This is a genomic window from Streptomyces sp. NPDC002676, from assembly GCF_053592455.1.
In genome coordinates, this window is record NZ_JBSFVT010000005.1 from 512109 (window position 1) to 555488 (window position 43380).

General features: G+C 71.1%; 39 protein-coding genes and 1 riboswitch (1 of these 40 cut by a window edge). Of the genes, 12 read left to right on the plus strand and 27 right to left on the minus strand.

The genetic code is table 11. The features are described 5' to 3' along the window. Nucleotides 1-257, minus strand: partial view of an enoyl-CoA hydratase family protein gene (locus ACWD3E_RS18190; RefSeq protein WP_451388540.1) — the start only. The gene continues 571 nt to the left of window position 1, outside the view; only the first 257 of its 828 coding nucleotides appear in the window; it begins with the start codon at nt 255-257; its stop codon lies off the left edge, out of view. Between the two features lie 240 nt (nt 258-497). Here ACWD3E_RS18190 and ACWD3E_RS18195 point away from each other — a divergent pair, with 240 nt between their 5' ends. Further along, nucleotides 498-950, plus strand: coding sequence for an ATP-binding protein (locus tag ACWD3E_RS18195; RefSeq protein WP_451388541.1), 453 nt, complete (start codon nt 498-500; stop codon nt 948-950). On the opposite strand, the gene ACWD3E_RS18200 is transcribed toward ACWD3E_RS18195, so the two are convergent. The 10 genes from ACWD3E_RS18200 to ACWD3E_RS18245 all read right to left on the minus strand — a co-directional run bounded on the left by ACWD3E_RS18200 (nt 910) and on the right by ACWD3E_RS18245 (nt 12327). After that, the gene (locus ACWD3E_RS18200) at nt 910-2364 is read right to left on the minus strand and encodes an amino acid permease (protein WP_451388542.1); all 1455 of its coding nucleotides are present in this window, start codon (nt 2362-2364) and stop codon (nt 910-912) included. The genes ACWD3E_RS18195 and ACWD3E_RS18200 overlap by 41 nt on opposite strands. 109 nt (nt 2365-2473) lie before the next feature. Beyond that, nucleotides 2474-3502: an ornithine carbamoyltransferase gene (gene argF / locus ACWD3E_RS18205; protein WP_451388543.1), complete on the minus strand. Its 1029-nt coding sequence runs from the start codon at nt 3500-3502 to the stop codon at nt 2474-2476. Between the two features lie 115 nt (nt 3503-3617). After that, nucleotides 3618-4841 (minus strand): arginine deiminase, encoded by a 1224-nt coding sequence (locus tag ACWD3E_RS18210; protein ID WP_451388544.1) that lies wholly within the window; start codon nt 4839-4841, stop codon nt 3618-3620. A 153-nt stretch (nt 4842-4994) separates the two neighbouring features. Continuing rightward, nucleotides 4995-7559: a polynucleotide kinase-phosphatase gene (locus ACWD3E_RS18215; protein ID WP_451388545.1), complete on the minus strand. Its 2565-nt coding sequence runs from the start codon at nt 7557-7559 to the stop codon at nt 4995-4997. Beyond that, entirely contained in the window at nt 7556-9073 is a 1518-nt protein-coding gene (locus ACWD3E_RS18220) for a 3' terminal RNA ribose 2'-O-methyltransferase Hen1 (RefSeq protein WP_451388597.1), read from the minus strand. The genes ACWD3E_RS18215 and ACWD3E_RS18220 overlap by 4 nt, the downstream gene beginning before the upstream one ends. A 128-nt stretch (nt 9074-9201) precedes the next feature. Then, nucleotides 9202-9696 (minus strand): DUF3995 domain-containing protein, encoded by a 495-nt coding sequence (locus tag ACWD3E_RS18225; RefSeq protein WP_451388546.1) that lies wholly within the window; start codon nt 9694-9696, stop codon nt 9202-9204. A gap of 30 nt (nt 9697-9726) precedes the next feature. Continuing rightward, nucleotides 9727-10050 carry a DUF6191 domain-containing protein gene (locus ACWD3E_RS18230; RefSeq protein WP_451388547.1) on the minus strand — a complete coding sequence of 108 codons (324 nt, stop codon included), beginning with the start codon at nt 10048-10050 and terminating at the stop codon, nt 9727-9729. Between the two features lie 126 nt (nt 10051-10176). Then, nucleotides 10177-10647: a DUF6099 family protein gene (locus ACWD3E_RS18235; protein WP_451388548.1), complete on the minus strand. Its 471-nt coding sequence runs from the start codon at nt 10645-10647 to the stop codon at nt 10177-10179. Between the two features lie 181 nt (nt 10648-10828). Next, nucleotides 10829-11179: a nucleotide pyrophosphohydrolase gene (locus tag ACWD3E_RS18240; RefSeq protein ID WP_451388549.1), complete on the minus strand. Its 351-nt coding sequence runs from the start codon at nt 11177-11179 to the stop codon at nt 10829-10831. After that, the gene (locus tag ACWD3E_RS18245; RefSeq protein ID WP_451388598.1) at nt 11176-12327 is read right to left on the minus strand and encodes an AAA family ATPase; all 1152 of its coding nucleotides are present in this window, start codon (nt 12325-12327) and stop codon (nt 11176-11178) included. The genes ACWD3E_RS18240 and ACWD3E_RS18245 overlap by 4 nt, the downstream gene beginning before the upstream one ends. Between ACWD3E_RS18245 and ACWD3E_RS18250 the strand changes: the two genes are divergently transcribed. Continuing rightward, a complete protein-coding gene (locus ACWD3E_RS18250) occupies nt 12269-12673 on the plus strand; it encodes a hypothetical protein (protein ID WP_451388601.1) in 405 nt (134 codons plus the stop codon). The genes ACWD3E_RS18245 and ACWD3E_RS18250 overlap by 59 nt on opposite strands. A 108-nt stretch (nt 12674-12781) precedes the next feature. Here the strand turns inward: ACWD3E_RS18250 and ACWD3E_RS18255 are convergent, their stop codons facing one another. After that, nucleotides 12782-13168 (minus strand): cell division protein SepF, encoded by a 387-nt coding sequence (locus tag ACWD3E_RS18255; protein WP_451388550.1) that lies wholly within the window; start codon nt 13166-13168, stop codon nt 12782-12784. Nucleotides 13169-13447: 279 nt separating this feature from the next. On the opposite strand from ACWD3E_RS18255, the gene ACWD3E_RS18260 reads away from it, so the two are divergent. The 4 genes from ACWD3E_RS18260 to meaB all read left to right on the plus strand — a co-directional run bounded on the left by ACWD3E_RS18260 (nt 13448) and on the right by meaB (nt 20364). After that, on the plus strand, nt 13448-15151 hold the full coding sequence (locus ACWD3E_RS18260) for a hypothetical protein (RefSeq protein WP_451388599.1): 1704 nt from the start codon (nt 13448-13450) through the stop codon (nt 15149-15151). Between the two features lie 233 nt (nt 15152-15384). Next, entirely contained in the window at nt 15385-17190 is a 1806-nt protein-coding gene (locus ACWD3E_RS18265; protein WP_451388551.1) for a methylmalonyl-CoA mutase family protein, read from the plus strand. Then, a complete protein-coding gene (gene scpA, locus ACWD3E_RS18270; protein ID WP_451388552.1) occupies nt 17190-19364 on the plus strand; it encodes a methylmalonyl-CoA mutase in 2175 nt (724 codons plus the stop codon). Before ACWD3E_RS18265 ends, scpA begins: the two co-directional genes overlap by 1 nt. Nucleotides 19365-19371: 7 nt before the next feature. Continuing rightward, a complete protein-coding gene (meaB, locus tag ACWD3E_RS18275) occupies nt 19372-20364 on the plus strand; it encodes a methylmalonyl Co-A mutase-associated GTPase MeaB (RefSeq protein WP_451388553.1) in 993 nt (330 codons plus the stop codon). Between the two features lie 69 nt (nt 20365-20433). Here the strand turns inward: meaB and ACWD3E_RS18280 are convergent, their stop codons facing one another. The 6 genes from ACWD3E_RS18280 to ACWD3E_RS18305 form a co-directional block, all read right to left on the minus strand. Further along, nucleotides 20434-21105: an FmdE family protein gene (locus ACWD3E_RS18280; RefSeq protein ID WP_451388554.1), complete on the minus strand. Its 672-nt coding sequence runs from the start codon at nt 21103-21105 to the stop codon at nt 20434-20436. A gap of 20 nt (nt 21106-21125) precedes the next feature. Then, a complete protein-coding gene (locus ACWD3E_RS18285; RefSeq protein ID WP_451388555.1) occupies nt 21126-21701 on the minus strand; it encodes a hypothetical protein in 576 nt (191 codons plus the stop codon). A gap of 3 nt (nt 21702-21704) precedes the next feature. Beyond that, the gene (locus ACWD3E_RS18290; RefSeq protein ID WP_451388556.1) at nt 21705-23147 is read right to left on the minus strand and encodes a class-II fumarase/aspartase family protein; all 1443 of its coding nucleotides are present in this window, start codon (nt 23145-23147) and stop codon (nt 21705-21707) included. Continuing rightward, complete coding sequence (locus ACWD3E_RS18295) at nt 23144-24364, minus strand: Glu/Leu/Phe/Val dehydrogenase dimerization domain-containing protein (RefSeq protein WP_451388557.1); 1221 nt, start codon at nt 24362-24364, stop codon at nt 23144-23146. The genes ACWD3E_RS18290 and ACWD3E_RS18295 overlap by 4 nt, the downstream gene beginning before the upstream one ends. A gap of 421 nt (nt 24365-24785) precedes the next feature. Beyond that, on the minus strand, nt 24786-26210 hold the full coding sequence (locus tag ACWD3E_RS18300) for an aldehyde dehydrogenase family protein (RefSeq protein WP_451388558.1): 1425 nt from the start codon (nt 26208-26210) through the stop codon (nt 24786-24788). Next, nucleotides 26210-27310: a phenazine biosynthesis protein gene (locus tag ACWD3E_RS18305; protein WP_451388559.1), complete on the minus strand. Its 1101-nt coding sequence runs from the start codon at nt 27308-27310 to the stop codon at nt 26210-26212. The genes ACWD3E_RS18300 and ACWD3E_RS18305 overlap by 1 nt, the downstream gene beginning before the upstream one ends. 148 nt (nt 27311-27458) lie before the next feature. On the opposite strand from ACWD3E_RS18305, the gene ACWD3E_RS18310 reads away from it, so the two are divergent. Then, nucleotides 27459-27935, plus strand: coding sequence for a MarR family winged helix-turn-helix transcriptional regulator (locus ACWD3E_RS18310; protein WP_451388560.1), 477 nt, complete (start codon nt 27459-27461; stop codon nt 27933-27935). On the opposite strand, the gene ACWD3E_RS18315 is transcribed toward ACWD3E_RS18310, so the two are convergent. The 3 genes from ACWD3E_RS18315 to ACWD3E_RS18325 are packed head-to-tail and all read right to left on the minus strand — an operon-like array spanning nt 27921 to nt 30621. Next, nucleotides 27921-28787 carry an energy-coupling factor ABC transporter ATP-binding protein gene (locus tag ACWD3E_RS18315; protein WP_451388561.1) on the minus strand — a complete coding sequence of 289 codons (867 nt, stop codon included), beginning with the start codon at nt 28785-28787 and terminating at the stop codon, nt 27921-27923. The two genes, ACWD3E_RS18310 and ACWD3E_RS18315, sit on opposite strands and share 15 nt — an antisense overlap. Then, nucleotides 28775-29536 (minus strand): cobalt ECF transporter T component CbiQ, encoded by a 762-nt coding sequence (cbiQ, locus tag ACWD3E_RS18320; RefSeq protein ID WP_451388562.1) that lies wholly within the window; start codon nt 29534-29536, stop codon nt 28775-28777. Before cbiQ ends, ACWD3E_RS18315 begins: the two co-directional genes overlap by 13 nt. Nucleotides 29537-29538: 2 nt before the next feature. Continuing rightward, on the minus strand, nt 29539-30621 hold the full coding sequence (locus ACWD3E_RS18325) for an energy-coupling factor ABC transporter permease (RefSeq protein ID WP_451388563.1): 1083 nt from the start codon (nt 30619-30621) through the stop codon (nt 29539-29541). Between the two features lie 407 nt (nt 30622-31028). Here ACWD3E_RS18325 and ACWD3E_RS18330 point away from each other — a divergent pair, with 407 nt between their 5' ends. Beyond that, on the plus strand, nt 31029-32060 hold the full coding sequence (locus tag ACWD3E_RS18330; RefSeq protein ID WP_451388564.1) for a 3-oxoacyl-[acyl-carrier-protein] synthase III C-terminal domain-containing protein: 1032 nt from the start codon (nt 31029-31031) through the stop codon (nt 32058-32060). A gap of 123 nt (nt 32061-32183) precedes the next feature. Here ACWD3E_RS18330 and ACWD3E_RS18335 read toward each other — a convergent pair whose 3' ends face one another. Continuing rightward, the gene (locus tag ACWD3E_RS18335; RefSeq protein WP_451388565.1) at nt 32184-33158 is read right to left on the minus strand and encodes an FAD-dependent oxidoreductase; all 975 of its coding nucleotides are present in this window, start codon (nt 33156-33158) and stop codon (nt 32184-32186) included. Nucleotides 33159-33317: 159 nt separating this feature from the next. Here ACWD3E_RS18335 and tsaA point away from each other — a divergent pair, with 159 nt between their 5' ends. Further along, on the plus strand, nt 33318-33791 hold the full coding sequence (tsaA, locus tag ACWD3E_RS18340; RefSeq protein ID WP_451388566.1) for a tRNA (N6-threonylcarbamoyladenosine(37)-N6)-methyltransferase TrmO: 474 nt from the start codon (nt 33318-33320) through the stop codon (nt 33789-33791). Between the two features lie 10 nt (nt 33792-33801). Here the strand turns inward: tsaA and ACWD3E_RS18345 are convergent, their stop codons facing one another. Then, complete coding sequence (locus tag ACWD3E_RS18345) at nt 33802-34278, minus strand: MarR family winged helix-turn-helix transcriptional regulator (protein WP_451388567.1); 477 nt, start codon at nt 34276-34278, stop codon at nt 33802-33804. Nucleotides 34279-34472: 194 nt separating this feature from the next. Here ACWD3E_RS18345 and ACWD3E_RS18350 point away from each other — a divergent pair, with 194 nt between their 5' ends. From ACWD3E_RS18350 to ACWD3E_RS18360, 3 genes are all read left to right on the plus strand, one after another. Further along, the gene (locus ACWD3E_RS18350; RefSeq protein ID WP_451388568.1) at nt 34473-35198 is read left to right on the plus strand and encodes an SDR family NAD(P)-dependent oxidoreductase; all 726 of its coding nucleotides are present in this window, start codon (nt 34473-34475) and stop codon (nt 35196-35198) included. Nucleotides 35199-35329: 131 nt separating this feature from the next. Continuing rightward, complete coding sequence (locus ACWD3E_RS18355; protein WP_451388569.1) at nt 35330-36127, plus strand: helix-turn-helix transcriptional regulator; 798 nt, start codon at nt 35330-35332, stop codon at nt 36125-36127. After that, nucleotides 36124-36705 (plus strand): histidine phosphatase family protein, encoded by a 582-nt coding sequence (locus ACWD3E_RS18360; RefSeq protein WP_451388570.1) that lies wholly within the window; start codon nt 36124-36126, stop codon nt 36703-36705. Before ACWD3E_RS18355 ends, ACWD3E_RS18360 begins: the two co-directional genes overlap by 4 nt. Here the strand turns inward: ACWD3E_RS18360 and ACWD3E_RS18365 are convergent. The 4 genes from ACWD3E_RS18365 to ACWD3E_RS18380 form a co-directional block, all read right to left on the minus strand. Beyond that, the gene (locus ACWD3E_RS18365; protein WP_451388571.1) at nt 36699-37448 is read right to left on the minus strand and encodes a CbtA family protein; all 750 of its coding nucleotides are present in this window, start codon (nt 37446-37448) and stop codon (nt 36699-36701) included. The two genes, ACWD3E_RS18360 and ACWD3E_RS18365, sit on opposite strands and share 7 nt — an antisense overlap. 22 nt (nt 37449-37470) lie before the next feature. Beyond that, entirely contained in the window at nt 37471-37692 is a 222-nt protein-coding gene (locus tag ACWD3E_RS18370) for a CbtB domain-containing protein (RefSeq protein ID WP_451349122.1), read from the minus strand. A 36-nt stretch (nt 37693-37728) separates the two neighbouring features. After that, nucleotides 37729-37850: riboswitch (cobalamin riboswitch) on the minus strand. Between the two features lie 93 nt (nt 37851-37943). Then, entirely contained in the window at nt 37944-38666 is a 723-nt protein-coding gene (locus tag ACWD3E_RS18375; RefSeq protein WP_451388572.1) for a hypothetical protein, read from the minus strand. Between the two features lies 1 nt (nt 38667). Beyond that, nucleotides 38668-43380, minus strand: a 4713-nt coding sequence (locus ACWD3E_RS18380; protein ID WP_451388573.1) for an RHS repeat-associated core domain-containing protein, incomplete at its 5' end; no start/stop codon positions are given.

Consider the following 43380-nt stretch of genomic DNA (forward strand, 5'->3'; position numbering starts at 1 on the left):
AGCGTGGCGCCGATGATCTCGTCGACGTCTCCGCCGGAGCAGAAGCCCCGCCCCTCGCCGGCCAGCACCAGGGCGCGTACCGCGCGCTCCCGGGACAGCTCGGCGAGCAGGTCGCGCAGGTCGGCGTAGGCGCCGAAGGTGAGCGCGTTGAGCTTGTCGGGGCGGGCGAGGGTGACGGTCGCGACGCCGTCGGAGAGCTTGACCCGCAGATGCTCCCAGTCGGAGGTGCGGGCGGCGGAGCCGGTGAAGGGACTCATGACGTGCGCCTCCTAGGGGGGCGGTGCCTCACGCTGCTCTACACCACGAAGTTATCACTTCTTTGTGACTGTCGTCATGAGTGCGCGACACGGGGGCCGGGTACGGCACTGATATGGCCGAGTCCCGTCACACCCGTCACTGATCATCGACAGCGCCGTAACAGGACGCGAAGCCCGGCGACGGCCGCCGTGGCCGGGCCCGTACCATTCCTAACAGTCGAAAGCAGGACAGCCTGCTGCATGAACGGACTCACCTTGTACGAACGCTCCGCCGAACCGGCTTCCTGGCGCATCGCGCTGCCGCACACCGCCGCGGCGGTGCCCGTGGCGCGTGCCCTGGTGCGTACGGCTCTGGCCGAGGTGGAGCACGCGGCCGACAGCGACACCGCGGAGCTGCTCACGGCGGAGCTGGTGGCCAACGCGGTGGAGCACACCGCGGGCCGGGGCCCGATAGAGCTGGTGGTGGAGCTGCTGCCGACCGGCTGTCAGGTCGAGGTGCACGATCCGGACCCGGCGCCGCCCGGCCATCTCACCCGCCCGGTGATCGAGGAGCCCGACGTCTGGCAGGAGGGAGGGCGCGGTCTGCTGCTGATCCGCGCCCTCAGCTCGTCCTGTGGTCACCGCCCCACCTCGTCGGGCAAGGCGGTGTGGTTCAGACTCCCTGTAGTTCCTGCTCAGCGGCGTCCGGCGTAACCGCGGAGGCCGTGGTGCCGGTCCCGGCCAGCGTGGAGTGCCGGCGCCCGTAGGCGACGTACACGGCGAGGCCCACCGCGAGGAACACCACGAACTGGATCCAGGTCTGCCACCCGGTCTCGTACATCAGGTACAGGCAGAAGCCGACGCCGAGCAGCGGGCCGACCGGGTAGAGCGGCACCCGGAAGCTGCGGGTCAGACCGGGTTCGCGGCGGCGCAGGGCGATGACCGTGATGTTGACGACGGCCATGATGGCGAGCGTGCCGATGGTGCACAGGTTCATCACCGCGTCCAGCGAGGCGAAGGCCGCCGGGACCGCGAAGACGACCGCGACGATCAGCGTGCCGGCGACCGGGGTGGACGTGCGCGGCGAGACCTTCTCGAAGACGCGCGGGATCAGGCCGTCCCGGGACATCGACATCAGGATGCGGGTCTGGCCGTACATCACCGCGAGGACCACGGAGGCGATGGCGACGACCGCGCCGAAGGCGATCACGCCGCCGCCGACGGCCGAGCCGGTCACCTTGTTCACGACGTACGACAGTGCGGCGGGCCGGCCGGCGACCCCGTCGCCGCCGATGGCGCCGATCGCGGCGAGCGCGACCGCGCAGTACAGCAGGGTGACCAGGCCCATGCAGACCATGATCGCTACGGGGATGTCCCGGCGCGGGTTCTTCGCTTCCTCACCGGCCGTGGTGATCGCGTCGAAGCCGATGTAGGAGAAGAACGCGGCGGTGGTGCCCGCGCCGATGCCGCCGAGGCCGGCCGGGGAGAACGGGGTGAGGTTGCCGTCCTTGAACGCGCTGTAGCCGATCGCGCAGAACGCGAGGAGGATGACGAGCTTGACGGCGGCCATGGCGGCGGTGGCCCGCGCGCTCTCGCGCACCCCGCGCACCAGCAGCACCGAGGCCATGGCGATGACGATCACGGCGGGCAGGTTCACGATCCCGCCGTCGCCCGGACCCGCGGACAGCGCGGCCGGGAGCTGCCAGCCGGTGAGGCTGTGCAGCAGCTCGTTGACGTACTGGCTCCAGCCGACCGCGACGGCCGAGATGGAGATGCCGTACTCCAGCAGCAGGCACCAGCCGACCAGGAAGGCGGTGGACTCGCCGAGACCGGCGTACGCGAAGGAGTACGAGGAGCCGGAGACCGGGATCGCGCCGCCCAGCTCCGCGAAGGAGAAGGCGGTGAAGACGCAGGTGATCGCCGCGAGAAGGAAGGAGACGACGACGGCCGGACCGGCCTGGGCGACCGAGTCGGAGAGGCCGACGAAGATGCCGGTGCCGACGATGGCGCCGACGCCGAAGCAGATGAGCTGGAAGAGGCCCATCGTGCGCTTCAGGCCGTGTCCCTCGCGGTCGGCGCCGGATTCGGCGACCAGCACGTGCGGGGACTTGATGCGTGGAGCGGGCATGCGGGTGGTGCTCGTTTCTGGTGGTGCGGGCGACCGGGTGGGTCGCGGCGGCGGCCGTGGGCAGGGGTGATACCGGGCCGCCGGTCAGGATAAGGCCTGGTGGCGTGGGTCAGGCAACGCTGTGTGATGCACCCGCCAGGGTGGCCACGAGGATCGCCTTGATCGTGTGCATCCGGTTCTCCGCCTCGTCGAAGACGACGGAGTGCGCGGACTCGAAGACCTCGTCGGTGACCTCCAGCTCGGTGAGCCCGTGCCGTGCGTGGATCTCGCGGCCGACGTCGGTGCCGAGGTCGTGGAAGGCCGGCAGACAGTGCAGGAACTTCACGTCGTCATGGCCGGTGGCCCTGAGCACGTCCATGGTCACGGCGTACGGGCCGAGCAGCGCTATGCGCTCGTCCCAGACCTCCTTGGGCTCGCCCATGGAGACCCAGACGTCGGTGGCCACGAAGTGGGCGCCGCGCACACCCTCCTTCACGTCGTCGGTGAGCGTGATCCGGGCGCCGGAGGCGTCGGCGAGCTGCTGGGCCAGCTCGACGATCGTGTCGTCCGGCCACAGCACGCGGGGTGCGACGATACGGACGTCCATGCCGAGCAGGGCGCCGGTGACGAGGTAGGAGTTGCCCATGTTGTAGCGGGCGTCGCCGAGGTAGGCGAAGGCGATCTCGGTCAGCGGCAGCTCGCTGTGCTCGGTCATGGTGAGCACGTCGGCGAGCATCTGGGTGGGGTGCCACTCGTCGGTGAGGCCGTTGTAGACGGGGACCCCGGCGTGCGCGGCCAGCTCCTCGACGACACCCTGGCCGTGCCCGCGGTATTCGATGGCGTCGAACATGCGGCCGAGCACGCGGGCCGTGTCCTTGACCGACTCCTTGTGCCCGATCTGCGAGCCGGCCGGGTCCAGGTACGTCGTGTGGGCGCCCTGGTCGGCCGCGGCGACCTCGAACGCGCAGCGGGTGCGCGTCGAGGTCTTCTCGAAGACGAGCGCGATGTTCTTGCCGGTGAGGTACCGCGTCTCGGTCCCGGCCTTCTTGGCCGCCTTCAGCTCGGCGGCCAGCGTGACCAGCCCCCGGAACTCCTCCGCGGTGAAGTCCAGTTCCTTGAGGAAGTGGCGGCCGACGAGGGCGGTCGGGACTGTCGCCATGGGGGCGCTCCAGGGGTGACGAGAACAACTGGCACTGGAAGTGTATACGACGCCTCACATTTATATACAGACCCTTGGGTCCTTATGCGCCCCTCGCCCCTCCTCTATGCAGCAGCTATACGGCATCCCTCGCAACAGGACAGCTCATGCAGCGCGGCCCGCCGCGCCCGCGCCCCAGCTCGCTGCCCGGGATCTCGATCACCTCGATGCCCTGTTTGCGCAGATGCGTGTTGGTGGTCGAGTTCCGCTCGTAGGCGACGACGACTCCGGGCTCGACGGCGAGCACGTTGCAGCCGTCGTCCCACTGCTCGCGCTCGGCGGCGTGCACGTCCTGGGTGGCGGTCAGGACCCGGATCTCGCTGAGCCCGAGGGCGGCGGCGATGGCGCGGTGCATGTGCTCCGGCGGGTGGTCGGTGACCTTGAGCTCCTTGTCGGCGGCGCCCGGTTCGATGGTGTACGAGCGGAGCATGCCGAGGCCGGCGTACTGGGTGAAGACATCGCCGTCGACCATCGTCATCACGGTGTCGAGATGCATCAGGGCGCGCTTCTTGGGCATGTCCAGCGCCACGATCGTCTGCGCGGACCCGGCGGCGAACAGCTTGTGCGCGAGCATCTCCACGGCCTGCGGCGTGGTGCGCTCGCTCATGCCGATCAGCACGGCGCCGTTGCCGATGACCAGGACGTCCCCGCCCTCGATGGTCGACGGGTAGTCGGCCTGCCCCTCGGACCAGATGTGGAAGGCCTCGTCACGGAAGAGCGGGTGGTGCCGGTAGATCGCCTCGAAGTGGACGGTCTCGCGCTGCCGGGCCGGCCAGCGCATGGCGTTGATGGAGACGCCGTCGTAGATCCAGGCCGAGGTGTCGCGGGTGAAGAGGTGGTTGGGCAGCGGGTCGAGGAGGAAGTCGTCCAGGTCCATGGCGTGGAAGCGGACGGAGACCGGCTCCTCGTGCGCCTCCAGGAACTCGCGCTTGGTCATCCCGCCCACGAGGGCGTCGGCCAGCTCGCGTGCGGGCAGGGTCTCGAAGGCGGTGCGCAGATGGTCGGTGGCGAGAGGGCCGTACTCCTTCTCGTCGAAGACCCGGTCCAGGACGAGTGCCCGGGCGTCGGGCAGTTGCAGGGTCTCGGTGAGCAGGTCGCCGAAGAGGTGGACGGCGACTCCGCGGTCACGCAGGACGTCGGCGAAGCCGTCGTGCTCGGCCCGCGCGCGGCGGACCCAGAGCACGTCGTCGAAGAGAAGGGCGTCCTTGTTGCTGGGGGTGAGCCTTTTGAGCTCCAGGTCGGGCCGGTGCAGGATCACGCGGCGCAGCCGACCGGCCTCGGAGTCGACGTGAAATGCCATGCCTCCATCCTGGCCGCGAACGACCGTATTCACGCTCCTCTCGACTGTTTCTGTCTCTTCTAATTTTCGTCTCGCGGACGAGAAGTGAGGTGGCCCGAGGCCGTGGGGCACTGCCGCACGGCCTGGACACCGGGTGGCCGGGTGGCCGGGGCCTCACAGTCTGGGGTCGACCGGCTCCGACTCCAGCGCCAGGACGCCGAACACCGCCTCGTGCACCCTCCACAGCGGCTCCCCGTCGGCGAGCCGGTCCAGGGCCTCCAGGCCGAGGGCGTACTCGCGGATCGCCAACGACCGCTTGTGGTTCAGGAACCGGTGCCGCAGCCGGGCGAGGTTGTCCGGCCGGGTGTACTCGGGACCGTAGATGATCCGCAGGTACTCGCGGCCCCGGCACTTGATGCCGGGCTGCACCAGCCGGCCCTGCTGGTTGCGGACCAGCGCGCCGAGCGGCTTGACGACCATGCCCTCGCCGCCCCGGCCGGTCAGCTCCAGCCACCAGTCGACGCCTGCCCGGACCGACTCCGGGTCACCCGTGTCGACGTACAGGCGGCGGGTGGTCTGCAGCAGTCCGGTGCCGTCGTGCTCCACCAGCCGGTCGATCAGCGAGAGTTGCTCGTCGTGCGGCAGCGCGGCGAGGCTCTGCCCGCGCGCGGCCAGGATCTGGAACGGGGCGAGGCGTACGCCGTCCAGGCCGTCGGTCGTCCAGCAGTAGCGCCGGTAGGCGTCGGTGAACGCGGCGGCGTCGGCGGCGCGTTCACGCTGCCGCTCCAGCAGCCCGGCCACGTCGACACCACGGCCGGCGGCGGACTCCAGGGCGGCCAGCGCGCCCGGGAACACCGCGCCGGAGGCGGCGCCCACGGCCGCGTACTGCGACCGCAGCAGCCCGGACGCCTTCAGCGACCAGGGCATCAGCTCGGCGTCCAACAGCAGCCAGTCAGTGTTCAGTTCCTCCCACAGGCCCGCGTCCGTGATCGTCGAGCGCAGGCGGCCGAGGATCTCCTCGGTCACCGTCGCGTCGTCGAAGAACGGCCGGCCGGTACGGGTGTACAGCGAGCCGGTGGGTCCGTTCACCCCGAACCGCTCCCGCGCCGCCTCCGCGTCCCGGCACACCAGGGCCACTGCCCGCGAGCCCATGTGCTTCTCCTCGCACACGACCCGCGCGACCCCGTCCTCGGCGTACTGCGCGAACGCCTCCGCCGGGTGCTCCAGGAAGTGTCCATCAGCGGCTCCGCCGCGGGCCTCGACCTGCGAGGTCGCCGTCGGCGCCATGGTCGGCGGCAGGTACGGCAGCAGGCGCGGGTCGACCGCGAAGCGGCTCATGACCTCCAGGGCCGCCGCCGCGTTCTCCTCGCGGACCGCCACCCGGCCCGCGTGCCGGGTCTCGACACCCCTGCGGCCGTGCACGTCGGCGAGGTCCAGCGGGCGGCCGTCGTGACCGCCGGGCGCCTCGGCACGCAGCGGCTTCACCGGCTCGTACCAGACCCGCTCGGCCGGTACGTCGACCAGCTCCCGCTCCGGCCAGCGCAGAGCGGTGAGCTTGCCGCCGAAGACCGCGCCGGTGTCCAGACAGATGGTGTTGTTCAGCCATGTGGCCTCCGGGACCGGAGTGTGGCCGTAGACCACGCCCGCGCGGCCCCGGTAGTCCTCCGCCCAGGGGTAGCGCACGGGCAGCCCGAACTCGTCGGTCTCGCCGGTGGTGTCGCCGTACAGGGCGTGCGAGCGGACCCGGCCGGAGGTCCGGCCGTGGTACTTCTCGGGCAGACCGGCGTGGCAGACGACGAGCCGTCCGCCGTCGAGGACGTAGTGGCTGACCAGCCCGTACAGGAACTCCCGGACCTGTGCCTTGAACTCCTCGCTCTCGCCCTCCATCTGGGCGATGGTCTCGGCGAGCCCGTGGGTGTGCTGGACCTTGCGGCCCTTGAGGTAACGGCCGTACTTGTTCTCGTGGTTGCCGGGCACGCACAGGGCGTTGCCCGCCGCGACCATAGACATCACCCGGCGCAGCACGCCCGGGGTGTCCGGGCCGCGGTCGACGAGGTCGCCGACGAACACGGCCGTACGGCCCTCGGGGTGCACGCCATCGGTGTATCCCAACTTGGCGAGCAGGGACTCCAGTTCGGCGGAGCAGCCGTGGATGTCACCGATGATGTCGAAGGGGCCGGTGAGGTGGGTCAGGTCGTTGAAGCGCTTCTCGGTGACGACGGCGGCGTGCTCGACCTCCTCCACCCCACGCAGGACGTGCACCTTGCGGAAGCCCTCGCGCTCCAAGTGCCGCAGCGAGCGGCGGAGTTCACGCGTGTGCCGCTGGATGACCCGGCGGGGCATGTCGGCCCGGTCGGTGCGGGCCGCGTTGCGCTCGGCGCACACGTCCTCGGGCACGTCCAGCACGATGGCGATCGGCAGCACGTCGTGCCTCTTGGCCAGCTCGATCAACTGCCGCCGGCTGTCCTGCTGCACGCTGGTGGCGTCGACGACGGTGCGCCGGCCGGCGGCCAGCCGCTTGCCGGCGATGTAGTGCAGCACGTCGAAGGCGTCCCCGGTGGCGCTCTGGTCGTTCTCGTCGTCGGAGACGAGACCGCGGCAGAAGTCCGAGGAGATCACCTCGGTCGGCGCGAAGTTCCGCCGGGCGAAGGTGGACTTGCCGGAGCCGGACGCGCCGACGAGGACGACGAGGGAGAGGTCGGTGACAGGGAGAACCCGTCCCGTGCGTGTCTCGGTCATGCTGCCTTCGCCTCCTTCTCGGCGTTCTCCGTGCTCTCGGTGCTCTCGGTGTCGGGGGTCTTTGCGGTCCCTTCGGCCTTCTTCATGAAGACGGCCATCTGGGTGGGCGGCCCCACCTCGGGGTCCTCGGCTCCGACGGGCCGGAACTCCACGTCGTAGCCGTGCCGTTCGGCGACGGTCCCCGCCCACGTGCGGAACTCCTCGCGGGTCCACTCGAAGCGGTGGTCGCCGTGCCGGACGTGCCCGGCCGGGAGGCTCTCCCAGCGGACGTTGTACTCGACGTTCGGGGTCGTCACGATGACGGTCCGCGGGCGCGCGGAGCCGAACACGGCGTACTCCAGGGCGGGCAGCCGGGGCAGGTCGAGGTGCTCGACGACCTCGCTCAGCACGGCGGCGTCGTAACCCTTGAGCCGCTTGTCGGTGTACGCGAGCGAGCCCTGGAACAGCTTCACGCGCGAGGCCTGCCGCTCTCCCATGCGGTCCAGCTTCAGCCGCCGGGAGGCGATGGTCAGGGCCCGTACGGAGACGTCGACGCCGACGATCTCGGTGAACCGGACATCCTTGAGCAGCGCCTGCACCAACTGGCCCTGTCCACAGCCGAGATCGAGCACCCGGGCGGCACCGAAGTCGCGCAGTGCGGCGAGAATCGCGTCCCGGCGCTGTACCGCGAGCGGGGTCGGCTTCTCCTCCTCCTCGCTCTCCGTCCCGACGGCGTTGTCGATCTCCTCGACCTCGCTGTCGTCGGCCTCGGCCAGGCGCACCAGCTCCAGGCGCTCCATGGCCTGCCGGGTCAGGGACCAGCGGCGGGACAGATAGCGGCTGGTGATGAGCTTCTGCTCCGGGTGTCCGGGCAGCCACCCCTCGCCCGCCCGCAGCAGCTTGTCGACCTCGTCGGAGGCGACCCAGTAGTGCTTGGCGTCGTCCAGGACGGGCAGCAGGACGTACAGGTGGCGCAGCGCCTCGGCGAGGGTGAGCTGCTCGGACTCCAGGACGAGCCGGACGTAGCGCGAGTCGCCCCACTCGGGGAACTCGCTGTCGAGGGCGACCGGTTCAACGGTCACCGCCCAGCCGAGCGGCTCGAACAGCCGTCGTACAAGGTTCGGGCCGCCGCGGGCGGGCAGCGCGGGCACCTCGACGCGCAGCGGCAGCGGTGCCGCGGCCCGCTCCGGGCGGGCGTTGCACACCCCGCGCATGGCGCTGGAGAACACATTGCTCAGCGCGACCGCGAGCAGTGAAGAGGCCGCGTAGGGGCGGTCGTTGACGTACTGCGCGAGCGCCGCGTCGGGTGCGCCGCCACGGCCCTTGCCCTTGCCGCGCCGGACCAGCGCCACTGTGTCGACCTCCAGCAGCAGCGCGGCCGTGCAGCGTTGTTCGTCCGCCTCGGGATAGAAGACGTGCGCGCCACCGCAGGAGGTGGAGAAACGCTGTGCCTTCCCGGGGTGCTTGTGCAGCAGGTACCCGAGGTCGGTGGCTGGGTGGGCGGCATCGCCGCGCGTGGAGATCGTCAGGAACACATGACCGAGTCTCCCGGCCCGGCCCGGCCGCGACCACTGGTTTTCCCTCAGGAGAACCCGCTCCTGCCAGGTGGCGAAGCCGGGGGTGCGCGGCGAGCTCACGAAGCCGCTTCTTGATCTCCAGCCCGTCAGGCGGTTCCACCACTCGAACCGTCCGCTCTTGCGAACTCCCGAGCGGACAGGCCGAAGACGAGACCGCCGACCAGGAACCAGGGATTCCACAGGACCAGCGTCCACAGCCGCTGTGCCGGGCTTACGTTTGCCTCCCGGCCCGCCGTGTCGATCAACAACAGCATCTCGACCGCGATGCCGCGCACCAGCAGTACAGCGCAAACAGACCAGCCCAGAGCCTTGACCACCCGTCCGGCCAGGCCACGGGGCCGCGGCCGGGTGAGAAGCCGTCCCAGCGCACCGCCGACAAGGCACAGCACCCCCACACCCCACAGGCCCACCGCCACGAACCACGCCGGGCGTTCCTCGGCCAGGGGCCCCGCCGAGACACTCAGACCCCAGTTGCCGCCCAGCGCCCAGTAGAAATGAAGCGTGGCGAAAGCGACCGCCCAGGCGCACGCGATACGCCCCCACACCCCCGCCCTTGCCCTGCCCCGCCGATCTTCACGCATAGCGAGGAGCATGCCACTGCCGCCTCGGTCTCACAGTTGCCGGGCGGCCTCGCGGTCGGACGGAAGGACGATGCGGGCCGTGCCGCCGGCCAGGTCGATACGCGTGTGTGGCGGGGCGCCGTCGTCCTGGTCGTCGCGGCGGTTCGCCTCATGTTGCTGCTGCTCGATCTCGATCGATTTGTTGCCGTTGAATACCAGGTCGAATTCGTCGAACGCGGATCCCGTCAAGGTGCGGTGCTCAGGACCGCGGCCGCGGTGGAGGACGCTGCGCCGCTTGAACCGCCGCATCATCAACTCGGCAGCGCCGCAGACGAACAGGAGAAAGGCCAGCGCCGGAAGCGCGGCGCCCCACATAGCCAGCATGCGGGAGAAACGCGGTGCCTGTGCCGGAAGTTCCCGCGCTTCAGTCCGAGCCCCCAGCGCGCCCGCCCTTCAGTCGGCCGTCGCAGGCCTCGACGACTGCGAGAGGACGGCGCTGCCTCAGCCGAACTCCCGCTCGGGTAACGCCTCCTCGCGCGCTGCCAGCTTGCGCAGCATCTCCAGGACCCGGTCCCGGGACTCGTCCGCGGCGTCGATGGCCTCCATGCACTGCCAGTACGTCGCCTGGTCGGCCGCGGCGCTGGCCATGCCGACCAGGGCCATGCCGACCTCGCCGAGCAGGCCGTCGAGGCAGAGCAGGGTCTCGCGGGCGTCGTCCAGCTCGGTGAGCTGGGCGGCGCGCAGGTCGCCCGGGTCGAGTTCCGGTGGGTCAAGGACCCCGCAGCCCCGGCCCGCCAGCTCGGTCAGGCCCAGGGCCTCGCCGCGCAGCTCCGGCGGGCCGGACACCGCGAGGCGGCTGCCGATCGCCTGGGCCAGGGCCTGCGCCTGCCACACCTCCGCCATGAGCTCGAGCGCTTCGGCGCCGCCCGCCAGGGCCCGCCTGCTCGTCCCGATGAGCCGCACCGCATCCATGCGCTGCCCCCGTCCGTCCGCCGTGCTGCGTCCAGATGAACTCCCCTGTCCACTACCCAGCGTGAGGGTCCATGAGACGAAAAGCTAGAGGAAGACGGAAATCTGTGGACAACAATTCGGAGTCGACGTGGAATTTGACTCCGGAGAGTGATAACGGAGCGTCGCGGTCCGCCCGTTGGGCTCACTCCTCGGCAGTACCCGGAGCCCCCGGCAGGGGAAAGCGGCGTTCGTTGCGGTCGATCTTGGCGTCCAGGGCGGCCAGCGGGTCGATGCCGAGGATCTCGCAGAGCTGGAGCAGATAGGCGAGCACGTCCGCGACCTCGTCCGTGACGCGGTGCGCGGTGGTGGGGTCGTCCATCACCCGGGCCGACTCCTCCGGGGTCAGCCACTGGAAGATCTCCACCAGTTCGGAGGCCTCCACACTGAGCGCGGCGACCAGGTTCTTGGGGGTGTGGTAGCGCTGCCAGTGGCGCGCGGCGGCGAACTCGGCCAGCCTGCGCTGGAGTCCGGCGAGGTCAGGGTGTTCCGTCACGGGGTCAGGTGTACCACCGTGACGCCCTCCGCCCCGGCGGCCCACGACACGTCGCTCACCGCGGCCACACAGCGGATGTGCCCGCGCTCGCCCATCCGGGCGGCCGTATGCAGCAGTTGGCGGCGCTGGGAGGTGTCGAGGGCGCGGTCGAAGCCGTCGGCGAGCACGGTGAGGGTCCGCAGGGCGTCGGGCACCTCGCCCGGCGCGTCCACCTCCAGTACGCCGGGCCCGGTCAGGAGCACGAGGGTCAGCGCGAGATAGCGCAGTTCGCCGTCGCCGAGCCGGGCCAGCTCCGTACGGGAGCCGTCGCCCCGGTCGAGCAGTGCCCGGACGGTGCCGTCGGTCAGCGGCTCGGCGAGCAGGTCGGCCACCGGACCGGCGCAGCCCGCGTGCAGGGCCTCGACCAGCCGGGCGTGGCGCCGGCCGCACTCGGACCGGGTGCGCCACAGTACGTCGGCGAGGTTGTCACAGCCGGGCAGGAGGCGTCCGGAGCCCATGGGGACGGGCGCGCGCATGAAGTCGGGGCGCGGGTCGCAGGGGAAGACGGAGCGCAGGGCGACGACCATCTGCTCGGCGGCGGCCAGCACCTGCCGCTGCCCGTCCGTCTTGCCGGCCACGCGCAGCGGCAGCAGGGGCGTGCCGAGCCGGTCGTCGGGGAGCGGGGCGCGGGTCACCGGGGCGGAGCCCGCGGTGTGCCAGGCGGCCTGGACGGTCCGGCGGCCCGGGTCGCGCAGGGCGGTCTCCAGCAGGACGACTCCGCCGGCCGTGAGCCGCTCCCCCACGATCCGCAGCCGGGGCTCGGCCTGTACGGCGATGTCGAGCCGGACCGGCCCCTCGGCGCCGTCGGCCGTACAGCCGATCCGGAACCCGCGCCGCCCCTGGGCGTCGGCCCGCGCACCCTCCGGCACGCAGGCGACGGGGTCCGGGAACGCCTCGGCGAGCGAGGCCCCGCCGCCCAGCCGGGCAAGCGCCTCGTACGCCGTGAGCGCGGTCGTCTTTCCCGAGCCGCTGGGCCCCGCGAACAGGGTCACCGGGCCCAGCGGAAACCCGGCCCGCCGGTGCCCGGCGAAGGCCGACAGCCGCAACTCGGTGATCCGCGCCCGTACGTCGAGGGGGTCGCGGGGCGACGGGGGTACGGCGGAGGCCAGGGACCCGGAAATCCCGGAGACCCCGGAGGTCCCGGAAGCCCCGGAGACCCCGGAGACCGAGACCCCGAAAGCCCCAGAGGTCCCGGAGACCTCGGAGACGGAGACCCTGGAAGCCCCGGAGACCCCGGAGACCGAGACCCCGGAAGCCCCGGAAGCCCCGGAAGCCCTGGAGACCCCAGAGATCCCGGAGACCCCGAAAGCCCCGGAAACCCCGGAAACCCCAGAGGTCCCGGAGATGCCAGAGGTCCCCGAGACCCCGGAAACCCCGGAAACCCCGGAGACCCCGGAACCCGACGACGAGGAGCACCCCGCGGGCGCGGAAGACACGGCCATGCCCGGACGGTAGGGCTCCGCCCACCAGGCGAACCGTTTTGCCCTCGCCACCTTCCTACGAACGGGGGACCGGCCAGGGTGACGGCACGCCGGCGGGCCGGGGTGACGGGCACGGGGCGGCTCAGCCGGAGATGCCCGCACCCTCCATCAGTCCGCTGACCTCGGTACCCGGTGGCGTCAGCAGGAAGACGTTGCGGTCGACGCGGTGCATCCCGCTGCCCAGGCCGAAGACCACGCCCGTGCTGAAGTCGAGGACGCGCTTGGCGACCTCGCCCTCCGCGCCGGAGAGGTCGAGCAGCACGGGCACCCCGGCCATCAGGGTCTCGGCGACCTCGCGGGCGTCCGCGAAGACGTTGACCCTGAGGACCACGAAACGGCGACGCGTCTCGGTCTCGGCGTCCGGCAGCGAGCGGTGGTTCACCGCCGACGGCCAGGCGTCCCGGCCCCGCAGCGGCACGACCTGGGCGAGCCCTTCCCACTGTTCATCGGTGACGTCGTAACGGCTCACCGGCTCCCCCTGACCTGACTCGCATTCAATCCCTGCACCGGTCAATTCTTACTCCAAGTCACCCGTTCGGCCCAACAGCGACACGAAGCGCGACCGGACCGGCGGAGTCCACTCCCGCGCACGGTGAGGCACATGTACGAATACGACCGTTCCTTACCGCTCTCACACCCGACTCTTCACCCGCCGCCCCGCGTCGTTCACCGGGTCCCCATAGCGTCCGATGTCGTGCACTTGGCAGAAACCGAACAGGTGACACCCGGCCGGCGGACACAGTCGGCGGTGTCCGCCGCCCCGGGCCCCCTCGCGGACACCCCGGGCAGCCCCGCGCAGTGGCACCGTGTGCTGACCCTCCTCGCCGACGTGAGCCTTTTCATCGGGACCCGCTCGGTATGGACGCAGGCGGCCACGCATCATCTGGTCATAGCAGCGGTCATCTCCGTCTGTTACGCCTCGATCCTGGTGACCGGCGTGCTCACGCTCACGGTCCGCCGGGCTCGTTCGCTGGCGCGGCTCGACCTGGTCGTGCTGGTGACCGCGGTGACGCTCGCCCTGTGCACCTGGGCGCTGAACCACGCCGGCGGCGACGAGGCGGTGCTCTCGACGCAGGCCGCGAGGGAGTTCGTGCACGGCCACCCGATGTACGGGCAGCCCTGGCCATGGCTCTTCCAGGGCAAGGGCGTTGCGCTGACGGCCACGACGGACGGGGGGTACGACTACACCTACGGCTATCCCCCGCTGACCCCGCTGCTGACCGCGCCGCTGCTGTGGCTGGGCCACGGCGGCGCCCCGGCGACGGCGGCGGCGACGCTCGCGCTCATCGTGGGCGCGGTCCTGCTGTGGCGGCTGCTGCCGACGCCCTGGCGCTCGGCGGCGACGATGGTCTGCCTCGGCTTCGGCATCCTGCCCAGCTACGCCCGCCAGGGCTACCCGGCGATCATCGCCCTGGTCCTGCTGGTGCCGGTGGTGGTGTGCTGGCCGCGGCTCGGCGCCCACGGGCGGCTCGGTGCGGCCGGGATCGCGCGGGTCGCGTGCCTCGGGGCGGCGTGCGCGGCGCAGCAACTACCGTGGTTCCTCACGCCGTTCCTGCTCGCCGGGATCTACGCCGTGCGCCGCGGCGAGCTGGGCGCGCGGGCGGCCGGTGTCGTGGTGCTCAAGATCCTGGGGGTCGCGGTCACGGCCTGGCTGCTGATCAACGCGTACTTCATCGCCCACGAGCCCGGCCTCTGGCTCGCCGGGATCGCCCTGCCGCTGACGCAGGGCGCGGTGGTGCACGGCCAGGGCCTGGTGGGCATCTCCCTGTACTTCACGCACGGCAGCGACCGGCTCGACTGGTACGGCCACGCGAGCGTGCTGCTCGCCGCCGCCCTGCTGGCGCTGTTCGTGCTGTTCATCCGGCGGCTGGGTCCGGCGGCGACGGTACTGCCCTGGTGCGCCTTCTTCCTGGCGACCCGCTCCCAGGACGGCTACTACCTGATGATGACCCCGCTGTGGCTGGCGGCGGCGGTCACCGCGCCGCTGTCGGAGTTCTCGCACGCCTGGCAGCCCCGGCCCCGGTGGCTGAGAGGCCGGCGCCGCCGGCCCGCCCTGGCCTGCGCGGTCGTGCTGCTGGTGCTGCCGGCGCTGGTGAGCGCGACGCTGGCGGTGACCGGCCGGCCGCCGCTGCGGATGGACGTCGCCGCGGTACGGCGGGTCTCGGCGCACTCGCTCGGCGCGCTGACCCTGCGGGTGACCAACACGGGCGACAGTGCGCTCACTCCGCACTACATGCTGACCACCGGGCAGGGCATGGGCCGGTACTGGTCGCTCACGCGGGGCCCGGCCACGATCCCGGCGCACACCACGGCGACCGTCGAACTGCGGGCGCCCTCCGGCCGCTTCGACCTCCCGTCCAAGAGGAGCACCCGCTTCAGGCTGCGCGCCTTCACGGCGACCCCGCAGACCCTCTCCACATGGGACGTGCCCCGCCGCGAGCTCGAGGGCTGAGCTCAGGCCTTGCGCGTCCAGCACGCCGGGCCGGTCGCCCGCCGGTCCGTGCGCGGCGACAAAAGGGTCGTGGGAGGTCGAACTGACCGAAACCGCGCGGTCGTGCGCCCCCGTACCGGGCCTCCCCGAAGGGCCGCCCGTGGCCTGAGCGGCGCAGCCCACAAGCGCAAGGAGGGAAACGTCACAGCCTCTTCGGTGCACTCAGTTGAGCACCCTGGCCTAGCATCCGAGCCATGACGGTCCTGCCTGACGACGGGCTCCCACTGGCCGCCGAGTTCCCTGACGCGACACACGAGCAGTGGCAACGCCTGGTCGAGGGTGTGCTGCGCAAGTCGGGCAAGGAAGTCTCGGGCGAAGCAGCTGAGGACGCCCTGTCCACGACACTTGAGGACGGGCTGCGCACCCGGCCCCTGTACACCGCGCGCGACGCCGCGCCCGACCCCGGCCTGCCGGGCTTCGCCCCGTTCGTCCGCGGCAGCCGCCCCGAGGGGAACACCGCGGGCGGCTGGGACGTACGGCAGCGGCACTCGGCCCTCGCCGACGGCGCCGTCCTGGCCGACCTGGAGAACGGCGTCACCTCGCTGTGGCTCGTGCTCGGCGAGGGCGGCATCCCGGTCGAGTCGCTGGGCCGGGCCCTGGATGGCGTCTACCTCGACCTGGCGCCGGTCGCCCTGGACGCGGGCCGCGACACCGAGGCCGCCGCCGAGGCGCTGCTCGCGCTGTACACGGAGCGCGGCGTCGACCCGAAGGCCGCGCGCGGCACCCTGGGCGCCGACCCGCTCGGGTACGAGGCCCGCACCGGCACCCCGCTGGACTTCGCGCCCTTCGCCGCGCTGGCCGCGCGCTGCGCCGAGACCTACCCGGGCCTGCGCGCCCTGACCGTGGACGCGCTGCCGTACCACGAGGCGGGCGGTTCGGCCGCGCAGGAGCTGGGCGCCTCGCTCGCCACCGGCGTGGCCTACCTGCGCAAGCTGACCGAGGCGGGGCTCTGCGTCGAAGAGGCCGCCGGGCAGCTGGAGTTCCGGTACGCGGCCACCGCCGACCAGTTCCTGACCATCGCCAAGCTGCGCGCCGCGCGCCGGCTGTGGGCGCGGGTCGCCGAGGTGTCCGGGGCGCCGGGCGCGGGCGCGCAGGTGCAGCACGCGGTGACCTCGCCGGTGATGATGAGCCGCCGTGACCCGTGGGTGAACATGCTCCGCACGACGGTCGCGACGCTCGCGGCGGGGGTCGGCGGCGCCGACGCCGTCACGGTGCTGCCGTTCGACCACGCGCTCGGCCTGCCGGACGCGTTCGCGCGACGTATCGCGCGCAACACCTCCACGATCCTGGTCGAGGAGTCCCACCTGGGCCGGGTCATCGACCCGGCGGGCGGCTCCTGGTACGTGGAGCGGCTCACCGACGAACTCGCCCAGGCTGCCTGGGAGTTCTTCCGGACGATCGAGCGCGACGGCGGCCAGGCGGCCGTGCTGCGCTCCGGCCGGCTGCGCACGGACCTGGCGACGACGTGGGCGCAGCGCTCCAAGCGGCTCGCCAAGCGCAGCGAACCCGTCACCGGAGTCAGCGAGTTCCCGCTGCTGGCCGAGAAGCCGGTGGAGCGCGAGCCCGCGCCCGAGCCGCCGTCCGGCGGGCTGCCGCGGGTGCGCCGGGACGAGGCGTACGAGGAGCTGCGGGCGCGTTCCGACGCGCACCTCGCGGCGACCGGCTCCCGCCCCCGGATCTTCCTTGCGGCGCTCGGCTCGGCCGCGGAGTACACCGCGCGCGCCACGTTCGCCGCCAACCTGTTCCAGGCGGGCGGCATCGAGCCGGTCACCGAGGGCGGCTTCGCGGACAGCGGCGCCACCGAGGCCGTGCTCTGCTCCAGCGACGCGCTCTACGCCGAACAGGCCGAGCAGGCCGCCGAGTCGCTGCGCGCCGCCGGTGCCCGGCACGTGTTCCTCGCGGGCCGCGGCGACTACGCCGGCATCGACTCGTACGTCTTCGCGGGCTGCGACGCCGTAGACGTCCTGTCCGCGACTCTCGACCGCATGGGAGTGTCCTGATGGGAATCCCCGACTTCTCCGGCATCGAGCTGGGGACCCCGGTCGCCGGCGGCAGTGACGCCGAGTGGCGTGACGCCGTCAAGCGGGCGACCGGCGCCGAGGAGCCGCTGTGGGAGACCCCGGAGGGCATCGGGGTCAAGCCGCTGTACACCGGCCGGGACCTGGAGGGCCTGGACTTCCTGGGCACCTATCCGGGCATCGCGCCGTACCTGCGCGGCCCGTACCCGACGATGTACGTCAACCAGCCCTGGACGATCCGCCAGTACGCGGGCTTCTCCACCGCCGAGGAGTCCAACGCGTTCTACCGGCGCAACCTGGCGGCCGGCCAGAAGGGCCTGTCGGTCGCCTTCGACCTGCCCACGCACCGGGGTTACGACAGCGACCACCCGCGCGTGACCGGTGACGTCGGCATGGCGGGCGTGGCGATCGACTCGATCTACGACATGCGGCAGCTGTTCGACGGGATCCCGCTGGACAAGATGACCGTGTCGATGACGATGAACGGCGCCGTGCTGCCGGTGCTCGCGCTGTACATCGTGGCGGCGGAGGAACAGGGCGTACCGCCCGAGAAGCTGGCCGGAACCATTCAGAACGACATTCTGAAGGAGTTCATGGTCCGCAACACCTACATCTATCCGCCGAAGCCGTCGATGCGGATCATCTCCGACATCTTCGCGTACACGTCGCAGCGGATGCCCCGCTACAACTCCATCTCGATCTCGGGCTACCACATCCAGGAGGCCGGTGCCACGGCCGACCTGGAGCTGGCGTACACGCTCGCGGACGGCGTGGAGTACCTGCGGGCGGGCCAGGAGGCGGGCCTGGACGTGGACGCGTTCGCGCCCCGGCTGTCGTTCTTCTGGGCGATCGGCATGAACTTCTTCATGGAGGTCGCCAAGCTGCGGGCCGCCAGGCTCCTGTGGGCCAAGCTGGTGTCGCAGTTCGAGCCGAAGAACACCAAGTCGCTGTCCCTGCGCACCCATTCGCAGACCTCCGGCTGGTCGCTGACCGCGCAGGACGTGTTCAACAACGTCACGCGCACGTGCGTGGAGGCGATGGCGGCGACCCAGGGCCACACGCAGTCGCTGCACACCAACGCCCTCGACGAGGCCCTCGCCCTGCCGACGGACTTCTCGGCGCGCATCGCCCGCAACACCCAGCTGCTCATCCAGCAGGAGTCGGGCACCACCCGGGTCATCGACCCGTGGGGCGGCAGCGCGTACGTGGAGAAGCTCACGTACGACCTCGCCCGCAAGGCCTGGGCGCACATCCAGGAGGTCGAGCAGGCCGGCGGCATGGCGCAGGCCATCGACGCGGGCATCCCGAAGCTGCGCGTGGAGGAGGCGGCGGCCCGCACCCAGGCCCGCATCGACTCCGGGCGGCAGCCGGTGATCGGCGTCAACAAGTACCGCGTCGAGAACGACGAGGCGATCGAGGTCCTCAAGGTCGACAACTCCTCGGTGCGCGCCCAGCAGATCGAGAAGCTGCGCCGGCTGCGGGAGGAGCGGGACGAGCGGGCCTGCCAGGACGCCCTGGACGCGCTCACCCGGGCCGCCGACGGCAAGGAGAACCTGCTGGAGCTGGCCGTCGAGGCGGCCCGCGCCAAGGCCACGGTCGGCGAGATCTCCGACGCCCTGGAGAAGGTGTACGGCCGGCACGCGAGCCAGATCCGTACGATCTCCGGCGTGTACCGCAACGAAGCAGGCCAGTCCCCGTCCGTGGACCGCACCCGTGCCCTGGTGGACAAGTTCGAGGAGGCGGAGGGCCGCCGGCCGCGCATCCTGGTCGCCAAGATGGGCCAGGACGGCCACGACCGCGGCCAGAAGGTGATCGCCACCGGCTTCGCCGACCTCGGCTTCGACGTCGACGTCGGCCCGCTGTTCCAGACCCCGGAGGAGGTCGCCCGCCAGGCCGTCGAGGCGGACGTCCACGTGGTCGGCGTGTCCTCGCTGGCCGCCGGTCACCTCACCCTCGTCCCGGCGCTGCGCGAGAAGCTCGCCGAGGAGGGCCGGGAGGACATCATGGTCGTGGTCGGCGGCGTGATCCCGCCGCAGGACGTGCCGACGCTGCTGGAGATGGGCGCGGTGGAGGTGTTCCTGCCCGGGACGGTGATCCCGGACGCGGCGTACGACCTGGTGCAGCGGCTGTCGGCCGACCTCGGCCACGAGCTGTAGCGGCGCGATGGCACCGCTCGATCTCGACACCTATGTGAAGGGTGTGCTCGACGGGAAGCGGGCCCTGGTGGCCCGCGCCATCACGCTCGTCGAGTCCACCCGTCCTGGGCACCGGTCGCTGGCACAGCAGTTGCTCACGGAGCTGCTCCCGCACAGCGGCCGGGCGCGGCGGATCGGCATCAGCGGGGTGCCGGGCGTCGGCAAGTCGACGTTCATCGACGCGTTCGGCACCATGCTGACCTCGCTGGGGCACCGGGTCGCCGTGCTCGCCGTGGACCCGTCCTCGACGCGCACCGGCGGCTCCATCCTGGGCGACAAGACCCGGATGGAGCGGCTGGCGGTCGACCCGGCGGCCTTCGTCCGTCCCTCCCCCAGCGCGGGCACGCTGGGCGGGGTCGCGAAGGCCACCCGGGAGTCGATGGTCGTCATGGAGGCGGCGGGCTACGACGTGATCCTGGTCGAGACCGTCGGTGTCGGCCAGTCGGAGACGGCGGTGGCCGACATGGTCGACTCCTTCCTGCTGCTGACCCTGGCCCGCACGGGCGACCAGTTGCAGGGCATCAAGAAGGGTGTCCTGGAGCTGGCCGACGTGATCGCCGTCAACAAGGCGGACGGCCCGCACGAGCGGGACGCGAAGGCCGCCGCCCGTGAACTGGCGGGCGCGCTGCGGCTGATGCACGGCAAGGACGCGTTCTGGACTCCGCCGGTGCTGAGTTGCAGTGCGCGGGAATCGGCCGGCCTCGACGTGCTGTGGGACCGGCTGGAGCAGCACCGTACGCTGCTCGACTCCACCGGGCGGCTGGCCGCCAAACGGCGCGACCAGCAGGTCGACTGGACCTGGGCGATGGTCCGCGACGAACTCCTGGGCCGCCTGCACGCCCACCCGGCGGTGCGCGAGGCCGCGCCCCTGCTCGAACAGCAGGTCAGGAACGGCTCGTTGACGGCGACGCTGGCGGCGGAACGCATCCTGGAGGCGTTCGGCGGCCTCGGCGACCGATAGCGGACCACCCCTGGGTCACACGGATGCCGCCGCACCCCTGGCTGACGGGTGCGGCGGCATGCGCGGGGCTCAGTGCTTGTGCTGATGGTGCTTGTGGGCGTGGCTGTGCGGGTGGTGGCCGTGGTCGCCGTGGTTCGCGGGGAGTGTGCCGCCGTGCGCGTCGAGGTGGCAGACCGGGCAGAGCATGCGGCCCCGGTGCTCGTGGAGGGTCTCCACGCTGGTGGGCTCGCCGCACTCCTCGCAGTTGTCGACCCGGGCGACCTTCTTGGTGGCCGGGACCTCGGCCTCGATCTCGTCGACGGAGAGGAACTCCTCCTCGGGCAGTTCGAGCAGTTTGCCGACCCGCTCGGCCTGCAGCGCGGCGAACCGCTCCTGCTCGGCCGTGTCGGCGGTGCCGTCCTCGACCTTCTCCGCCAGCTCCCAGATCTCCTCGCTGCGGTAGACGACGCTGTCCGCCTTGGCGCGTATGCGCACGCCCTTCCCGGCGGTCTTGTCCCAGAAGGTGTAGACGTTACGGCCGTTGTCCTGGTGGATCAGGGTCCGCTTGCCGAAGGTGCAGTCGGTCAGGACCTGGATGGCGTCGAGCGCGCAGGTGTCGTTCTCGGCCACGGCCACCAGGCCCTCGGCGGGCGTGCCCAGGCGGGCCATGGCCACCTCGGCGACCCGGACGCCGAAGGCGGCGCCGGGACACTCGTGCCCGTGGAAGGCGACGACGTCGTCGTAGGACTGCTTGCGGTTCATGTCCGAACTCCTTGCTGGGGTCACGGTGCGGTGGTCGCGGGGGCCGCGGGCAGCAGACGGATGGCCGCCTCGCGGGAGTTGTCGCCCTCGAAGAAGGCACGCAGCCTGGGCCGGTGCAGGTCCACGGCCGAGAGGATGAAGGTCCACTGGCTGGACTCGCGGGCCAGGACGCGGTCCAGTTCGGTGCAGGTGTCGCGCAGCGGGTCGTGGTCCCACGGCACGCGGTGGGTGTGGTAGTTGCCGAAGACCACCCAGTCGGTGTCCTCGCACGCGCGCTCTATGTCGAGCAGCTCGCGCGGGTCGGCGACCCAGCCGCGCTGCGCGTTCGGGGTCTCGGACGGGATCGCGTGGGCGCCGACGACCTCGTCCATCTCGTGCTGTGTGCCGCCCTCGTGGCGCAGGTTGATGATCAGCGGGTACACCGCGCGGACGGCGATGCTCCGGCCCCTGCAACGGCCGGCGAGCATGCCGAACGCCTTGTGCTCCTGTGTCTCACCGTCCAGGTAGTGGTCGGTGAACTTGCGCACCGCGTGGGCGATCACACTCGCGTACAGCGTCCGGGGAAAGACGATCTCCTCGGCCTCTGCGAGGTCCACGGCTCATTCCTCCCCGGCGGCCGGGAGCCAGGCGCGGGCCCGCTGCACGGCCAGCGCGACCAGGGCCTGGGACTGGCCCAGGTAGTGGGAGGGGTCGAAGATCCGGTCCAGCGCGGCCTCGTCCAGGCAGGCGCCCGCGCAGCCGTCCCGGGACACCAGGTCGCGCAGCGACTGGCCTGAGTCCCGTGCGCTCTGGGCCATTTCGTAGACGTACTCGTGGGCGCTCTGCTTGCCGAGGTGGGCGCCGATGGCGAGCATCAGCTTCTCGGTGGCGATCTGGTCGGCGACCACGCGCGTGTTGTCCCGCACGCGCTCCGGGTCGACCTTCAGGCCCTCGACCAGGTGGAGGATGATCTCGCAGGACGACAGGGAGTAGTGGGAGACGTCCGGGACGCAGGCCCATTCGATGCGCAGGGTCCGGGAGTCCCGCTCGTGGTCGCCGCCCATGCAGGCCATGGCGTTGACCACCTGGGCCGCGGCCAGCCGGGCCATGACGACGGCCTGCTCGCAGGCCTCCGGGTTGCGCTTGTGGGGCATGGTGCTGGAACCGACCTGCCCGTGCTTCCAGCCGATGACCAGCTCGCCGAACTCCGGCCGGGACAGGATGCGCACCTCGTCGCCGATGCGGCCCATGGTCCCGGCGACCATCGCCAGGCACGAGACGAACTCGGCGATCCGGTCCCGGGAGGTGTGCCAGGAGATTGCCGGTGCGCTGAGTCCGAGCCGGTTCGCGAACGCCTCCAGCAGGTCCAGGGCCTGGTCGCCGAAGCCCGCCATGGTGCCGACGCCGCCGAACAGCTGGACGGCGAGGACGCGCGGGCGCATGGCCTCGATCCGCTCCAGGTGCCGCTGCACCTCGTCGATCCAGCCGGCGATCTTCAGCCCGAAGCCCATCGGCAGGGCCGGCTGGGCGTGGGTGCGGCCGAGCGCCACGGTGCCGGACTGCTCCTCGGCCAGGCCGACGAGCCTGCCGAGGAGCAGCCGCAGCAGCCGGTCGGCCTCGTCCAGGACGTCCCGCATCTCCAGGGACTGCGCGGTGTCCTGGATGTCCTGGGTGGTGGTGCCGTAGTGCACGAACTCGCCGGCACCGCCCGGCACGGCGGCCTGGAAGACCCGCAGGAAGCCGACCAGGGAGTGGCTGGTGCGGCGGATCTCGGCGCGGATGGCGTTCAGGTCGAGCCGCTCGACGCGGGCGGCCTCCGCGATGGCCTCGGCGGCCGGCCGGGGGATGATCCCGAGGTCCGCCTGGCTCAGCGCCAGCGCCGCCTCGACGTCGAGCCAGCGCTGGTAGCGGCAGTGGTCGCAGAAGATGCGGTGCGTGGCGGTGGTGCTGTAGCGGTGGCCGTAGAAGGCGGAGTCGCTGATGTGGCTCCGCTGGTGCGAGCAGTCCTCGGCGGCCGTGGCGGCCGGCCGGATCGGCTCGGTGGAATCGGCCTGTGCGTTCATCGGTTCCCCTTGTACGTACGGGCGGCGGTACGCAGCGCGACACGGTTGCCGCGCGCCGGGCTGGACGTGCGATACGGGCTGTGGCCGTACGGCCGTTCCCCTGGGGACACGGGCGCCGACCGCGCGATGGAGAGGGCGACCTCGCGCGGCATCAGGCCGCGGTCGCGCGCGCCCACCAGGATGTCGCCGACGAGTTCGCGCATCATGACGACGACGGTGTCGAGCACCTCCTCGGGCTCCGGGTTCCGGTCGGGGCCGAACAGCGCCTCCATCGACGCCGATCCGCCGATCCCGCCGATGAAGTCCGGCACCACGACCACGCCGCGTTCGACGAGCAGCCGCTCGGACTCGGCGCTCAGGCCGCAGTTGGCGCCGACCGCGACCACCGGGACGGGCAGCAGCCCGGTCTGTTCGGCGGAGATCACGTCGGACCCGCCGGCCAGGATCAGCACGTCGGCCGGTACGTCGAACAGCGCCTCGCTCGGCAGGCGCAGCGCGCTGTCGAGCAGTCCCGGTACGGGGCTGCGCAGGTCGGACCCCAGCATCTTGTCGAGGTTGAGGCCGCGCGGGTCGACGATGCAGCCGTACTCGTCGGCGACGGCGGTGACCCGCACCCCCTGTTCGGCCAGGGCGAGGGCGGCGGCCCGGCCCAGGTTGCCGAAGCCCTGGAGGTTGCAGGTCAGGCCGGCGATGCTGTGGCCGGCGTGCTCGGTCGCGGCCAGGGCGGCGTGCGCGAGGGCGTGTCCGGCGCGTCGCTGACCGACCGTCAGCAGGCCCACCCGGGCGTCGAGGAGAGCCATCCTCGCGTAGAACTCCGGCTCCGCGAGCTGCTGGGCGACGCTGACCGCGAACTTCACGGAGCCGATGCCCGTCAGGGAGGCGAGCCGGTTCAGCTCCTCGAAGCAGGTGCCGATGTCGGCCCCCATGCTGTAGCGGGAGGTCAGCTCGTCCCGCAGGAACTCCAGGAAGCGGCCCAGCACGGCCTCGCGTTCGGGGCCGGCGGGGTCGTAGTCGATGCCGCACTTGGCGCCGTCGACGTTGATGCCGAGCACGCGCTGCTTCAGCGTCATGCGGGCCGAGAGGGTGCGCAGGGTGTCGGCGGTGAGGCCGGCCTGCATCCGGCAGCCGCCGGCGGCCAGCTTGCAGGAGGTGTCGTCGTAGACGAGGAAGCCGGGACAGTGTTCGACAGGATCGCGGTACTCGATGACTCGGACCATGAGTGCCCCCGTTGGCATGAATCGGCAGTGGCGCCTAGCCCACCCATTTAGACAGTGGAACTGACCATCGGCACTACTGATTTCTACGGCCGAGCATCCCGTGCGGCGAGATGCACCGTCAAGACCCGGCCGATTGGCTTGACTTACACCTAACCGCCGACCTGGGCGAATCTCAACGCCGGGGCGAGAGAGAGCAAGATGGGATACCCCGGGCGCAGCGCGGGCCCGGCCTCACACGTCCCCCGATCACGCCTGCTATTCACGGCTCAATAATCATCACTAGAACTGACGATTACTGGCAATTGCTAGCGCTGCGCAAGAAGCCGTCGACGCGGCGGCCCGACCACCGGAAAGGCGGGAGCCGCGACTGCGGCTCCCGCCCCGCAGTCGCGGCTCACCACTCGGCGCCCGGCGCCCGGTGTCAGGCCGTGACGGCCGTCTCCCGTCGCCACGGCGTGACGGCGCCCGGGGCGCCGTAGCCGCGGGCCTCCATCAACTCGTGGCTCAGATAACCGTCGTGCGGGCTGACGTCACCCGCCGACCAGGTCGGGAACGCCCCGAAGAGGACCTTGCGGATGGTGGGCTCGCGCAGCGCCTGGCGGGCCAGTTCGTGGTCGTCGCCCAGCACGGTCAGGGACAGCGTGTCCCGCAGCGGGGCGAGCCCCAGCTCGCGCTTCCACGGCACGATCCACACGCAGGGGAAGGAGAGTTCGATGCGCGCGCCCGGGTGGTCGGGCCGGTCGCACAGCAGCACCGCGGGCCGCAGCGCCGCCGAGCCGTCGCCGAGATCGGCCACCGGGCCGTCCGGGTAGTGGCCCTCCGCCACGTCCACGGCGCCGTCGAGCCGGCTCACCAGCAGCTCCCGCACGGCGCGGGCCTCCGCGAGCGGCAGCACAGGCAGGCCCGCCTCGTCCCGTTCGGGCGCGGCCGGCGTCAGCCGGGCCAGCCGCTCGGCCACGGCCTCGGCGAACTCCCGGGGATCGGCGTCGGTGAACACCGCGGTGGCGCAGGTGCACCGCATGCCCCCGTCGTACCCGACCGACTCACACACCACGTCGAGCACCTCGTCGGTGATCGGCCCGCTGTGCAGCAGCTTGGAGCGGCCCGGCCCGCGCAGGATGACCCGGCGGTCGTTGCCGTACTTGCGCGTCGCCGCGTCGCCGCCGAAGACCAGACTGAAGTCGGCCGCCTCCACCAGCGCGTCGCCGGTGGCGTGGTCGCCGGGCAGCAGGGAGAGCAGGGAGGGTTCCACCCCGGCGGCCAGCAGGGCCTCGATCATCCGGGCCGGGGTGAACGGGTCGCGGCTGCCCGGGCGCACCACGAGCGCGTACCCGCAGGCCAGCGCGGTGAGCCACTGGGTGTGGGTGCCCGGGTTGTTGCTGGGCGCGATGACCGCGAGCACATCGCCGCGGCGGACCCACACCCCGGAGATCTCGCCGGGAGCAAGCGTGTGGCCCGCCCCGGCGGGACGCTCGGCCGCGACGCGGGCGCCGACGCCCGCGAAGGTCCGCGCCATGTCCTCCAGGGAATGCCGGGCCACGGTGATCGGCACTCCGGCGGCCCGCGCCTGGATCCGGCAGTACTGGTCCGGGTCGAGTCCGCCGAGGGTCGCGGTGGCGAAGAGCCGCCCGGCCTCCTGCAGCAGCTCGGGGGCGGGGGCGTCGCTCGGGCCGCGGTCCGCGGCGCGCCGGCGCGCCTCCCGCACGGTGAGCCGGGCCAGCAGCGGCGGCGCCTGGTGCACCGTGGCCAGCGGGGTGCCGTCGACGCCGTCGAGGGTGAGCGAGCGCGCGGAGCGCACGGGCATACCGGCCCGGATCAGCGGCAGTTCGTACAACGCCTCGGTCATCAGTAGACCCCCTCGACGACCTTGGTGCCGAGCGATTCGTAGGGGCGCACGTCCGACACCTCGATGCCGGGGTAGCCATCGGCCGAGGCCCGCCGCACCGCGGTGTCGCGCTCCAGCGTCGGCGGGGTGAAGTAGTCCCGGGTCAGTACGGTGATCCGCACGCGGCCCTGCTCGTTGACGTCCACGAGCCGCTCGGGCTGCTCGGGGTCGACCAACTCGACCAGCGAGTAGGGGAAGTAGGGCCGGAACGTGCAGAGCGCGGCGTCGCCGGGGCGCCGGGTGCGCTGCGGCGCGACACCCATCATGGTGTTGCCGTACGCACCGGCCAGCTTGGCGTCCGGGAACACCTCCTCCTCCAGCAGCCGCAGGGTCTCGCCGTCGATGCTGGTGCCGCCCCACACGATGCCGCGGAGCTTCTCCCGCATCAGCGCGTACACGTCCTCGCGCCCGACGACCTTCTCCAGGATGCGCGGGGTCGTGGAGATCGCCCGGATGTCCTGGGTGAGCAGCACGTCCCTGACCTGGTCCAGGATGTGGTCGATGTAGCGCTGGGCGTCCTCGAACCGGCCCTCGGTGTTGCAACGCCGCACCCAGCGCGGGTCCAGGTCCACGAAGTACGTGAGGAACCCGCGCAGATGCGACAGGACACTGATGTTCCGCGCCATGACATGTGGCCCGGTCGGCCCGATGTGCAGCCAGTGGCCGTCGCCGGAGGGGAAGCCCTGCGCGTCCAGCATCATGCTCTGCCAGGCGACGTTCCGCGCGCGGGAGGTCGCGTCGACGATGCGCTTGGGAGCGCCGGTGGCACCGCCCGACTCGAAGACGCCGTAGCGGTCCGGGCGCCCGGCGCAGCCGCGCGGCACCAGCGCGTGGGCCGGTATCTGGCTCCAGTCCACCGCGACATCGATGAAGAGGCGCAGGTCGTCAAGGGTTTGTACCTCCTTGAGCGGGTCGAAGCGGAAGCCTTTCGCACGCTCCACCCAATACGGACTACCGGTGAGCGGTGAAAAGTGCCATTCCATCGCCGCCCTCACCAGTTCGTCCGGGTGGGGCGGTTCGTCGATGGGCGGCTCGAACACGGAGCTGAAGTCGTCGGCCATCTCGGATCGGCCCGTCCTTCTCCTCGGGACACCCCGTGCCGCACGCAGCCCGCGACATAGGCTGTCATCCTGATCGTCAGCACTACTGACGTAATTGGGAGTATGTAGGATTGCGCTCAAGAGCGTCAAGGTCCAGGGAATGCACGACATGACTACGAAGCGCGAGGCCGCGATGGGCTCGACACCGGCCGCGGACGGCCCGCCCGCGGCGGACCTCCCCGAGGCGATGCGGACGTCCTTCCCCTTCCTGCTGGACAAGGGGGCGCAGCGCATCTCGGACCTGGCGCACGAATCGCTGGGCGCGTTCAACCTCACCCTGCGCCACTTCGGGGTGCTCAACCTGGTCGGCCTGGAGGAGGGGCAGATCCAGCGGGCCGTCGGGGCGCGGCTCGGGATCGACCGGACCTCGGTCGTGGCGCTCGCCGACGACCTGGAGAAGGCGGGGCTGCTGGAGCGCCGCCGGGGCGCGGACCGGCGCGCCTACGAGCTGTACCTCACCCCCGCGGGGGCGGCCCAGCTGCGCCAGCTGCGCCGGCTGGTCGAGCTGGCGCAGGAGGACTTCCTCGCCCCGCTCGACGAGCGGGAGCGGGCCGCGCTGCGGTCACTGTTGCTACGGCTGCTGTGACCGTCCCCCGGTGACGGATCCCGTGGTGACGGATCCCGTGACGGATCCCGTCGTGACGGGTTCCTGGGCGACGACGTCCGGGGCCGGGACGAAGCCGTAGGGCAGCTCCAGGCGGTGGGCGGCCATCAGGTCCGCGTCGCAGAGCAGCTCACGGGTCCTGCCGTCCACGGCGATGGCACCCTCGGTGAGGATCACCGACCGGGGGCACAGCTCCAGCGCGTACGGCAGGTCGTGCGTGACCATGAACAGGGTCACGTCCAACGAGCGCAGGATGTCGGCGAGTTCGTGGCGCGAGGCCGGGTCGAGGTTGGACGACGGCTCGTCGAGCACCAGGATCTCCGGCTCCATCGCGAGCACCGTCGCGACGGCGACCCGGCGCCGCTGACCGAACGACAGGTGGTGCGGCGGCCGGTCGGCGAACTCCTCCATGCCGACCAGCGCCAGCGCCTTGTTCACCCGCGCGTCCAGTTCCGGCCCCCGCAGTCCGGCGGCGGCCGGGCCGAAGGCCACGTCGTCGCGGACGGTCGGCATGAACAGCTGGTCGTCGGGGTCCTGGAAGACGATGCCGACCCGGCGCCTGATCTCCGCCATGTTCTTCTGGTCGACGGGCATTCCGGCGACGGTCACCGTGCCCGCGCCGCCGGTCAGGATGCCGTTCAGGTGCAGCACGAGCGTGGTCTTGCCGGCGCCGTTCGGGCCCAGCAGCGCCACCCGCTCGCCGCGCTTGATGGTCAGGTCGACCCCGAACAGCGCCTGGTGACCGTCCGGATAGGCGAAGGCGAGGCCGTCGACCTCCAGCGAGGGCGGCGTGGGCGACGTCGGCAGTACGAGCGAATCGGTCACAGCGTCCATCCCGTCAGACATATGGCAAGGGCGGCGAGGGGCAGGGCGAGGGCGTAGCTCCACTGCGCCCCGGAGGCGACGGCCTCGTCGATGACCGGGATCGTCCCGGCGTATCCGCGGCTGACCATCGCCAGGTGCACCCGCTCCCCCCTCTCGTAGGAGCGGATGAAGAGCGCGCCCGCGGACCTGGCGAGGACGCCCCAGTGCTGCACGCCGCTCGCCTCGAAACCGCGCGACTCCCGGGCGACCTTCATCCGCCGCATCTCGTCGGTGATCACGTCCGAGTAGCGGATCATGAACGAGGCGATCTGGACGAGCATCGAGGGCAGCCTGAGCCGCTGGAGCCCCAGCAGCAGTTCACGCAGTTCGGTGGTGGAGGCGAGCAGAACCGACGCGGCGACGCCGAGCGTCCCCTTGGCCAGCACGTTCCACGCGCCCCACAGTCCGCTCTCGCTCAGCGACAGGCCGAGCACGTGCACGCGGTGGCCCTCCGAGACGAAGGGCATCAGCACGGCGAACGCCACGAACGGGATCTCGATCAGCAGGCGTTCGAGCAGGAAGCCGGCCGGGATCCGGGCGCGGTTCGCCACCACGGCGAGCAGCAGCGCGTACAGGCCGAACGCCCACATCGCCTCCCGGGGCGTCGCCACCACCACGACCACGAAGCAGAAGACGGCGGTCAGCTTCGCGTGCGGCGGCAGGGCGTGCACCGGGGAATGGGCGTGCCGGTAGAGCCGGTGTGCGTGACCCGCGCCCATGGTCAGAACCTCTCTTTCGCGGCGGACACGGCGGACACCTCGACCGCGGCCTCGATGTTCGCCGGGTCCGCGCCCGCCCTGCGGCGGCGCACGACCCAGAAGACCGTGCTGCCGGCGACCAGGGTCACGCCGACGCCGATCATGCCCGCGAGGCCCTTGGAGACGCGGCCGTCGGTCACGTCCTTGACGCCGTAGCCCGCGAGCGGCGAGTCCGCCGTGGCGTGTTTCTTGGTCTTCTTGTCGATGCCGTTGTCCTGGGCGACCTTGATCAGGCCGTCGGGGTCGGTGGAGGCGTAGTAGCTGACGAAGCCCGCGAGGACGAGTGCCGCCGCGAGCCCGGCGCCCCACACGGCACGGCGCGAGCGCGACGTCGCGCCGGCCGCGGCGGTCGGGGCCGCGTCGACCAGCCGGCCGCCCACGCGGAGCTTCAGCGGCTGGTTCAGGCCGCGGGCCCCGTACACCAGGTCGGGCCGTACGGCGATGACGGCGGACACCGTGAGGGCGGTGATCACGGCCTCGCCGATGCCGATCAGGACGTGGACGCCGATCATCGCCAGGGCGACCTTGCCGATCGACACGTCCGTCGTGCCGCCCACCGCGTAGAAGAGGGTGAAGACGACCGCCGCGGCCGGCACCGAGAGCAGCGCCCCGATGAAGGTCGACACCACGATGGAGCGGCGTGAGCACGGCAGCACCTGCACCAGGGCGCGGAAGACGAAGTACGCCACCACGGTCGTCGTCAGCGCCATGTCCGAGATGTTCACACCGAGGGCGGTCAGGCCGCCGTCCGCGAAGAGCACGCCCTGCATGAGCAGGACGACACAGACGCAGAGGACGCCGGTACAGGGGCCGACGAGTATCGCGGCCAGTGCCCCGCCCAGCAGGTGACCGCTGGTGCCGGCCGCCACCGGGAAGTTCAGCATCTGCACGGCGAAGATGAACGCCGCCACGAGCCCGGCCAACGGGGCGGTCCGCTCGTCCAGTTCCCGCCGAGCGCCGCGCAGCGAGACCGCGATGGCGGTGGCCGCGACCAGTCCGGCAGCCGCAGAGACGGGGGGATCGATAAATCCGTCGGGAACATGCATGGAGCGCTCCGTTTCCTTTGGCTCATCCGTTCCTGTGACTCGACCGCCAGCTTGTCCGCCGGCTTGTCCGCATCGTCTGGCGTCCGATGGTGCACCTGGCTGCGAATTGGTCGCAAGAGCTGACCTTTTACAGATAAGTGAAATATGCAGGCGATTCACGGAAGCAGCTGCCAGTGCCACGCGGCAAAGGATCACGGATTCCGCAGGTCGTCGGGAGAATTACCGGACTGCGCCAACACCCCTTGTTTGCATGAGAGTTTCTCTCTCGTTCATTGGGGCTTGCACCGGCACGCGGGGCGCTCGGGCGGCCCGGCCGCGCTCCCTTGACGCGCGCTCCGCGCCTGGAACAGACTGAAGCTGATTATCTGCATCACTGATGATGCTCCGTCCATGGAGGACCCGTGCGCTTGTCACCACCCTCAGCGGAACCCCCGCGGATCGCGGCTGCGAGCCTCTGGCTGCCGGACCGTCGCGACACCACCGAGGCCGCCCTGGCGGCCGGGCGCGTCGACGAGGAGACGGCCACCCGCCTCGGGTACCGAGAGCTCACGGAGAGCCTCGACCTCGCCGCGCCCGAGATGGCGGTCCGCGCCGCCCAGGACGCGCTCGAGGCGGCCGGCTGGGACGGCGCGAGCGTCGACCTGGTCGTCCACGCCTGGATCTGCCACCAGGGACACGACTTCTGGTCGCCGGCCAGTTACGTCGCCCACCACATGGGCGCGTCCAGGGCGCTCGCCCTCGGCATGCAGCAGATGTGCAACGGCGGCGCGGCGGCGCTGGAGACCGCGGTGGCGCGGATGATCGCCGATCCGCGCGTCGAACGCTGCGCGGTCACCACCGCCGACCGCTTCCTCGCCCCCGACTTCGACCGCTGGCAGGGCGACTACGAGACGGCCTACGGCGACTCCGGCACCGCCCTGCTGGTCGACCGCCATGAGGGCCCCTACGAACTGCTCTCGGTGGCGACGGTCGCTCGCTCGGAGTACGAGATCATGCACCGGGACGAGGCCGCGTTCAGCCCGGCACCGCGCGCCCTGCCGCTGAACATACGGCGCACCAAGCGCGCCTTCGTGGCCTCCGGCGGCAAGGAGCCGTTCGCCGCGACGATGATCGAGGCGGTGGACGAGGTCGTGCGGGCGGCGATAGCCGACGCGGGCCTCACGCCCGAGGACCCGCGGCTGCGCTTCCTGACCCTGCCCCGGCTCGGCAGCACCACCTTGGAGGAGTTCTTCGAACCGGCGATGCGGCGACTCGGACTGGGCCACACCGAGATCCTCAGCCTGGGCGGCGGCACCGGGCACCTGGGGGCCGGGGACTCGGCGGCCAACCTCGCCGACCTGCACACCGACAAGCGGCTCGACGAGGGGGACATCGCCCTCCTGCTGAGCCTGGGCGGCGGCTTCAGCTGGTCGTGCATCGCGGTGCGGGCGGTCGCCTGAGGAATCGTCAGTTCACTGACGGATGAGCTGATTCTCAGGACTGCCGCGAACCGGAAAAAGAAAAAGCAAATCGGAACCGGATCAGCAGAATTCCGGTTCCGATTTTCGTCCGGCTCAGGAATTTCAGCCCGCCGCCAGCTCCACGACGACGCGTGCACAGCCCCAGGACAGGCCGACGGCGATGCCACCGTGGCCGTAGTTGTGGACGATCCGGGAGTTGCCGACCGTCTCCGCCTCCAGCCGGGGCTGCTTTCGCGAGGCGCGCAGGCCGACCTCGACGCCCGTGACCCGGGCCCCCTCGATCCGCGGCTCGACGGCGATGCAGCGGCTGAGGATCTCCTCCGTCTGGGCCGGGTCGGGCTCCAGGCTCCAGTCCTCGCGCGCGGCGGTGCTGCCGAGCACCAGGCGGGAGCCGTGCGGGAAGAAGCTCGTCCCCTTCGGGCCGGCGTTCTGCTCGTAGAAGAACTCCTCCACGCCGGGGTTCTCCACGATGACGTGCTGGCCGCGCACCGGGAACACCATGGGGTCGTCGGCGAGGGCGCGGGCGCCGACACCGGCGCAGTTGACGACGAGCGGCGCCTGGGCGGCAGCCTCGGCCAGCGACTGGACGGTGCCGGTCTCGACGCTGCCGCCGGTCGCGCGGACGCGCTCGGCCATGTGGTCGAGGTAGACCGGCATGTCGATGATCGGCATCGTGGCCCAGAACGCCACGGGGAAGCCGGCGCTCTCCTTCTCGTCGCAGGCCTGGAAGTCGGGCAGGCTCTCGGCCGGCTGCCGGCCGCCGGCCTTCTGGTTGACCAGCCGCCCGCGGGCGGTGTGGACGCCGGTGCCGGGCTGGTCGGCCAGGGAGGTGAACTCGGTCAGGCTCGCCTGCTGCCAGGCCCCGGTGACGTCGACCGGCGCGAACTTGGCCGCCGCCTCCGTCTCGTCGGAGATCAGGGGGCCGCCGATGATGGCGCCGGCCACCGCCGAGGTGGTCTCGCGAGGCGGCCGTTCGGCCAGGACCCGTACCGCATAGCCCTGTTCCGCCAGGCACACCGCGGTGGTCAGCCCGGCCACTCCGGCGCCGATGACCAGCGCTTCGGTTCGCTCTGTCACGCGACTACACCTCTCGTGATGATGGCGACGTACCGCTCAGACGTACGTCTTGGACGTACTCCTAATAGGTCAGCATTCTTGATTGTCAGCCGCCTGTCAATTAGATTCCGAGGCACCTACGCCGGTCGGCAGGGGCCGGACGTACCGCAGGGAGGCCCGGTGAAGAACGCACCCGTACACCCCGACGCCGACATGACGATGTCCGTGTCACCGATCGGCTATGTCACGACGGACTTCCGACGTCCGCAGGACGCGCCGCCGCAGGCCACCATGGCCTACGCCAGCCAGGGCCGCGTCGTCGTCTTCGACCGGTTCGCCGGGGGTCTTGAGGGGCTGTTCAGCGGCCAACACGTCTGGCTGCTCAGCTGGTTGCACAGCCAGACGGACGAGGAGGCGGCCCCGCTGAGGCTGACACCACGGGGCTGGGCGAACACCGGGCGCACCACGGGGGTCTACTCCACGCGCACCCCGAACCGCCACAACCGCATCGGCCTGAGCCTGGTACGGATCCGCGAAGTCCATGCCGACGCACTGGACTTCGAGGGGGTCGACCTGGTCGACGGCACCCCGGTGCTCGACATCAAGCCCTACTCGCACGGCTCCGACACACCGCCCTCCGGAGAGCAGGGCTGACCTGGCAGAACTAGAGCACGCGCAACAACAGCTCGCGCAGTTCCTCGCGTTCGTCCCCCGACAGCGGAGCGAGGAACTCCTCCTGGACCAGGTCGATCAGGCGCCTCAGCTGCCACAGCTGGGCCACCCCGCGTTCGGTCAGGTAGAGCGCGAACGAACGCCGGTCGGGGCCGCGGCGGCGCTCCAGCAGGCCCGCGTCCTCGAGGTCGTCGGCGAGCCCCACGACCGTCGTGCGGTCGATGCCCAGCCGGGCGCCCACGACCCGCTGGATCTGCCCCTCCTCCAGGCCCACGAGGTTCAGTACGCCGTAGTGGCGAAGCGTCAGACCGAAGGGGGTGAGCGCCTCGTGGGCGCGCTCGGTGATCCGCTGGGACGCCTTGCGCAGCAGGAAGGGATAGGACTCCTTCACGGACTCCGGCAGCGTCACCAGGAAGGGCGGGTCCTGGCTCGGGGCCGGTCCGGCCGTGGCGTCACTCTGCGTCGCCATTCTTCACACCATCCCTTGACGTCGCCACCGAGCGGCCGACATACTCCAACTCGTCAGCACCATTGACAATCAGTGTATCAACTGAGCGCGCTCGGGCCAAGAGCGCGTACGGTCTGACGGCACGGTCTGACGGCCTCCGTACGCCTCGTGGAGCGCGGCACCTGCCCATACCGACCCCCCTGAGGAGTGCGGAGATGACCCGGATCGTTCTGGTGACCGGTGGTGGAACAGGCATTGGCAAGGCGACGGCGGCGGCCTTCGCGGCCTCCGGCGACCGGGTGTTCATCACCGGCCGGCGCGCGGAGCTCCTGGAGCAGACGGCCAAGGAGCTGGGCTCCCAGGTGACCGCCCTGGCCTGCGACGCCACCGACCTGGAGCAACTGCAGGCGCTCGCCGGTCAGTTGCCGGGCGAGCTGAACGTGCTGGTCAACAACGCGGGCGGGAACCGGGACCTGGGCGCCGCGCCGGCGCGCGGCCTGCAGGCGCTCGCCGACAGCTGGCGCGCCAACCTGGAGTCCAACCTGATGGGTGCCGTGCTCACCACGGCGGCCGTCGACGGGCTGCTCGTCCGGGGCAGCACGATCGTGAACATCGGCTCCTTCGCCGCCGACCGCGGCGCGGGCTCGTACGGTGCGGCCAAGGCGGCCATGGGCAGCTGGAACATCGCCCTCGCCCGGCAGCTGGGCCCGCGCGGCATCACCTGCAACGTGGTCGCCCCCGGCTACATCGAGGACACCGAGTTCTTCGGCGAGACGCGCACCGACGGATTCCGGAAAGTGCGCCTGGAGGAAACGCTGGTGGGCCGCGTCGGAAACTCCGAGGACATCGCGCAGACCGTCCACTTCCTCGCCTCCCCGGAAGCCCGCTACATCACCGGGCAGGTGCTCCGCGTGGACGGCGGCGTCATTCCCACCCGCTGACAAGGGGCCCTTCCGGGCCATTGCCAGGAGCGTTTTGCCCACGAGACTTTCATGGCGGGGCGGGGGGCGGGGGAGCCCCCTTCGGCTCTTTTCCATATGGGGGATATATGGAATATCTGGTTCAGCGATCCGTGACGACCATTCGCGAGCGCTTCCACGAACCACTGTGCCTGGACGATCTCGCGCGCTCGGCCATGATGAGCAAGTACTACTTCCTGCGCCTTTTCAGTCGCGTCACCGGCGTGACCCCTGGACGTTTCCTGAGTGCCGTGAGGCTGTACGAAGCGCAGCGACTGCTGCTCACCACCTCGCTCAACGTGGCGCAGATATCCGTCCGCGTCGGCTACCGCAGCACCGGAACGTTCTCCCGGCGCTTCAGTGAATCGGTGGGGGTCTCCCCCACCCAGTACCGCCAGCTCAACTGCGCGGGGGCCGTGTACGATCCGCAGGCCGGCGCCTGCGCGGACCAGCCGCCGGTGACGGCCGCGGCCGTCGGAACCGCCTCGCTCACCGGCACCGTCCGCACGCAGGAACGGCCGCTGTTCGCCGCGTACCTGGGGCTGTTCGGCAGCCCGATCATGCAGGGCCGGCCCGTCACCGCCGCGTTCGCCGCGGACGAGTTCCGGATGTGCGACGTGCCGCCCGGTACGTGGTACCTGCATGCCGTGGCCCACTCGGCGGCGGCGTGGCCGGGCGAACCGTACGCCGAGCCGCCGCTGCTGGTCGACATGGCCGGCCCGCTGCGGATCACGCCCGGGGGCCGGGTCACCGTCGACCTGTCCCTCCGGCCCTCCGACTGGACCCGTCCGCCCATACTCTCGGCCGTCCCCGGGGTCAGAGGCGCACTCCTGCCGGTGTTCCACCCCGTACGGTACGAGCCCGAGTTGTACCGTGACGGGACACGGAAGACAGGAGGACCGCCCGCGTGACCAGCCGTGTCACCCTCATCTCCCCCGCGACTACCCCGTCCCTGCGGCGGGCCCGGTTCGACGACGGCGACTCGCTCGACGACAGCGGAGCGGCACAGGCCGAAGCGGCGGCAGGGCGGCTGCCCGCCGCCGGGCGTGTCCTCGTCTCCCCCACCGTGCGCTGCCGCGAGACGGCCGCCGCGCTCGGCCTCGACGCCTCGACGGAGCCGGCACCCACCGGCCTGGACGTGGGCCGGTGGCGGGGCCGGACCCTGGAAGAGGTCGGCACCGCCGAACCCGAAGCGGTGGCCCACTGGCTGTCCGACCCGGGCGCCGCGCCGCACGGCGGGGAGTCGGTACGGGACCTGTGCGAGCGGGTCGCGCAGTGGCTGGAGGCGTGCGGCCGGGCCGAGGGGCGCATGGTGGCCGTGGTCGAGCCGGAGGTGATCCGGGCGGTGACGGTGAACGTCCTGGACGCGCCCGGACCGGCGTTCTGGCGGATCGACGTCCCGCCGCTCACGGCGACGGAGATCACCGGCCGGTCCGGCCGCTGGAACCTGCGGCTGGGGCACGCCCTGGGGGCCGTACCGGGTCAGTGAAGCGAGAGCGCCCGCCCCGCAGGGGAGGCCTCGGGCCTCGGCGACAGCAGCCGCTCGGCCAGTTCACCGAAGAGCAGACCGAAGCCGGACCACAGGGTGACCTGGATGGCCAGGGCGGAGAGCCGGAACCGCCACAGCAGGGTGGCCGAGAAGTCCTTCGGCACCTCGTTGACGACCGGCAGGAAGGCGAAGGCCAGCCCGATCAGGAGGATGTAGCCGGCCACCGCCGCGACGGTGGCGTACCAGTTGCCCAGCGAGGGCGCGAGCCGCTTGCCGACGATCACGGCGGCGATCGCGAGGAGCACGCTGAGCAGCATCATCAGGAAGTACAGGGTGGTCCGCTTGCCGATCGTGTCCGGGTCACCGACCGACGGCGGGCTGGCGGGGTACTTCAGGAACGGCACGACGTACACCGCGAGCAGCGCGCAGCCGGACAGCAGCAGCGCGGTCGCCCGCGGGGAGAAGCGGCCGACCCGGCCGAGCGCGAAGCAGAAGGCGAGCGCGGCGATGCCGCCGAAGGACACCCCGTAGACCAGGACACCGGTGGCGAGGCCGGCGGTGGACTGCAGGGAGCGGGAGACGACTTCCATCTCGTGCCCGTGGGAGTGGGCGTCTTCGTAGCTGATCGCGCTGTCGATGTTCGGCTCGCCGAGGAAGTAGGCGATGACGAGGGCGAGCCCGCCGGCCGCAAGGCCGGCGAGCATGCCCCGCACGAGGAGACTTCTTACTGTTGCGGAGTTCATGTGAGTGCGGTGACCCTCGGCCTCAGTGGCAGGGGAAACCGAGCAGGTGGCGGGCGTCGTGCACCCACTCGTGAACGTCCGTGCCGTTGAACACGGACGAGGCGCCCTGTTCGGCACCGACGAAGTACAACAGGACGAGCATCAGGATGCCGAAGAAGACCGCCCAGGGAGCGATGGCCTTCAGCGGCAGCGTGGCGGGTACGGCGGGGGTGGTGGCGGTCGGCTGGGCGACGGTCTGCGCCATGGCAGAACCTCCTCTGGGAGTTCGCGTCCCATCTCGGTGGTGCACAGGACGACAGCCACGGGTCTGACTCACGAGACGCCAGGGGCTCCTCGCTCACAGTGGCGCGACCGTGCCGGATTCCCACCGGCTTCCGTCGTACCGTCGTCGATTCGGACAGACCGTACCGCGAGTCGCGTGCATGGCCAAGACCGCACCGGCGGACGTGATCTTCTTCTCTCGCCAGGATCCGGCCGCGCTCAAGTGAGACGGAGTCAGAAGCGGCCCGCCGCGAAGACGACGGCGGCTCCGAGCACGCCCATACCCGCACCGGTGGCCAGCGCGGCCAGCCACGCACGCCACCAGCGCGGGGCCGCGGTCACGGAATCCGGATCCCTGGGCTCGGACCCGGATTCGGCCCACAGGTAGGCCAGAAAACCCGCGCCGGTGACGATCCCGGCCAGGGCCCAGGCGGGGCCGTCGGCCAAGCGGTGGCGGCGAGCCGTGAGCATCCGGGCCAGGACGACCGCCCCCGTGAGGATCGCCAGGTACCTGAGCCATGTCCACGGCGTGAGCAGGACGTAGGCGACGGGCACCAGCAGGGCCAGGCCCCCGGCGCCGTACGTGGCGTCGAAGTCGCGGAACCGGATCCGCTCCGCGGATGTGCCCGCCGCCCGGGTCACGGTCGCCCTGAAGTCACGGGCGGCCTCGTCGGTGCCCGCGACGAAGCCGGCCGGCCGGTAGACGTAGCTGTGCTCGTCGAGCGGGCCCGTGCTCCAGCGCACCGTGACGTCCGTGCCCTCGGCGTCCATCTGCACCGAGTGCGTCCGGCCGGCCTTGATGTCCGCCACCAGCTCGCGCGTCGACCCGGAGGCCGGTACGACGCGCAGCAGCGTGGTGGCGAACGACAGCACGAGCACCAGGAGCAGCGCCCAGCGGACCGGACGCCAGACCCTGTCGGTCCGGGCGTCCGACAGTCCGCTGATGCGCTGCGTCATCTCAGTGCACCTCCATGGTCCAGTAGTAGGTCTGGTACACACTGGCACCGCCGTAGCCCTGCTTGATGTCCGGCATCCCGAAGTGGATCAGTGAAGCGGTCCCCGTGTCGTTGAAGGCCGCGAACGCCACCGTGAAGCTGCGACTGCTGCGGTTCTCGTTGACCACCTGATAGACCACGTCGTAGCCGCCGGTGAAGGCGTCGGGAGTCTCCGTACCGTGGTGGCCATTGGTCGCCATACCGAGCATGTCCTTCGGGAAGTTTGCCAGCTTCTCCCCCAGGTTCTTGCCGTCGACGTAGTCGTCCTGTCCGCCGAGGGCGTTGATGTCCGCACTGTAGTCGTCGGCCTCCAGCTTCTCCTTCAGTCGCCGCATGATGCCCATGTTGTGCTTGTCCACGGCCAGTTGCTGGGTGAGCGGGCTACCCGCGTCGAACGGAACGTTCGCGCCCTTGCCACCGGCCCAGAGCTTGAGCAGATCCTGCCAGCTCAACTGCGGGGAGTTGCCGCCCAGCTGGTTGCAGGCCGCCATGGTGCCGGACGCGACGCTCGCGCCTGCCTGGCAGGGGTGCCTGTTGCCGGCGATGGTCATGACGTACGCCTTGAGCTGCGCCGCGAGCGCCGAGTGCACCAGCTGCTCGTTCGAGTCGTCCTTCCAGACGTGGTGCTGCAGCGCTTCCAGGGCCGCCAGGCAGGCCGAGTCGCAGCCGCCGCCACCGCCGTGGTGGCCGCCGCCGCCACCGCCGCCGCCACCGCCGCCGTTGCCGCACGGGTCGATCAGGACGTAGTAGCAGCCGCTGCCTCGGCTGTTGGGGACGGGGTCGCCGCGCTCCGCCGGGGTGCAGTACTTGAGGTCGTACTGGCAGGAGTTCGGCCGGGAGCCGATCTCAAGCCCCGTGGGGTCGCTGTTGGTGATGGGGTTGTCGCCTGCGTAGGTGTAGCCGCCCAGCTCCTGCGGGCTGGTCGCCTCGAAGACGGGGTCGACGCTGATGAAGCTGCCCAGCGCCGGGTCGTACTTACGGGCGCCGACGTCGGTGTAGCCGGTGCTCGTGTCCTGGGGTTTGCCGAGGTAGGAGTGGGTCGGGTCGGCCCAGGCCGTGGTGTTGGCGCTGGAGCGTGGCTGCCCGTAGGGCGTGTACTGCTTGCGGGCGACCTGCTGGGTGGTGGCGTCCATGGACAGGGTCGCCGTGCCGTGCGGGTCACCGAAGAGGTACTTCAGTCCCCCGCCGGCCAGGCTGGAGCGGACGGCCATCGGCACACCGGCGCCGCCGCCGTGGACGTAGGTGCGCACGGCACCGAGCAGCACGTTCGGGGTGACGCTGGTGTTGACGACGATCTCGGTGTCCCCGGCGAAGAGGACGGTCTGGCCGGGGTCGCGGCGGATCAGCTGGTTGCCGTCCGCGTCGTACAGGTATTTGGTGGTCGACGGGCTGGTGCCGTCGATGTCCACCTGAGCCAGATGACCCTCGTCGTCCCAGGTCAGGGTCTGGCCCGGGCCGCTGGTGGGGGTCCGGGTGTGCAGGTTGCCGTCTTCGTCGTAGCCGAACTTCGTCGGGTTGGTGCCACCGGTGGTGGCGGTCAGGGTGTGCGGCTGCGCACCGGTGGAGTTGCAGCCCGTGGTGCAGCCGTCGGTGTAGCCGGTGGTGGCCGTGGTTCCGGAGCTGCCGACCGCGTGGTCGACGCTCTGCTTGCGGTTGCCGATGGCGTCGTAGCCGAAGGACTGCCAGTACGAGCCGGCCGTGCCGGTCAGCGTTGCGCTGGTCGGCGGGTTGGCGGAGCAGTTGTCGTTGGCCGTCCAGGCGTCGGTGAGCCGGTCCAGCGTGTCGTAGCTGTAGCACTGCTGGTCGGTGACGGTGTTACCGGTCTCCGACTGCTGGTCGGTCGTGGACGTCGGGTTGCCCGAGGCGTCGTAGGTGTACTTGGTGTCGTCGACCGTCGGTCCGGGCGCCTGGGTCCGGGTGATGAGGCGGTCGGTCAGCCGGCGCGTCTGGTCGTCGTAGCTGTAGGTGATCCAGGCCGGGTTGGTCGACGCCCCCATCGTGATCTGCGAGGGCTCGCCGTAGTTGGTGAGGACCGTGGCCGCCACGTAGGTGTTGATGCTGCTGCCTGTGGTGGTCGGCTTGCCCAGCGCGTCGTGGCCGTAGGTGATGACCTCGTTCAGCAGGCCCTGGGTACGCGGATCGCTCTGCGTGGCCAGCGTCTGGGTGTTCGTCGTGTACGTGAAGGTCGTGGTGTACGTCGACGGAAGCGGCGCCTCCGACGCGGGCAGGGTGATCTTGGTGCCGGTGGGCTTGCCGAGGCTGGTGTAGCCGGTGGTGGCGGTCGTGTAGCCGCCGGTCACGCCCTGGACGTAACGGGTGGACGAGGTCGGCAGGCCGATCCGGATCGTGTCGTAGGCCCAGGAGGCGAACTGGAAGCCGGCCTTGGCCTTGTCCGTGCCCGTGAGCTTTCGGCCGAGCAGGTCGTAGGTGTAGTCGAGCTCGACCTGCTTGGCGTCCTTGGTGGACACCATGTTGCCGGCGTCGTCGAAGCCGTAGTTGCTGCCGCCCGCGTCGGGGTCGGTCTGGGAGGTCTTGCGGCCGAGCAGGTCGTAGCCGAACGACCACTCGGTCTTGTCGGCGCCGGTCACCCGCGTCCGCTGACCTGCAAAGTTGTAGCCGTAGGTGGTGGCCGAGGTGGTGCCGCCGGTGGCGGTGAAGCCGGCCGACGCGGACCCGCTCAAGGTGGGGAGCGCGGTGTACTGGTCGAGTTCGGTGGTCTGGCCGCGGGCGTTGGTCACCGTGGTGGTGGCCACCCCGCCCTTGGCCGGCAGGACGGTGGTCCTGTCACCGGCGTAGGCGGTGGTCGTGGCCCACGTCTTGGACCCGGCGTGCTCCTCGGTGAGCAGATCCGCCCGCCCGAGTCCGTCGTGGTCGGTGACGGTGGTGTCCGGGATGGACACCTGGGAGACCGAGATCAGCTTGTTGCCGGGGTTTCCGCCGACGTTGTAGGCGTTGTTGGCGACGACCGTCCAGCCGTGCGAGTCGTACTGCGTGTCCGAGACCGTGGTCGTGCTGTTCTCGGCGGTGGTCTGCGTCTGGAGGGAGCGCAGCATCGCGTCGTACAGCGTCTCGCTGGTCTTGTAACTTCCGTTGTCCAGCAGCGTGTTGGTGGCCACGACCGAGGGCGCCGTCTGGGAGAGGCTGTAGGTGTAGGTCGTGTTCGCCGGTGCGCTGTTGGCCTTGATCTCATTGGGCAGCCACACCGCCGTCAGGCGGCCGAGGGCGTCGTAGGTCAGCGAGGTGAGCAGACCCGCCGCGTCAGTCTTGGCGGTGGGCAGGACACGGGCCGGGTCCTGGACCGTGGTGGTCAGCTGGCAGTCCTTGGACGACACCGTGACCGCGGAGCAGTCCGTACCCGGGGTGACCTGGGTGACCGTTGTGGTGCTGGTCGGCAGCTCGCCGCTCACCGGGCTGTAGGAGGTGAAGACGGACTGGCTCAGGCTCTTGCCGTCCGGCGAGGTGGAGTTGGGGGTGCGGGTGGCCTTCGTGGTGCGGCCGTAGGAGTCGTAGCTGCTGGCGGCCTGGTCGACGAACGCGGTCGCGGTCGCTCCGGACGCCGCCGACGCGGCCTGCACCAGGGTGGCGTCACCGTGGGTGGGCAGCGCGGGGTTCGTCCGGCCGTCGCCGTCGTAGCCGAAGGCATGACCGTCGAAGGAGGTGCGGCTGTCAGAGATCAGCGTCCCTGCGGGGGTCGCTCCGGCGGTGGAGCAGTCCTGGGCCGTGGTGATGGTCTCGGAGGGCAGCGTCAGCGACAGGTCGGGGTTCGACAGGTAGCGGGTGTAGGTGCACTTTTCGACATTGTCGGTGTCGGCGGTCTCACCGCGGTCGTCGACCTGCACCGGCAGACCGGTGGTCGGCTTGCCCAGCGTCGTCTCGTAGAAGGTGTCGGTCTCAGTCTTGCGCCAGCCGTACGAGACCGCCTGGCGGGTCAGCGTCTTGGCGCTGCGGACCATCTGCGCCGTCAGGTCCTGCACGCCGCTGCGGTTGCGCGTGGCGGTGGGGCCGATGACCGTCGGCACGGTGACGACGGCCTTGTTCAGGCTGCCGCCGGAAGCGGTGTAGGTGTCCGCCTCGAAGACCTGGCCGGCCAGCGCGTTGTCGTCCGCGACCGAGGTCGCGCCGTCCTGGCTGGTGAGGTTCGGCACCGAGCGGGTCTTGCCGCCGGGCAGGGTGTCACCGTTCATGCCCAGGAAGTAGTAGCTCTTCGACAGCGTCTTCTGGTCGTGGATCTGGGCGCCGTTGGTGTAGTGGAAGACGTTCGGGTCGCCGGTGGTGACGTCCACCTCCGGGTAGCCGCGGAACTGGCCCCAGGTACGGTTCTTGGCCTTGACGACCTCGTTGTCGTCGTAGTGCCAGCCCGGGTTGCCCTTGTAGACGTAGTCGGTCTCCAGCTCCGGCTGCGTGCCGTCCTGGTAGGAGTTGTGCGGGTCGGTGGTGACGACCGAGCTGACCTTGTACTTGTAGAACCAGTCCATCCACGGCGCCGGCTGCCCGTAGGGCGTCCAGTACACCGGGAAACACGAGAGCGTGTTGGTGGAGGCGAAGTTCTTGGCCGCCGCGTCGGTCGGGTCGTTGGGGTCGCTGGCCGGAGCGCTGGAGCAGTCGGGCCGGTCGTAGGTGACCGTCGTCTCCGCACCTGTCTCGCTGGTGACCGTCTGGATCCGGTCGTGATACAT

Excerpts from the sequence above, each read along its gene's own strand:
- ACWD3E_RS18195 (WP_451388541.1), top strand. The coding sequence starts at position 498 with ATGAACGGACTCACCTTGTACGAACGCTCCGCCGAACCGGCTTCCTGG.
- ACWD3E_RS18200 (WP_451388542.1), bottom strand. The coding sequence starts at position 2,364 with ATGCCCGCTCCACGCATCAAGTCCCCGCACGTGCTGGTCGCCGAATCC.
- argF (WP_451388543.1), bottom strand. The coding sequence starts at position 3,502 with ATGGCGACAGTCCCGACCGCCCTCGTCGGCCGCCACTTCCTCAAGGAA.
- ACWD3E_RS18210 (WP_451388544.1), bottom strand. The coding sequence starts at position 4,841 with ATGGCATTTCACGTCGACTCCGAGGCCGGTCGGCTGCGCCGCGTGATC.
- ACWD3E_RS18215 (WP_451388545.1), bottom strand. The coding sequence starts at position 7,559 with ATGACCGAGACACGCACGGGACGGGTTCTCCCTGTCACCGACCTCTCC.
- ACWD3E_RS18225 (WP_451388546.1), bottom strand. The coding sequence starts at position 9,696 with ATGCGTGAAGATCGGCGGGGCAGGGCAAGGGCGGGGGTGTGGGGGCGT.
- ACWD3E_RS18230 (WP_451388547.1), bottom strand. The coding sequence starts at position 10,050 with ATGTGGGGCGCCGCGCTTCCGGCGCTGGCCTTTCTCCTGTTCGTCTGC.
- ACWD3E_RS18235 (WP_451388548.1), bottom strand. The coding sequence starts at position 10,647 with ATGGATGCGGTGCGGCTCATCGGGACGAGCAGGCGGGCCCTGGCGGGC.
- ACWD3E_RS18265 (WP_451388551.1), top strand. The coding sequence starts at position 15,385 with ATGACGGTCCTGCCTGACGACGGGCTCCCACTGGCCGCCGAGTTCCCT.
- scpA (WP_451388552.1), top strand. The coding sequence starts at position 17,190 with ATGGGAATCCCCGACTTCTCCGGCATCGAGCTGGGGACCCCGGTCGCC.
- meaB (WP_451388553.1), top strand. The coding sequence starts at position 19,372 with ATGGCACCGCTCGATCTCGACACCTATGTGAAGGGTGTGCTCGACGGG.
- ACWD3E_RS18280 (WP_451388554.1), bottom strand. The coding sequence starts at position 21,105 with ATGAACCGCAAGCAGTCCTACGACGACGTCGTCGCCTTCCACGGGCAC.
- ACWD3E_RS18290 (WP_451388556.1), bottom strand. The coding sequence starts at position 23,147 with ATGAACGCACAGGCCGATTCCACCGAGCCGATCCGGCCGGCCGCCACG.
- ACWD3E_RS18295 (WP_451388557.1), bottom strand. The coding sequence starts at position 24,364 with ATGGTCCGAGTCATCGAGTACCGCGATCCTGTCGAACACTGTCCCGGC.
- ACWD3E_RS18300 (WP_451388558.1), bottom strand. The coding sequence starts at position 26,210 with ATGACCGAGGCGTTGTACGAACTGCCGCTGATCCGGGCCGGTATGCCC.
- ACWD3E_RS18305 (WP_451388559.1), bottom strand. The coding sequence starts at position 27,310 with ATGGCCGACGACTTCAGCTCCGTGTTCGAGCCGCCCATCGACGAACCG.
- ACWD3E_RS18310 (WP_451388560.1), top strand. The coding sequence starts at position 27,459 with ATGACTACGAAGCGCGAGGCCGCGATGGGCTCGACACCGGCCGCGGAC.
- ACWD3E_RS18315 (WP_451388561.1), bottom strand. The coding sequence starts at position 28,787 with ATGGACGCTGTGACCGATTCGCTCGTACTGCCGACGTCGCCCACGCCG.
- cbiQ (WP_451388562.1), bottom strand. The coding sequence starts at position 29,536 with ATGGGCGCGGGTCACGCACACCGGCTCTACCGGCACGCCCATTCCCCG.
- ACWD3E_RS18325 (WP_451388563.1), bottom strand. The coding sequence starts at position 30,621 with ATGCATGTTCCCGACGGATTTATCGATCCCCCCGTCTCTGCGGCTGCC.
- ACWD3E_RS18345 (WP_451388567.1), bottom strand. The coding sequence starts at position 34,278 with ATGGCGACGCAGAGTGACGCCACGGCCGGACCGGCCCCGAGCCAGGAC.
- ACWD3E_RS18350 (WP_451388568.1), top strand. The coding sequence starts at position 34,473 with ATGACCCGGATCGTTCTGGTGACCGGTGGTGGAACAGGCATTGGCAAG.
- ACWD3E_RS18365 (WP_451388571.1), bottom strand. The coding sequence starts at position 37,448 with ATGAACTCCGCAACAGTAAGAAGTCTCCTCGTGCGGGGCATGCTCGCC.
- ACWD3E_RS18370 (WP_451349122.1), bottom strand. The coding sequence starts at position 37,692 with ATGGCGCAGACCGTCGCCCAGCCGACCGCCACCACCCCCGCCGTACCC.
- ACWD3E_RS18375 (WP_451388572.1), bottom strand. The coding sequence starts at position 38,666 with ATGACGCAGCGCATCAGCGGACTGTCGGACGCCCGGACCGACAGGGTC.